Annotated in this window: 37 protein-coding genes (1 of these 37 only partly in view); 26 read left to right on the forward strand and 11 right to left on the reverse strand. The window is 42.1% G+C overall.

Translation table 11 applies throughout. From position 1 onward, the window contains the following. Positions 1-2 precede the first annotated feature (2 nt). Positions 3-1,730: a peptide MFS transporter gene (locus LX64_RS14715; RefSeq protein ID WP_111598429.1), complete on the reverse strand. Its 1,728-nt coding sequence runs from the start codon at positions 1,728-1,730 to the stop codon at positions 3-5. 229 nt (positions 1,731-1,959) lie between these two features. Between LX64_RS14715 and purD the strand changes: the two genes are divergently transcribed. The 9 genes from purD (at position 1,960) to LX64_RS14760 (ending at position 11,380) form a co-directional block, all read left to right on the forward strand. Then, positions 1,960-3,249, forward strand: coding sequence for a phosphoribosylamine--glycine ligase (purD, locus tag LX64_RS14720; RefSeq protein ID WP_111598430.1), 1,290 nt, complete (start codon positions 1,960-1,962; stop codon positions 3,247-3,249). 261 nt (positions 3,250-3,510) lie between these two features. Then, positions 3,511-4,533 carry a rod shape-determining protein gene (locus LX64_RS14725; RefSeq protein ID WP_111598431.1) on the forward strand — a complete coding sequence of 341 codons (1,023 nt, stop codon included), beginning with the start codon at positions 3,511-3,513 and terminating at the stop codon, positions 4,531-4,533. 74 nt (positions 4,534-4,607) lie between these two features. Continuing rightward, on the forward strand, positions 4,608-5,501 hold the full coding sequence (gene mreC, locus LX64_RS14730; protein ID WP_158538631.1) for a rod shape-determining protein MreC: 894 nt from the start codon (positions 4,608-4,610) through the stop codon (positions 5,499-5,501). Further along, positions 5,501-6,010 (forward strand): rod shape-determining protein MreD, encoded by a 510-nt coding sequence (locus LX64_RS14735; protein WP_111598433.1) that lies wholly within the window; start codon positions 5,501-5,503, stop codon positions 6,008-6,010. The genes mreC and LX64_RS14735 overlap by 1 nt, the downstream gene beginning before the upstream one ends. Before the next feature lie 114 nt (positions 6,011-6,124). Further along, positions 6,125-8,068 carry a penicillin-binding protein 2 gene (gene mrdA / locus LX64_RS14740; protein ID WP_111598434.1) on the forward strand — a complete coding sequence of 648 codons (1,944 nt, stop codon included), beginning with the start codon at positions 6,125-6,127 and terminating at the stop codon, positions 8,066-8,068. Position 8,069: 1 nt separating this feature from the next. Further along, positions 8,070-9,359 carry a rod shape-determining protein RodA gene (gene rodA, locus LX64_RS14745; protein ID WP_111598435.1) on the forward strand — a complete coding sequence of 430 codons (1,290 nt, stop codon included), beginning with the start codon at positions 8,070-8,072 and terminating at the stop codon, positions 9,357-9,359. Positions 9,360-9,418: 59 nt separating this feature from the next. After that, the gene (locus LX64_RS14750) at positions 9,419-10,162 is read left to right on the forward strand and encodes an MBL fold metallo-hydrolase (RefSeq protein WP_111598436.1); all 744 of its coding nucleotides are present in this window, start codon (positions 9,419-9,421) and stop codon (positions 10,160-10,162) included. A 12-nt stretch (positions 10,163-10,174) separates the two neighbouring features. Further along, positions 10,175-11,014 carry a helix-turn-helix domain-containing protein gene (locus LX64_RS14755; protein ID WP_111598437.1) on the forward strand — a complete coding sequence of 280 codons (840 nt, stop codon included), beginning with the start codon at positions 10,175-10,177 and terminating at the stop codon, positions 11,012-11,014. A gap of 15 nt (positions 11,015-11,029) precedes the next feature. Further along, positions 11,030-11,380, forward strand: coding sequence for a nuclear transport factor 2 family protein (locus LX64_RS14760; RefSeq protein ID WP_111598438.1), 351 nt, complete (start codon positions 11,030-11,032; stop codon positions 11,378-11,380). A 46-nt stretch (positions 11,381-11,426) separates the two neighbouring features. On the opposite strand, the gene LX64_RS14765 is transcribed toward LX64_RS14760, so the two are convergent. The 8 genes from LX64_RS14765 to LX64_RS14800 all read right to left on the reverse strand — a co-directional run bounded on the left by LX64_RS14765 (position 11,427) and on the right by LX64_RS14800 (position 18,384). After that, a complete protein-coding gene (locus tag LX64_RS14765) occupies positions 11,427-11,942 on the reverse strand; it encodes a hypothetical protein (RefSeq protein WP_111598439.1) in 516 nt (171 codons plus the stop codon). 1 nt (position 11,943) lies between these two features. Continuing rightward, entirely contained in the window at positions 11,944-12,573 is a 630-nt protein-coding gene (locus LX64_RS14770) for a hypothetical protein (RefSeq protein ID WP_111598440.1), read from the reverse strand. Between the two features lie 75 nt (positions 12,574-12,648). Further along, positions 12,649-13,200: an RNA polymerase sigma factor gene (locus LX64_RS14775; RefSeq protein WP_111598637.1), complete on the reverse strand. Its 552-nt coding sequence runs from the start codon at positions 13,198-13,200 to the stop codon at positions 12,649-12,651. 144 nt (positions 13,201-13,344) lie between these two features. Beyond that, positions 13,345-14,307, reverse strand: a complete 963-nt coding sequence (locus LX64_RS14780; protein WP_111598441.1) for a transketolase family protein — start codon at positions 14,305-14,307, stop codon at positions 13,345-13,347. A 101-nt stretch (positions 14,308-14,408) separates the two neighbouring features. Continuing rightward, complete coding sequence (gene galE / locus LX64_RS14785; protein ID WP_111598442.1) at positions 14,409-15,440, reverse strand: UDP-glucose 4-epimerase GalE; 1,032 nt, start codon at positions 15,438-15,440, stop codon at positions 14,409-14,411. 65 nt (positions 15,441-15,505) lie between these two features. Beyond that, positions 15,506-16,366: a glucose-1-phosphate thymidylyltransferase RfbA gene (rfbA, locus tag LX64_RS14790; protein ID WP_111598443.1), complete on the reverse strand. Its 861-nt coding sequence runs from the start codon at positions 16,364-16,366 to the stop codon at positions 15,506-15,508. A 316-nt stretch (positions 16,367-16,682) separates the two neighbouring features. Next, on the reverse strand, positions 16,683-17,687 hold the full coding sequence (locus LX64_RS14795; RefSeq protein WP_111598444.1) for an inorganic phosphate transporter: 1,005 nt from the start codon (positions 17,685-17,687) through the stop codon (positions 16,683-16,685). 46 nt (positions 17,688-17,733) lie between these two features. Further along, entirely contained in the window at positions 17,734-18,384 is a 651-nt protein-coding gene (locus LX64_RS14800) for a DUF47 domain-containing protein (RefSeq protein ID WP_111598445.1), read from the reverse strand. A gap of 249 nt (positions 18,385-18,633) precedes the next feature. Here LX64_RS14800 and LX64_RS14805 point away from each other — a divergent pair, with 249 nt between their 5' ends. The 9 genes from LX64_RS14805 (at position 18,634) to LX64_RS14845 (ending at position 29,687) form a co-directional block, all read left to right on the forward strand. Beyond that, positions 18,634-19,464 (forward strand): UDP-2,3-diacylglucosamine diphosphatase, encoded by an 831-nt coding sequence (locus tag LX64_RS14805; RefSeq protein WP_111598446.1) that lies wholly within the window; start codon positions 18,634-18,636, stop codon positions 19,462-19,464. A gap of 304 nt (positions 19,465-19,768) precedes the next feature. Continuing rightward, the gene (locus LX64_RS14810) at positions 19,769-20,548 is read left to right on the forward strand and encodes an HmuY family protein (RefSeq protein ID WP_211324820.1); all 780 of its coding nucleotides are present in this window, start codon (positions 19,769-19,771) and stop codon (positions 20,546-20,548) included. 8 nt (positions 20,549-20,556) lie between these two features. Beyond that, complete coding sequence (locus LX64_RS14815) at positions 20,557-21,309, forward strand: hypothetical protein (RefSeq protein WP_148707329.1); 753 nt, start codon at positions 20,557-20,559, stop codon at positions 21,307-21,309. 82 nt (positions 21,310-21,391) lie between these two features. Next, positions 21,392-22,099 (forward strand): hypothetical protein, encoded by a 708-nt coding sequence (locus LX64_RS14820; protein WP_148707330.1) that lies wholly within the window; start codon positions 21,392-21,394, stop codon positions 22,097-22,099. 109 nt (positions 22,100-22,208) lie between these two features. Beyond that, positions 22,209-23,207 (forward strand): hypothetical protein, encoded by a 999-nt coding sequence (locus LX64_RS14825; RefSeq protein WP_148707331.1) that lies wholly within the window; start codon positions 22,209-22,211, stop codon positions 23,205-23,207. A 194-nt stretch (positions 23,208-23,401) separates the two neighbouring features. After that, positions 23,402-23,806: a hypothetical protein gene (locus tag LX64_RS14830; protein ID WP_111598450.1), complete on the forward strand. Its 405-nt coding sequence runs from the start codon at positions 23,402-23,404 to the stop codon at positions 23,804-23,806. A gap of 131 nt (positions 23,807-23,937) precedes the next feature. Next, on the forward strand, positions 23,938-26,742 hold the full coding sequence (locus LX64_RS14835; protein ID WP_148707332.1) for a TonB-dependent receptor: 2,805 nt from the start codon (positions 23,938-23,940) through the stop codon (positions 26,740-26,742). A gap of 109 nt (positions 26,743-26,851) precedes the next feature. Continuing rightward, the gene (locus LX64_RS14840; RefSeq protein ID WP_111598452.1) at positions 26,852-28,219 is read left to right on the forward strand and encodes a hypothetical protein; all 1,368 of its coding nucleotides are present in this window, start codon (positions 26,852-26,854) and stop codon (positions 28,217-28,219) included. 139 nt (positions 28,220-28,358) lie between these two features. Then, on the forward strand, positions 28,359-29,687 hold the full coding sequence (locus LX64_RS14845; RefSeq protein WP_211324821.1) for a porin: 1,329 nt from the start codon (positions 28,359-28,361) through the stop codon (positions 29,685-29,687). Between the two features lie 175 nt (positions 29,688-29,862). Here the strand turns inward: LX64_RS14845 and LX64_RS14850 are convergent, their stop codons facing one another. Further along, complete coding sequence (locus LX64_RS14850) at positions 29,863-30,912, reverse strand: sensor histidine kinase (protein WP_170132818.1); 1,050 nt, start codon at positions 30,910-30,912, stop codon at positions 29,863-29,865. A 234-nt stretch (positions 30,913-31,146) separates the two neighbouring features. Continuing rightward, complete coding sequence (locus LX64_RS14855; RefSeq protein WP_245952688.1) at positions 31,147-31,875, reverse strand: response regulator transcription factor; 729 nt, start codon at positions 31,873-31,875, stop codon at positions 31,147-31,149. 1,023 nt (positions 31,876-32,898) lie between these two features. Here LX64_RS14855 and LX64_RS14860 point away from each other — a divergent pair. The 8 genes from LX64_RS14860 to LX64_RS14895 all read left to right on the forward strand — a co-directional run. Next, entirely contained in the window at positions 32,899-35,100 is a 2,202-nt protein-coding gene (locus LX64_RS14860; protein ID WP_111598453.1) for a hypothetical protein, read from the forward strand. Between the two features lie 141 nt (positions 35,101-35,241). Continuing rightward, positions 35,242-37,011: an ABC transporter ATP-binding protein gene (locus tag LX64_RS14865; protein WP_245952690.1), complete on the forward strand. Its 1,770-nt coding sequence runs from the start codon at positions 35,242-35,244 to the stop codon at positions 37,009-37,011. A 222-nt stretch (positions 37,012-37,233) separates the two neighbouring features. Continuing rightward, a complete protein-coding gene (atpB, locus tag LX64_RS14870; protein ID WP_245952692.1) occupies positions 37,234-38,388 on the forward strand; it encodes a F0F1 ATP synthase subunit A in 1,155 nt (384 codons plus the stop codon). 124 nt (positions 38,389-38,512) lie between these two features. Then, positions 38,513-38,755 (forward strand): ATP synthase F0 subunit C, encoded by a 243-nt coding sequence (atpE, locus tag LX64_RS14875; RefSeq protein WP_098193463.1) that lies wholly within the window; start codon positions 38,513-38,515, stop codon positions 38,753-38,755. 92 nt (positions 38,756-38,847) lie between these two features. Beyond that, the gene (gene atpF, locus LX64_RS14880) at positions 38,848-39,342 is read left to right on the forward strand and encodes a F0F1 ATP synthase subunit B (RefSeq protein ID WP_111598455.1); all 495 of its coding nucleotides are present in this window, start codon (positions 38,848-38,850) and stop codon (positions 39,340-39,342) included. A 44-nt stretch (positions 39,343-39,386) separates the two neighbouring features. Then, positions 39,387-39,947, forward strand: coding sequence for an ATP synthase F1 subunit delta (gene atpH, locus LX64_RS14885; RefSeq protein WP_111598456.1), 561 nt, complete (start codon positions 39,387-39,389; stop codon positions 39,945-39,947). 89 nt (positions 39,948-40,036) lie between these two features. Continuing rightward, positions 40,037-41,614 (forward strand): F0F1 ATP synthase subunit alpha, encoded by a 1,578-nt coding sequence (gene atpA / locus LX64_RS14890; protein WP_111598457.1) that lies wholly within the window; start codon positions 40,037-40,039, stop codon positions 41,612-41,614. A gap of 354 nt (positions 41,615-41,968) precedes the next feature. Beyond that, positions 41,969-57,671, forward strand: the 5' portion of a protein-coding gene (locus LX64_RS14895) for a T9SS type B sorting domain-containing protein (RefSeq protein ID WP_158538632.1). Its footprint extends 827 nt past the window's final position; the window shows 15,703 of its 16,530 coding nt (coding positions 1-15,703); the start codon lies at positions 41,969-41,971; the stop codon falls past the right edge of the window.

Genomic DNA, 57,671 nt, shown 5'->3' on the forward strand with positions numbered 1-57,671 from the left:
TATTAGTTAGATGCGTTCATTAATTTTTGTAATTGCTTAGTTATCAAGAACAAAATACCAGATGCTACACCCGACATTACTACGAACAACATGAAGAATTCGTACAAGTTGGTCATTTCGTAACCGAGGAATACGGTTGTTTTACCGCCATCGGGATAAAGTGCACTCAATACGCCCGCCAACTTATTCGCCGCGGCATTGGCCAAGAACCAAACGGCCATGAGCAATGAAGCGAATTTCGCAGGTGCTAATTTGTTTACCAAGGCCAAACCGATGGGCGATAAACACAATTCACCCCAAGTGTGCAAGGCGTACATACCGATTAAGAACATCATCGTTACTTTGGTACCTGGTTGAACACCATTCACACCGTAAGCAATCCATAAATAACCTAATGACAAGAAGAACAAGCCGATTGCCATTTTGGTAGGAGAAGAAGGCTCGTATTTACCCATTTTCAACCATAAAACGGCAAAGAGTGGAGCGAAGGTTACTACGAAAATGGAGTTCAATGATTGGAATGCACTAGCAGGTACTTCTTTCAATACTGTGCTGCTGTTACCTTCAATTAAGAAGTAATTCACGTTCCAATACACCAAGTATAAACCACCCGCTGCTAACAATGCGCTTAATACGTAACGTACGCTTGGCGGGTCATTTTTCAAGTTGATGTTTACTTTCTGGATCAAACGAGCGATCAAAGCCAATAAAGCTACCGTAATAGCAATAATCGACCATGATGGGATATTCCAGTTTAATTCCCTGTTAGTTTGCTCATCGGCGAAGAAGGTAAGTGAGGCACCTGCTTGTTCGAAGGCCGACCAGAAGAACACTACGAAGAAGGCAAGAATGAAAATCACGGCGATTTTCTTCTTTTCAATCACCGTTAAAGTTTTATCGTTGAAGATGATGAAAGCGATGAACAATACAGCTGCAATCAACAAGTAAGTTAAATAACTCACCTTTGTGTCGAGGTACAACATGCCAATCATAGCACCAGAGAAGATCAGTAATGAAAGGTACACTAAGCCCGGCGCCATAGATTTGTCGGCCGGCTTACCTTCTTCATTAATTGGAGCCATACCTAATGGCGTACCATCTGGTCTGCGGATATAATAATCTTTCAACCATCTGAATACTACTACGCTCAATAGCATAGCGATACCGGCAGCGAGGAAAGACCATTTAAAATCGGAAGGATCGTTAGATTCGCCCAAGGCGCCACAAATAGCGGGGCCGAGTGCACCACCTACGTTGATACCCATGTAGAAAATGGTATAGGCGGCATCAATTCTTCTATCGCCTTCGGGGTAGAGCTGGCCTACCATTGAAGAGATATTTGGTTTGAAGAAACCGTTACCGGCAATCATGAAGCCGAGACCGGAGAAGAAGAGGAAGGTAGAGATACCCGGCATAGTTTGGTAGATAGATGCACAACCAAAGAGGAGGAATTCACCCAGGGCCATTAATAGGCCGCCGACAATGATAGATTTCCTATTACCCCAGTAGCGATCGGCTACGAAACCACCAATCAGTGGTGTTAAATAAACTAAGCTTGTATAACTTCCGTATAGGTTCGAGGCAAAGGCTTTATCGAACAGCAAGGCTTTAGTCATAAACAGGATGAGGATAGCCCTCATGCCGTAGTAGTTAAAGCGCTCCCACATTTCTGTGGCAAACAACACATAGAGTCCTTTCGGGTGCCCCGATGACTTAGCTTCTACATTCATAAATGGTTAGTTTAGTAAAGCAGTTTTAGTTTGTAAACGACAATTATTTTTAGTTTTGGTGTAACTATTAAGGGTGAAAGATAAATAAATCTGCGAATCTGCATAAAAAAACTACAGTAATTGCCTTTTTTTGGCCTTTCTTTGCAAAAAAATTATTTACGGGTAAAGAAGCGTTTTAGCGGCACTTTCGGGTGCGGTGCTTGCCTGTTTTGCTACATATCAGTTAATTATGAAAGTTTTATTGTTAGGAAGTGGTGGCCGCGAGCATGCGTTGGCCCTTAAGATTTCGCAAAGTGCGCTTTGTTCGCAATTATTTATAGCTCCCGGCAACCCTGGTATTGCGCAATGTGGTACGGTTGTGAGCCATATTGGTGTGAATGATTTCGACGCAATTAAAACTTTTTCTATAGAAAATAAAATTGATATGGTGGTTGTTGGTCCTGAAGATCCTTTGGTGAACGGGATTTACGACTATTTCCAACAAGATGCTTCGTTGCAACATATCCCGGTAATCGGGCCTTCTAAAGAAGGGGCTCAATTAGAGGGTAGTAAAGCATTTGCGAAGCAGTTCATGATGCGTCATAACATTCCTACCGCCGCTTATCAAGAATTCAACGAATCCAATTACGCAGAAGGTCAAGCATATTTAGCGCAACATGCCTTACCCATTGTACTGAAAGCCGATGGCCTTGCAGCTGGGAAGGGTGTGGTTATTGCCGTTAGTCATGAAGAAGCGCAACAAGAGTTTGCACAAATGATTAAAGATGCTAAATTTGGAGACGCTAGTAAGAAAGTAGTAGTGGAGCAATTCCTCACGGGTATAGAATGTTCTGTTTTTGTGTTAACAGATGGCACATCTTATAAAATTTTACCAACTGCAAAAGACTATAAGCGTATCGGTGAAGGCGATACCGGCCTGAATACAGGCGGCATGGGAGCTATTTCCCCGGTTCCATTTGCTGATGCTGCGTTTATGCAAAAGGTTGATGAGCGCATTGTGCGTCCTACTGTAGCGGGATTAAAGCGTGAGAATATTAACTATAAAGGTTTTATATTCGTAGGATTGATTAAAGTTGATGGTGAGCCATACGTGATTGAGTATAACTGTCGTATGGGCGATCCAGAAACAGAAGTAGTAATGCCGCGCTTACAGAACGATTTATTACAACTGTTACAAGCCGTTGCCAATGGTACTTTAGAGCATGAGACCATTCAAGAGGACCCCCGTGCAGCTGCTACGGTAGTGTTGGTTTCCGGAGGTTATCCCGAAGCTTATGAAAAAGGGAAGGCCATTACTAATATCCCGGCTAATAACGATCAACAAATAATTTTCCATGCCGGTACGAAGGCTGCAGGCGATGAAATTGTTACCAATGGTGGCCGCGTGATCGCTGTTACATCTTTGGCAAGCGATTTGCAGGAAGCGTTAACGCTATCTAAACAATCTGCCGCCCAAATTTCTTTCGAAGGGAAATACTTTAGAAAAGATATCGGTTTCGAATTTGTTGCCAGCAACTAACTGTTACAACTAAATAATAAAAAGTGCCTAGGCACAACATGTGATAATGTTGAGAGTGTATGATCTGTGCCATGGGCCGCCAGTAAAGAATTTCGAAGAGCAATACAATTAATTGTTACCTGTGGCGTTCTTCCCTTTTAAACAAGTAGTAAAACATACGCTGGATGTATAAAAATTAAAGTATTACATCTAGGTTTTACTCCTTATATTCGTTGGAATTATTCATTTTTGCATTCTAATATTTATTGACCGTATCAAACAATGGGCTTCTTTAATTTTTTAACACAAGAAATAGCGATAGACCTGGGTACAGCAAATACCTTGATCATTCACAATGATCAAGTAGTTGTTGACGAACCCTCCATTGTAGCCATCGAGAGAGCCAGCGGAAAAATTGTGGCTGTAGGGAAAAAGGCTATGATGATGCACGAGAAAACGCATGAGTATTTGCGTACGATCCGTCCTTTGAAAGACGGTGTGATCGCCGACTTTAACGCGGCAGAGGGGATGTTAAGGGAATTAATCAAAATGGTTTATCCCAAGAAGCCACTGTTTGCACCTAGCTGGAGGATGGTCATTTGTATCCCTTCAAGTATTACTGAAGTAGAAAAACGTGCTGTACGCGACTCTGCAGAGCAAGCCGGCGCCAAAGAGGTATACCTCATCCACGAACCTATGGCAGCAGCCTTGGGTATCGGTATCGATGTGGAAGAACCTGTTGGTAACATGATTATCGATATCGGGGGTGGTACCACCGGTATTTCGGTTATTGCTTTGGCAGGTATCGTGTGCGATCAAAGTATACGTATTGCCGGTGACGAGTTCACTGCCGACATTATGGAAGCGCTTCGTCGTTACCATAGCTTGTTGATCGGTGAAAGAACCGCTGAGCAAATCAAAATCCAAATCGGTTCCGCTTTGAAAGAGTTGGAAAACCCACCAGAAGACGTGGCTGTAAATGGTCGTGACTTGGTAACGGGTATTCCAAAGCAGATCATGGTATCTTACCAAGAGATTGCGGAAGCATTGGATAAATCCATTTTCAAAATTGAAGAAGCCATTTTGAAAGCCTTGGAAACAACGCCACCAGAATTAGCTGCGGACATCTACCGTCGTGGTTTATACCTTACAGGTGGTGGTGCATTGTTGAGAGGTTTGGACAAACGCTTATCACAAAAAATTAAGTTACCGGTTCATGTAGCAGACGACCCATTGCGTGCTGTAGTACGTGGTACTGGTATTGCGCTTAAGCATATTGGTAAGTATCCATTTTTGATGCAATAACATACTCAAAACATATCTCCTAATCCCGCGTAATCACGAATTGCGCGGGATTTGGTAAAACCGAAAAAGTCCAAGTGCGTAATCTCATCATTTTCTTACGGCGGTATTTCAACTTTTTCCTATTTCTACTGCTGGAAGTGATTTGCATAATCTTCATATTACGCAACAACAATTTCCAGCATACCGCTTATCTTAACTCCGCAAACGCCATTAGTGGAAAATTGTACACGCAATACAATGATGTACAGTATTACTTCCACCTAAAAGCTACTAACGATTCTTTGGTAGCTGAAAATACGCGCCTTCACAACGAACTTCGCGATAGTTTCGATTTCAAGGATACCACCAATACCATTAAAACCGACACTATTAAAACGTATAGTGAGGATTCGACCCATAAACTCATTACTTCGCAACCACGCCGCTGGCTATACCGCGAAGCAAAGGTGATTCGTGCTTCTGTTAACCAAGAAGTGAATTACATTACCATCCACCGTGGCCGTAACCAAGGTATTCAACCTAACATGGGCGTTATCGGGCCATCTGGTGTTGTTGGAATGGTACGCAGTGTAAGCGATAACTACGCTGTTATCCTTTCCTTCCTTTCCAAATTAAAAGCCGAAAAATCATTCGGTATCAGCGCTCGCCTCAAAAATGGCGGTGAAACAGGTACCGTTTACTGGGACGCGCACGATATCGAAGAAGGTATCATGGAAGATGTACCCAAATCGGCAAAACTTAAAAGAGGCGACACCGTCTTAACAAGTGGCTACGGCTCCTTCCCGAAAGATATTATGGTAGGTATCGTAGATACTTTCTATATCGCCGATAAATCCAAAACCTCTATCAGTATCCGCTTAAGGTATGCTACTAATTTCAGCAACCTACAACACGTATACGTGATCGAAAACTTATTGGAAGCAGAACAATTGAAACTAGAGGATTCAACTAAGAAGGTTATTAAATAATGAGCGTTCTCTTAAAAAATATCATCCGCTTTATTTTACTCATCTTGGTGCAAGTATGTGTACTCAATAATATACTTATTCACCAACTGGTGAGCCCTTATATATACATGCTGTTTATCCTCCTCTTGCCCCTTAACATACCCCGCCCAGCCCTGCAATTACTCGGTCTTTTGCTCGGCCTCACGCTCGATATGTTCATGGACACCATGGGGATGCACGCCGCCGCTTGTGTAGCCATTGCGTATTTACGACCATTCATCATCAATGTATTGTCGCCGCAAGGTGGTTACGAGGTTACGCAAAAAACGCCTTCGATCACTAGTATGGGCCTATCGCAATTCGCGATCTATGTAACCATTCTCGTGGCTATTCACAACATCATCTACTTTAGCATCGTTACTTTCGGTTGGGCCAATCCCCTGTACTTGTTGTTGAAGATCGTTTTGTCGACGGCTGTTAGTCTTTTCCTCGTATTATTATACGAGCTACTGTTTTTCGTAAGGAAATAAAATCACGTTCCAAGGCGAGTGCCGCTTAAAATTTATTGCTACAATTCGCCCAAGTACAACGTTCCAACTGCCAACTAATTTGTATAAATTCGTAAATAAGCCTGCATCTAGCCCATGTCCGTTTACAATCAGCCCAGGAAGCGAGTCATACAATTCATCATCATCGCGATGGTGTCGATTATCATTACACGATTGTTCTTCTTACAAATCGTCGATAAACAATACTCCAAACTCGCCGATGCCAATGCTGTATTGAAAAAAGTAGTATACCCCAGCCGCGGTATCATCTTCGATCGGAAAGGGAAAAGTATCTTACGCAATGATGCGATGTACGACCTCGTGGTTACTCCTCGTAGCGTTAAAGGCATCGACACTGTACAACTCTGCAAAATATTAAATATCGATCGCGACGAATTCGTTAAGCGTATCAGTCTTGCTATTAACCGTAACGGTCCCGTGCGCCAATCGGTGTTCGCATCGCTATTGCCACCGGAAGTATACGGCCAGTTGCAAGAAAATATGTACCTCTTCCAGCCAGGCTTTGAACTTATCTTACGCCCAGTCCGCTCTTACCCTTACGGTACAGCAGCGAACATTTTGGGCTATATCGGTGAAATTTCCCCGGCTATGCTTAAGGATAGCGCTTATGCTTCTTACCAAAGTGGCGATTATATCGGGTTAACCGGCTTGGAAAAAACTTACGAAAGCGTGTTGATGGGGCAACGTGGTATTCAATACCTCGTACGTGATAACTACAACCGTCCACAAGGTCCACTCGAAAACGGGGCTTATGATACCGCCGCAATAGCCGGTAGAAACCTCCGCCTAGCACTCGACATCGAATTGCAAGGTCTTGGGGAGCGCTTAATGACAGGTAAAATTGGTAGTATCGTAGCTATCGACCCAAGCACAGGTGGTATCCTGGCGATGGTGAGTGGTGCTACGTACGATCCTAACTTGCTTAGTGGCTCGAACCGTGCCCGCAACTTCGCCAAACTAGTATTAGATACAACCAACCCAGTATATAACCGTGGTATCCAGGCTTATTACGTGCCGGGTTCTGCCATGAAACCATTGTCGGCATTGATCGCCCTCGACGAAGGAGTGATTACGCCTTCGTATGGTTACCCTTGTAGGGGGGCTTATTTGGCTTGTGGTAGAAGTATTCGTTGTATGCACAGCGAGCCGGGGCACGCCTCCAGCTTGCGCGTAGCGATGGCACACTCTTGTAACTCTTACTTCATGCACTTGTACCGCTTATCGGTAGATGCGCCGAAATGGGGTGGTGTGAAGGCCGGCCAACAGAAATGGGCGGAATACATGCACGCCATGGGCTTTGGACATAGGGTAGGTGTAGATATTCCGAATGAAAAACCAGGCTTGATCCCGGATTCGGCGTACATGAACAGGCGCTACCGTGGTGCTTGGAACTCTTGTTCGGAAGTATATGTAGGTATGGGACAAGGAGCGATGAACTTTACGCCGTTGCAGATGGCAAACGCCATGTGTATTATTGCCAATAGAGGTTCGTACTTCATCCCGCACTTCGTACACAGCATCGATGGAGCAACAGATAAAGACACGATTTTAAACAAATACAGCGTTCGCCACGTGGTAGCACACGCCTCAGATTCTGCCTTCAAAGCAGTAATCATGGGTATGCAAGACGTAGTGGAACATGGTACAGGTAGGGTAGCACAAATCGAAGGTATTATCGTGTGTGGTAAAACAGGTACAGCCGAAAACAAAGCAAGAATCGGGGATAAGGTGGTACAATTAAAAGATCACTCCGTATTCGTGGCCTTCGCACCGCGCGATAACCCGAAGATTGCTATTGCCGTAGTGGTAGATAATGCAGGTTTTGGTGGTACTTACGCAGCACCAATTGCCAGCTTAATGATGGAGAAATACATCAACGATACCATTTCGGCTAAAAGGAAACCACTCATGGATAGGATGATCGCAACACCTACCATGTCGGCAGAAATGCGAGCTAAATCGAAACTTGATTCTTTAAATAATAGTGTGAAGCGCTACTTAAACCCAGCTGACAAATAGTATGAACCGCCGCTCACAAACAAAACTAACACAAGGTATCGACTGGCCTATATTCGGCTTGTACTTTGCACTCGTGTTTATAGGCTTGATGGCCATTTTCGCGGCAGAATACCGCGAAGGTGATAATATCATGCAAAATATATTGCACTTACAAAAGAACTACGCGCGACAGTTGATGTGGTTCGGGGTGTCGATTGTACTGGCGTCTATTATTTGGTTAACGGATAGTAAGTTTTTCACGGCCATGGGTAACTTGGCCTATGCGTTTGGTATTATACTGTTGTTATTGGTATTGGCGATTGGTAAGGATGTAAAGGGATCACATTCGTGGTTAACGATTGGTGGATTCCAGTTCCAACCGGCCGAGTTAACAAAGCTTTGCGCCAACTTGGCCTTGGCAAAGTACCTTTCATCGCTAGAAACAGACTTTAATAAGCTACGATCGCGTTTGATTGCTGCTGCTATTGTACTTATTCCAGCCGCTATTATCATCTTACAAGATGAAACAGGTTTGGCCCTCGTATATTTCTCTTTCTTCTTGGTAATGTACCGCGAAGGTTTGCCGGGTATACTTTTAGTGATTGCTTTTTCGGGGATTGTGCTCGTACTATCGGCCTTGCTCGTCGACAAAAATATTCTCTTTATCATATTTACTGCCATCACGGCCCTTGTTGTCTATTTCATGCGCCGGGAAATCAAACGAAAGCGATCCCGCTTAGCGATGATCCTAGGTGTATGGCTTTTCTGTTCGGCATTCGTGATGTTCGTAGTACCGTTCATTTTCACCAAGGTACTGAAAGATTACCAAGTACGCCGTATCGAGGTAATGCTCGGTAAAGAAAATGACCCTAAAGCCACGTACAATACTAGGCAAAGTATGATTGCCATTGGTTCCGGTGGCTTATTCGGGAAAGGGTACCTAAAAGGTACGCAAACCCGTTTCGATTTCGTGCCAGAACAATCAACCGACTTCATCTTCTGTACAATCGGTGAAGATTTCGGGTTCGTGGGCAGCGTTATCTTTATTGGCATCTTCCTGGCGTTATTGCTGCGGATTATATTCGTGGCGGAACGACAGCGATCGACATTCAGCCGAGTCTATGCCTACGGGGTGGCCAGTATTATCTTCTTCCACCTCTCCATTAATATATGTATGACCATTGGTTTGGCGCCCGTAATCGGCATCCCGCTGCCTTTGGTGAGCTATGGTGGCTCGTCGTTAATGACCTTCACCATGTTAATTTTCATTATGCTTCGCTTAGATGCCGATCGTCAGATGGTATTGCGTTAACTTTGCAGCTGGATGAAAGGGCGCTTTAGCGCTATTTGTTTGATAGAATTTGGCTTACAATGAAAATTATTCCGTTATCAGAAGGTAGTTTTACAGTGGATGGTACAAAGATATTTGTGCCGTTTGATCCTGCTACAGAAACCATGCAACAACGTCCTTCGGGATCTTTGTTGGTAGAAGTACAACCATTCTTGATCATCACTGAACACGATTATATTTTATGCGATTTGGGATTAGGTTTTAAAACGAAAGATGGCATCTTACAAATCCATCAAAACCTAGTCGACAATGGCATTAACCCGCTCGAAATCACAAAAGTGCTGATGAGCCATTTACATAAGGACCATGCCGGTGGTGTAAGTGTGATCGACGAAGTAACGGGAGAGCGCTCCTTAAGTTTCCCTCACGCTACTTACTATGTGAATAAACAAGAAATGGCGTACGCTATCGAAAAAGATGGTAAAAGCTACCATGCCGAGGATGTGGCCTTGTTGCAATCAAAAGATAATGTTGTTTTCGTAGATGGAACAGGTACAATCGATGGTTATATTCACTACGAATTATCTGGAGGGCATTGTCCTTACCACCAAGTATTTTTAATCGATGATGGTACGGATAAGGTTTTTTTTGGTGGTGATGAAGCTCCTCAAATCAGCCAAATGCGTAGTAAGTTCGTGGCTAAATACGATTTCGATGGGAAGAAGGCCATGGAACTTCGTCAAGAGTACTTAGCAAAGGGTAAGGAAGAAGATTGGATTTTCTTGTTCTACCACGATATCAAAACCCCGTTCAGCAAAATGTAAAAAATTGATCGCATGTTCACCACTTATGAAAACTTCACAGCCGGTGGACAGCAATCTATACATACTTGGTTTCATGCGGGAAACCCATGGGCTGCTTTGAATGCCTTTCATGGCAAAGCGAACCATAGCTTATATATTCCGCAAACCATTATCAACTTAATTACGTCCGGGCAAAAGAATATGTACGATGGCTCACACATGGCGCATCTTTGCCCGGGCGATATTTACCTCATCCCGCAAGGCAGTTTAATCTGTTCTGAAATTCTCCCCCAAACTTACTTCGAAAGCTTCTCTTGCACGGTACCTTTACCCTTATTATGGCTATATGTCGATGAGAAAGTTGAGGCCGTTGTAAAGCATAGTACAAAATTGCAAGTACCGCAACAGTGGATGGAATGGCTAGCATTACCCCATATTTCTCCTATAACGGCCTACCACGGTATTTTACAAACGATTCAACAAGCCCCTTCCGGCAATGCAATATTGCAAATGTTATACAAGGCAACTGTAAGCGAGCATAGGAGTGTAGAGGAAGTATTACAGTATCAATTAGCGCAAATCCAGTCATTGGATGAAATAGCGGCGGCTTGTTATATGAGTACTGCTAGCTTGAAGCGTAAAATGCAAGCCATATATGGTAAAAGTCCCATGAAATATGTTTGGGAAAAGCGGGCTGCCTTAGCCTGTTTTTTAATGCGCACAAGTGAATTGAGTATACGTGACGTGGCATTTACAAGCGGTTTTCAAGATGTTTCACATTTTCATAGAACGTTCAAGAAGTATTTCGGGAGAACGCCTATGCAATTGAAAAATGAGCTTTACAGCCAGTCTTTTACTACCGGTGTGTTGTAATTTTAAAAGAAAAAAATGAACGCATCCCATTTCGCAACTTCTTGGCTGGAAGCTTGGAACGCCCATAATATTGAAGAAATTATGGCGCATTATAGCGACAACATAGTTTTCTATTCCCCACTTATTAAAGTAATCAACAATGATCCCACAGGTAAAATAACCGGTAAAGCAGGCCTCCGTGCTTATTTCGAAAAGGGATTGGCTGCTTACCCGGATTTACATTTCGAGTTTTACCACGAATTAACAGGGGTAGATTCGGTTGTACTGTATTATAAAAGTGTGAATAACCGTTTATCGGCTGAATTAATGGTATTGAATGAAGAAGGGAAAGTAATAGAAGTGCGGGCACATTATAAACCCCAATAAAGCAAAAAGGCTTCTCTAACTTGTAGAGAAGCCTTTGCAAATATTTTTAGCGGCGATTGCCTCCCGGCCCGGGTGGTGGTGATTGGCGAAGCATTTGCATCGCTCTTTGTTCACGTCGTTGGCGGAGTTGACGATAAATAAGGTCTTTAAAATCGCGTTCTGCTTTATAAAAAGTATTGACTTTCCTTGCGGGCAATACCTTCATGAATTCATTTTTGTATTTCACCTTTATTTCCACCATTCTACGCTCGAATTCGAATTGTTTTTCTAAGCGTTGATTTTGCATGGGGTCGGAATTGTCGTTACTTTTAGCGGCTTCCTCTTGTGCTAATTTATTTTCAGCAATTAGGTTATCTACTTCTTTGGTATATTGATCGTACACAGGCCAAAAGTTCTTTGCTTCGGCTTGTGATAGGTCGAGTTGCTTCGCGATAAATAGTATCTCGAGCGATTTAATTTTTTCTTTTGGATCTTTAGGCTTGGATGATTCTTGCGCGCGTGCGATAGGAATCATGCCAAATAAAGCAGGTAACAGTAAACATGCGAATAAAAGCTGCTTCATGTTATTTCTTTGATGGATTAAACGGAACCTCGCCAATAATATTCTCTTCGAGGTAAGTTTCCAGTTCCAGGTTACTGAGTTCTTCGGGTAATATATTCGGTAGTTCTTCTGCTTTCACACTCGACATCAGCTGGGCTTTATCAAATGCATCGGTATGTGTTAATAAGTATTCTTCGATTTCCTCGTCACTGATGTTCGCTAATTGTCGATCAATAGCGAATTTATTATAATGTTTCGCCATCATCACGGCCCCGATGCTAATAACAGCTGCAACAGCAGCAGCGGCGATACAACGTTTATACAGCTTTACTTTTTTGCTGAGTGGGATGATTTTAGCGGATTTCGCTTTACGGAGTTCTTTAATTTGTGTGGGGAATGACTCGAAATAACTTCCTGGTGCCGTAAAAGGACATTTGGAAGGTACTTCGGCCAAAATAGGTGATATATCAACTAGTTCATCTAGCACTTCGCTTTGTGCAGCGATCTCATCTAGTTGCTTTGCCTTTTGTACTAACAGCTTCTCCATCAGTTGAAAATAGCCGGTGGTCACATTACCGGGGTATTGTGGCGGCAACTCCAAGCCTGGGGCTAATTGTTGCAGTTCTTCCGCTATTTCTTTTCCTTTGAGCATGTGTTGATATTAGTCGTTAGACGGCTGTTTTTCCAGATAGTTTAACGCAGTATATGACAAATTTGTGTTATTTCCCTATGCATTCCGCATGAAATCTTCGATCTTTTTAACGGCGTGGTGGTAGGAAGCTTTGAGGGCGCCTTCGGAAGTGTCCAATACTTGGCTCATTTGTTCGTACGGCATTTCATCGTAATATCTTAGGTTGAAAACGACGCGTTGTTTTTCTGGTAGGCTGATAATGGCCTTTTGCAGTTTCCATTCCAGTTTGTTGGCATCGAAATGTGCGTCGGCCTGCAGCTTGTTATTCAAGCCGGTTTCAACGTCGGATAGTGAGAGTACTGATTTTCTTTTTTGTTGTTCGAGGAAGGATAAACATTCGTTGGTAGCAATTTTATACAACCATGTATAAAGCTGCGAATCTTCTCGGAAACCATCCAAATTGCGCCAAACTTTAATAAAAACGTTCTGCAACACATCGTTTGCATCTTCGTGGTCGACCAGCAACCGGCGGATATGCCAATACAAGCGTTCAGTATATTTCTGAACGATGATGGTAAAGCCTTTCTCCTTGTTGCCTTCCTTCCTGTAAAGCGCAAGAATTTCCTTATCGTTTTGATAATCGGGCATAGCGGTTGTTATGGTTAAAAGCTTGGAAATGACTGCCTTTGGAAGTCGATCGCCTTGGTATAGTGCAATGTAAATACATTGTGTGTATTCAATATAAAGTAAAAAACCCATCAATTGATGGGTTTTTTACGATTCGCTATGGAATTATTTCTTTTTACGAGCGAGTACTTTTTCAGCAGCTTCAACGATGTTTGGTGTATCTAAACCGTATTTCGTTAATAGCTCAGTTGGTGTACCACTTTCGCCGAAAGTATCTTTTGTACCAACGTATTCAATTGGAATAGGGAAGTGTTTCGCTGCCACTTGTGCTACGCTATCACCTAAACCACCGATAATGTTGTGTTCTTCTGCCGTAACAGCACAACCTGTTTTCTGGATAGATTTCAAAATCGCTTCTTCGTCGAGTGGTTTAATCGTGTGAATGTTGATCAATTCAACGCTATAACCTTTCTCTTCCAAGATTTTACCTGCTTCAACAGCTTTCCAAACGAGGTGACCACAAGCGAAGATAGTAATGTCGGTACCTTCGTTGAGTACTTGTGCTTTACCAATTTGGAAGTCTTGGTTTTCTGGAGTGAAGTTAGGCCATTTCGGGCGACCGAAACGTAAGTAAACCGGGCCTTCGTATTTTGAAACCGCGATGGTAGCTGCTTTAGTTTGGTTGAAATCGCAAGGAACGATAACTGTCATACCTGGCAACATTTTCATCAACCCGATATCTTCTAAGATTTGGTGTGTTGCACCATCTTCACCGAGGGTAAGACCTGCGTGTGATGCGCATATTTTTACATTCTTACCGGAGTAAGCTACAGATTGGCGAATTTGATCGTACACACGGCCGGTGGAGAAGTTGGCAAACGTAGTGGTATAAGGAATTTTACCACCAATAGTTAAACCAGCAGCAATACCAATCATGTTGGCTTCTGCAATACCCACTTGAACAAAGCGATCAGGGAATTCTTTAATGAAAGCCTGCAACTTCATAGAACCTGCAAGATCGGCTGTAAGTGCCACCACGTTGGGGTTTTGACGACCGGCTTCTAAAATGCCTTCGCCAAAGCCAGCACGTGTTTCTTTCTCATTTAACGCTTGAATATCTTTTACCATGTGCCTGGATTTTTATGTGCGGCAAAGGTAAAAAATGCTGATGAGTTTTTCATTGCCGCTTGTTGTATAAACCTTATCCCTTGCAGGAAAGGTGAAAATTATTAATTATTTCTCACTTTATCTCTCAAAGATACTTCCCACTGCCATGCCGTGCGCATCATATCTTCGATTCCTATTTTAGGTTCCCAACCCAATTTCTCCTTCGCCTTCGTGTTGTTGGCGTAGATAGCAATGACGTCGCCAGGACGGCCGGGCCCCATTTCATAATTCAACTTCACACCCGAAATCTTTTCAAAAGCATTGATAGCTTCCAATACCGTAACACCGTTGCCGGTACCGAGGTTGAAAACTTCGCAGTTGGTTTCATTTTTATGATCGATGGCGTATTGTAAAGCTTTGGTATGTGCCGCTGCAATGTCGGTTACATGGATATAATCGCGAATGCATGAACCGTCGCGTGTATCGTAGTCGCTACCGAAGACCGTCATTTTCGGGATTTTCCCGATCGCGGTTTGAGTAATTACGGGCACAAGGTTATCGGGTTTCCCTAATGGCAATTCGCCGATTAAGGCTGAAGGGTGTGCGCCTACCGGGTTGAAATAACGGAGGAGAATGCATTGTGTGCTGTTCACACGGGCATAATCTTCGATCATTTGTTCACCCATTTGCTTGGTACGTGCGTAAGGCGATTGTGCTTCTCCGAGTGGTGTTTCTTCCACTACAGGTAATGCCTTGGTGTTGCCATATACAGAGCACGACGAAGAGAATACGAGATGCGGGATATTGAATTCCTTCACACACTTCAAGATATTAATCAATGAAGTGAGGTTATTATGGAAGTAGAATAAAGGATCTGCTACAGATTCTGGAACGGTTTTTAAAGCCGCGAAATGAATCACACCAACAATATCACGGTTTTCGTGGAATACAGCGTGTGTATCTTCGAGGTTACATAAATCCACTTTATAGTTGCGGATTTTCTTACCGGTGATTTTTTCGATACCATCAAGTAATTGTGTAGAGCTCCTGATGTTGCTATCTACAGACACTACTTCAAAACCATTGTTAATGAGATCTACAATTGTATGGGCACCAATGTAGCCACACCCCCCCGTTACGAGAACTTTTTGCATAAAGCTAAATTGTTGAATTGTTTAGTTGACTGCTAAATAAGTCAATTGTGATGTAGAATAAAAGCTTACTTGATTAAGTTGACCAAATATTGACCGTAACCGCTTTTTACGAGTGGTTTAGCCAATTCTTGAAGCTGTTCTTTTGTGATGAAGCCTTTTCTGTACGCGATTTCTTCGATGCAGGCGATTTTGATACCTTGGCGTTGCTCTATCACCTGTACAAACTGAGATGCTTGCATAAGCGAGTCGAAAGTACCTGTATCTAACCATGCTGTACCACGCGGTAGTACGCTTACTTTCAACTTACCACGACGCAAATACTCCCTGTTTACATCGGTAATTTCGTACTCGCCGCGAGGACTAGGCTCTAACGCTTTGGCAATTTCTACTACGCTATTATCGTAAAAATACAATCCTGGCACGGCATAATTCGATTTAGGTACGGTAGGTTTCTCTTCGATGGATACTGCTTGCATATGTTCATCGAACTCCACTACGCCGTAACGTTCGGGGTCGGAAACTTGGTACGCGTAAACAATACCGCCATCGGGATTCACATTGGCTTCCAATTGTGTACCTAAGCCGGCACCATAAAATATATTATCACCTAATACTAAGGCTACATTATCATTTCCAATAAATTCCTCTCCAATTACAAACGCTTGCGCCAAACCATTGGGTACTGCTTGTTCTGCGTAAGATAGCTCTAACCCAAATTGCTTTCCATCGCCAAATAAGCGTTGGAAACCCGGTAAATCGTGCGGTGTACTAATGATTAAAATCTCTTTGATGCCGGCTAGCATAAGCGTCGACAAAGGATAATAGATCATTGGTTTATCATAAACAGGCATGATTTGTTTACTGATAGCAAACGTGATAGGGTGTAACCGGGTGCCGGAACCGCCGGCAAGGATAATTCCTTTCATGAATCTCGAATAATTGATGAATATGAATGAACGACTATTCCGTTTTACGAGTAGCTTTCATTAAAAAATCGTACAAAAATACTGGCAAAATAGGTAAAGCCGCTAATATTTTAAAGAAAAGTGTTTATTAAGTTCTTTATATGAAAAATGTATTATAACAAGTAAATACCTGCATATGGAGCTGCTTAGTCCACCTGTTTGTCGCATATAGCCCCTTTAGGATTACTTTGTTGATATATTGGAAGGCTTCTATGAAAAAGAAAAGAGGCTGCTTCATACGAAACAACCTCTTTTCAATATTAGGTATGTAACAAGGTTACACGAATAAACTTACGATAAAGTATACTACAGCTGCTAGTAAGGCACTAATAGGAATGGTAAGAATCCAAGCCCAGAGTAAGCTTACAGTTACACCCCAACGAACGGCAGATAAGCGTTTCGTAGCGCCCACACCAATGATCGAACCTGTAATAGTATGTGTAGTTGATACGGGAATACCCAAGCTTTCGGTTAAGTACAAAGTAATCGCACCTGCTGTTTCAGCACTTACACCCTCTAACGGCGTTACTTTCGTAATACGAGACCCCATGGTTTTAACGATCTTCCAACCACCACTCATCGTACCTAACGCGATGGCAGCGAAACAGGAGAACGGTACCCAATCCGGTACATCTTTAATGGTAGGAATTAAGCCGTGAGCCACCATTGCCGCAGCAATGATACCCATTACTTTTTGCGCATCGTTACCACCATGCGCCAAACTCAATGCCGCAGATGATACCAATTGTAAACGTTTGAACCAGTTATCGGCCCTGTAAGGGTTGGCTTTCTTACAAATATTCACAATAATCACCGTGATAATAAATGCCACCACCATACCAATGAAAGGTGCCAACACGATGAAGTAAAGAATTGGCAATACGGTAGGGAAGTTGATTACTCCAAAGTTACCATGTGCATTCGCTACTGCTGCCCCAATAAAACCACCGATCAAAGTGTGCGACGAGCTGGATGGAATACCATACCACCACGTCAATAAGTTCCAAGTAATGGCCGCTACTAAGCCGGAGAAGATCACTTTTAAGGTGATAAACTCTTCAAAAACCGACTTGGCAATGGTATTACCTACTTTGAATTCCCCGTACACGTATTTTGAAATGAAGAATGCGGCAAAGTTGAATACCGCAGCCCATAATACTGCTTGGAAGGGCGTTAATACTTTCGTAGATACAATTGTGGCAATAGAGTTAGCGGCATCATGAAACCCGTTAATGTAATCAAAAACGAATGCCAGTATGATAATAATAACTAGAAAAGTCATGTTGTTGAAAATTATGCCATGAAAACGCCTGTAGCACTTTCGCTAATTAGGCGTACTTAATGATAATGGTTTCAATCACATTGGCAGAATCTTCACACTTATCGGTGGCAATTTCCAATGCCTGGTAGATCTCACGCATTTTGATGAGCTCCGCTGCATTGCTCTCAGAATCAAACAAATCAGCAATCGCTCTATCGTAAATATCATCAGCGTGGTTCTCTAAACTATTGATTCTCACACATGCATCTGTTATTACGCGCATGTTTTTCATGTTACGTAACTCGTGAATCGCGTGGTGCAATTCTTCTACACCTGCTAAAATCAATTCAGACAATTTGCGGATACTGTCGTTGATTTCGTGTACTTTATAAATATCAAGTCTTTTCGCAGAACCGTGGATATAGTCGGCAACATCATCCAAAGTAGCAGCAAGGTAGTGGATGTCTTCACGATCGAAAGGCGTAATGAAGTTCTGACCCAATTCCACAAAGATGCGGTGCGTCAAATCATCATTTTTGTGCTCTAAACGCTCAATGAGGTTTACTTTGTCTTTGCGCGTGCTGGCGTCATTGGTGTTTACCAATTCGTTCAACACCTTACCCATCTCTACCAAGTTGGCTGCCACGTCTTCAAATAAAGAATAAAAAACGCGGTCTTTTGGCATAAATAGCTTAACAATCGAATTGAAGCCTCCCATATATAGTGTATTTGTTACAAAATTTGGCGCAAAAATAGGGTCGTTTTCCCAGCGAGCAGTACCCCTGGCCCAGAGTTAATAATTCCTTAACACTGGATTAATATAAAAGTAATATGGCATTTCGTCCTTTGTATTCGGAAAATAGCACTTGCCAAACCACCATTTTACTTGCAAAACGTGTACTATACTACAATTAGCAAGTAAGGATGGTTTAAAAAGAAGGCAATTTTAGCAGACAATTATACCTACATGTCACACAAACGACCGCTCGATATCGCCGTTATTTCCGATGTTCACCTCGGAATTTTCGGCTGCCACGCCAAAGAATTGGTGCAATATCTCGACCAAATCGACCCTAAAATCCTCATTCTCAATGGTGATATTATCGATATCTGGCAATTCAGTAAACGATATTTCCCCAAATCACATACCAAGGTCATCCGCCGCATCCTTAAAATGATCGGGAAAGGAACCGAAGTATATTACCTCACCGGTAACCACGACGAGGCCCTCCGCAAATACGCGGGCTTCGAATTAGGGAATTTTCAAATCGATAATAAGCTGATTTTAGAAGTAGATGGCAAAAGACACTGGTTCTTCCATGGCGACGTATACGATGTAACCATGAAGAATTCTAAATGGTTGGCCAAACTTGGAGGGAAAGGGTACGATCTCCTTATTATTATTAACAGGTTAGTGAATAACGTGCTAGAAAAGATGGGGAGGGAGAAAATGTCGTTCTCCAAAAAAGTGAAACAAAGTGTAAAACAAGCGGTGAGCTTTATCTCCGACTTTGAACAAACTGTAGCAGAAATTGCCGCCGACAAATCGTTCGACGTGGTTTGTTGCGGGCATATTCACCAGCCGATTATCAAAAAAATGGAATTCCAAGGCAAGGAAGTCTTGTATTTGAACTCGGGCGATTGGGTAGAGAGCTTAACCTCTTTGGAATACTACAACGGGGAATGGAATCTTTACCAACATCCGAACAGCACACCGCAACCGGCCAACCAAGAAGAGGAAGAAGACGCAGAATTGGATTGGAATACGGCTAAGGTGGTATCATTTATCAATGAATAATAACGTATAAACCTATTAACTGGTGCACTTGTAGAACGGGCTGTGCATAATTGCACAGCTTCGTAGTCGTTAACCCATAACACTGCACCAGGCTTTTCCCTTTTGGGTAGTTTTTTCTCCTCATCTGAAAATTGACCCGGCTTAATTTTGTTCCACCGGTAAACCATTAATTGTAACTGTATTCGAAAAAATTACCGGCAGCAACGGAACGGTTCCCCAAGCTGTTCAATCTAAAATATCGACGTTATTCCCCAAGTGCGCAGCCGTTGCAATGCGTGCGAGGTTCACATTTTTATGTATCTGTATGAAACTTTACCAGTTAATACGCGGTGAACAAGCGGCATGTACCCTTCAGCAATGGTGTGTTTTCAGCTTTTTATTCTGTGGAATCTTATTCACGGCCTGTAGTAAAAGCGATGACCCCGGCATTGATCCATCACCTACCGACACTATTCCCACGAACACAGGCATGTTCCATAAGCTGATCCGGATCACGAATTATTTGCCCAATAATAAACCTGCAACCGACGACGATCCTACGGCCAACCTGCCTACAGCATTTTTCTCCCTGGAAGACAGTACCGGTCGCCCGTTGGAATATGCGAAAACCAATCGCTGGGATATTTCCTTTTCGGGTTTGTATAACAGCTTGCTTGCGCCCAATAATGGAAAGGAACCGAAAAACCCGGGCTACGGCGGTAATGGTAAAGGAGGTATTTATTTAATCGCGAAGCCTTTTGAAGAAGTAGTAGATGTACCGGCAGATGAGCTGATGGGGTCCAATAAAAGCTATATGACAGACGAAAGCGGTGCCTTTGGTTCCGGCATAGGTTGGTATTGTTACGATTGGGCAGGAACAATATACGGCGATGGTTCTTACGATAAACAGCACGTAGCCTACGCTATGAAGAATAGAACTATTATAGTACGTACGGCAAAAGGGAACTATGCTAAAATAAGGATGATCAGTTTGTATAAAGATGCATTAGACTATGCCCAGATGCTACGGAAAACGCCACACCCATATTTCACATTTGAATATGTATTGGTGCCGGCCAGTAGTAAGAATTTTGACATTAAATAAATCCACGCATGTTGCATTGTAAAACCTTCTCTTTGATAACCAATATCTTTTTAAGCTGCTTAGCTGCCACGGGATGCATGTGGATAAGTAGTTGCACCAAAACAGCAACCAATTGGATTGATAAAACAGCCGATACTGTGTATGATACAGTGGCCACACAATCATCGTCGGCTATCCTGGCATATGGGATTGCCAATATACCCGATGATTCCATCTTTGCTGGAATCGATCACCAAAACAAGCTGGTGACCCTGTATTTACCTTATTACAGTACGCGGTACTTTATCGATGAACCTAAGATTGCTATCCCGGCAGGTGCTACAATAACGCCCGGCGCAGATTCTTTAATCGATGTATTTGCGAAAACACCTACTGTGTATACCGTAAAAGGGAAAGATGGATCTACCTCGGCTTATACATTACACATAGTGGTACAACAGCCGGGTATCACTTTATCGGAATTATCGACCGCCACAACAACACGTACAGTTCGTTCTACAGCAGCGATTACAATAGCAGGAGATAATTTTATTCCCGACTTCAGTGCTACGAAAGTATTTATCGTAAACGATGCTGGGTATAGATTGGAGTTAATCCCCAACACGAGCTTTTTTAACACGAGTAAACAAATTTCCTTACGCGCTATCAAAACTTCTTATCCCGGTATCCTCGATAAAATACCGTGGGGCTTATTCTACGTGGAAATGGAAGCGTATGGGCTGAAAGCGAAAATGAAATACCCTATCAATATCACGAACTAAATACGATACATGATACATCTTTTGTAATGCCTATTTCGCGCAAAAGGCTCCGGGCTATTCTTCATACTTAAAACTCAAACCCATGAAACTACATGCATTTGTTTTGTTAGTGGCGTTTGCAACGTTGGGTATGGTAGGTTGCCAAAAATCAACTTCCGAACCCGGGTCAAATGCCGATGTAAATCCCAGTGCTCCACCGCTTACTTGCGAAACATGTACGAGAGCCACTACGCGCACTGTTGTTAGTGACGCCACCTGTCTCTCTGCTTTCGGAGATTACTGCGCATGGACACCCAAACGCGATACGCTTTGTACAAGCAGCGGCCCCGTACTCCAATTTGAAGGTAATAACCTGTCGTTCATTCGACCCGTTACTGCTGGTTGGTACGTTGGGGTAGTTGACTCTACACTGGCATCGACTTGGTGCACGATCAAGGCGAACCTTGAATACAAGGCCAATAACCTTGGTACTGATCCGCCAACCTGTTTATATTCTCCTACAGGGAATACCAACGTAGTAGGTATGACAGGCGTTTACAATGACGGTACTTATAGTTATGATTTCGACTTGGGTTACTATAGCTATAGTTCCCCGGTTGTTACCATCGATAAGTGGATTGTTATTTGGAGTGGTGGTGGTTCTACGTCTACCAACGCGGCGCCGGCAACAAGGGCGTATTTAATTAAAGTGAGGACCTTCACCTTAAGCACTGCTAGTGCAGGTGCTTGTGGTCCTAGAAGAATCATGAGTGTGAACTATACATATGCTTGTATAGCGGATTGTCAATAAACCAGTTTTATTCACCAACCTGGTAGCCTAGGCGAGGAAGTAGCGTATTACATTCCTGCATAGCATCTGTGAATGTCGGGGTGCAACAGGTGTTGGAAATGCAATTATTATGAAATCAATGAAACGATTAGTAGCAGCTATGAGCTGCGTAATTATTTGTACTGTAATGATGGTGTCGTGTAAGAAGGAGTATGAGGATAAGTTCAATATAATACCCGGTGATACCGTAATTGTAAAAGATGATCGTATGATCGAAACATTTTCGATCCCGGAGTTTAGTGCAGATACGGTATTAAAAGCGTCGATTGTAAACGGGGAGATTTTGGTGTATTGGCCTAATTATAAAGCAGTACCCGATTCTATTTCACCCCAAATTACCATTCCCAATACCGCCACCATTACACCCGCTAGCGGTACGAAAATCCCGTTTCAGCAAGGAGTTACTTATACCGTAAAAGCACAGTCTGGCAGAACATCCGCTTTCAAACTTAGCATCATCTTCCAGCAACCCAATATACTACTCAACTTCTTAACCCTATTCTTATACCAAGTTAATCCCGGTGAAAACACAATTAATATACGGGGCGACGGTATCTTACCAGGTACGAACGAAACCAAGGTGTTTCTTATTCACAATACATCGGGCAATACGATAGATGTAACAAAGTATATTAATAACATTACCACCAATAATATTCGGCTGGCATTAAACGGTTTCGAAACATGGGAAGTGGGCGATTACCAATATAAAATTACCAGTGGTGTGCGTACGGTTACATCCGGTTATAATAAAGTGCTTTGTATTAGAAAAGAAGCGCAACCCGGTATGGCCGTATATTGGCCGGGTACTGTAACGGCGAAAGTTGGGGATGTAATTACTATGACGGGCGAAAACATTTCCTTTATTGATAGTATTATGATTTCAAATGGCACAACGGTATATAAAGTACATCATACCGCCACTACAAACGAAATCAAGATCACGATAGCCAATGGAACTTCTATTGGTACTTACAAGCAATTGTTCCTCTATAGCCGCGAACGCTATGGTACGGGTAACTATGGGCAACTCACCTTTACGGAACCCAATACATTGGAAATAAAATAGCTACCATTTTTTGAAGAGTTAAACACTTTAGCAATCCACAGGCTCCTAAATAATAGGGGCCTGTTTGTTTATATTAATAGTCATTAAAGGAATGTTAAAATGCTTTATTTCAGCATGTTGTTTACATAAACATAACATCACATTAATATTTGCGTAATGTAATGCCCGTAAGTTTGTACCGTATAACTATATTAATGAAAATACTGAAGTTACATCCATTAATGACGATTTCTTTGCTACAAATGCAGTTTCAGCGTTTGTTGCATTGCAACGTGGCCGTGTATGCACGGTATTCGCTCGCTAATTCGCATGATACGTTGAAAGAAGTGGGTTTGTTAGAATTAGAATTGATCGAACATCCGATCGATGAAACACTCAGTGTGCGTGAATTCGAAGAAGAACTGGAAGAAAAATACAACTGTACATTGGAGTTGTGTGATAAAAACTGGAAACCTTTTACGAACAAAAGCCTACGATTGTTCCAATTACTCGCTGTTAACAATACCCGCGAAGAAGATTATAACCGGTCATTAGAATTTCCGTACGATCTTTTCATGCGTAATTTCCCACATGGCTCACAGGCTAATCCTGCTATTTAATTGACAAACAGAAGCGAAGTGTTCATTGTTAACGATTCTTTAATGATTCCTTAACAATTAACATCCTGGTAATATTGCGTTAACAGTGCGGTAATAGCAGGCGTATAGTTTTGCAGTCAAATAAAAGGAACGTGAAACGCATTTTACTCTTAACTAATCTCTTCGTATTGTTATTAGCCGGGTTTGGGCAAGCCATTGCTCAAAACGCTGAAAGATCAGGCCGTATTGTTGGTAAAGTAACCGACAAAAAAACGGGTGAAGCCCTGATTGGTGTTACGGTTGTTATTCAAGGATCTACCATCGGTAACGTAACAGACGTTGAAGGTCGCTATACCTTACAAGTTGCACCTGGTAACTATACCATCGATTTCAAATACATCGGTTACGCAACTAAATCTATTGCAGATGTTGCTGTAAAAGGTGCTCAGCCTACTACATTAAATATTATTATGGACGAGCCTGCTTCTAAAGAATTGAAAGAAGTAGTGATCAAAGGTTCATATAAACAAGAAACCATCAACGCGATTTATACAGCGCAAAAAAATAACGCGGTAGTATCTGATGGTATCTCTGCCGACTTAATTAAAAAATCTCCAGACAGGAACACCGGCGACGTATTGAAACGTGTGAGCGGTACTTCTATTGCCGATAACAAGTTTGTTGTTGTACGCGGGTTGGCTGAAAGGTATAACACTACCTTGATGAACAGCACCATGTTACCAAGTACAGAACCCGATAAGAAAGCTTTCTCTTTCAATATCATCCCTTCTTCTTTAATCGATAACATCATTATCTATAAAACAGCTTCTCCAGATTTACCAGGCGACTTCGCCGGTGGTGCTGTGAAAGTGAATACAAAAGATTTGCCTACACAACAATTCACTGAATTGTCGTTGGGTTTAGGTTATCATACCATGACAACCTTCAAGGATTTCAAAGCTTCGCCTCCAACAGGTAAGTTAGATTGGTTAGGTTTCTTGGATAACTCGAAAGCCTTACCGAGTGCATATGCTTCAGTAAAATCTAGCTATACTTCATTAGAACAAGAAGAAAGGCAAGCGATTTCTCAACAATTCTCTTCCGCATATCCGAATGTAAAAACTAGCACCAGCTTACCAAACCTTAGTTTGCAATTTGCAACAGGTAACACGCGCCAGTTTAAGAATAACAACCGTTTGGGTTATTTATTAGCAGTAAACTATGGTACTAGCCGCAGGGTAACTGCCGGTACACGTAGCGAATATGATATCGATAAAAACTACATGTACCAGTACGAAACCGACAACTACAGTCAAACGCGTAACCTCGGTGCATTGTTAAACATCGCTTATTCATATAACAAAAGCAAAATCGCTTGGAAGAACTTCTTCAACAACGATTTCAATACAAGTTTCTTAGAACGCGGCGGTTGGAACTACCGTGGTGCGAATGATACGATGTACATCAGGAGCCGTTCTGCTGAAACAACACAAAATGGTTTGTTCAATTCAGTATTAGAAGGTACACACCAAGTAGGTAGAAATAAAATGATCGTTGATTGGAATGCCTCTTATGGTCGTGCTTACCGTAACCAACCCGACCAACGTATCTTCACTTCTTACAACTTAGATCGTTCTGCGCCATACTTTGTAAGTATTCCAAGTGTGAACAGCCCGATGCCAAATACATTAGGTCGTATTTACTCGAACCTTACTGAAAATATTTTCGGTGGCAGTGTGAACTTAACCGTTCCATTTAAACTCTTCAACGAAGCAGCGAAATTTAAAGTAGGTGCCATGAAGAACTACCGTAGCCGCGATTTCACTGTAAGCGCATTGGGTTATACAGACGCTCGTTATGGCCAAGATATTACCTTAGATAAAGGTGTAGATGCCAGCACAATTTTCAGCCCAGCTGGTTTACAGCAATACAACTTGCTATTGTCGGTTTTGGATTTGAGCTCTACCGATTATAAAGGTACAAGTGATTTGAACGCCGGTTACTTAATGTTCGATAACCGCTTAGCTACTAACTTACGCGTAGTATGGGGTGCGCGTATCGAAAACTTCCAACAGAAATTAATATCACCTAACAAGGCTGATCAAAAGTATACGAATACCGACGTATTACCATCTATCAACCTTACTTACAACTTAACGGAAAAATCGAACTTACGTGGTTCGTTCTTCATGGCGGTAAACCGTCCTGAATTCCGCGAGATCGCAGCTTATACACAATACGATTATGAGAATGACTTCATCGTACGTGGCGATCCAAACTTGCAAAGAAGCACTAGCTTGAATGGCGACATCCGTTACGAATTCTATAGCGGTGTAGGTGAAATTATCTCCGCTTCTTTGTTCTATAAGAAATTCAACAACCCAATCGAGCAAGTTAACTTAGGTAACAAAATCTTATCGTACCAAAATGCTGAAACAGCAACAGACTACGGTGCTGAAATTGAATTACGTAAGAACTTAGGTTTCTTGAGTGGTAACAGCAATGTGTTGAAAAATATGACTTTCTATGTGAATGCTGCTTTGATTAAAGGCGACATTACATTGCAAGACAGGAAAGTATCTAGCCCAATGCAAGGTCAATCGCCTTACTTATTGAATGGTGGTTTGCAATATGCTGCCGGTGAAGGATTTGCTTTCAATGTATTGTATAATAAGATTGGTCAACGTTTGAAATTCCGTGGTGAGAATGGTGGTGTAGACGTGTTCGAGAAATCGCGCGATATCTTGGATTTCCAAGTAAGTAAATCAGTAATGAAGAGCCGTGGTGAATTCAAATTAAACATCAGCGACATTTTCGCGCAACCGATCTCTTATTACTACAAGTACGATGCAAACGCATCTACCGTATTTGATGCGAAAAACGATCGTATCATCAACAAGTGGAAGCCGGGTACTTCTATCTCTGTTTCTTTCAAATACAACTTCAACAAACGATAGTTTATTAGCCAGTGTTAACATTAAATAAATATAATGTTAACACTGGCTTAAAGCACTTCTGGAGTAGATTCTACAACTTTACATTGTCGTTAAAAACAAACACAATTACATGAGAAAATTATTATTTGCTAGTGCAGCAGTTTTATCAGTATTTGCATCATGCTCTGATGATAAAAATGATACTCCGAAACCGCCGACCACAGGTTCAGGTGATACAGTAATGGTTAGAGGTGTAATGTCAACTAACACTACATGGTCTGCTAACAAAGTGTACAAATTAAGAGGTTACACTTATGTTGCTGCAGGTGCTAAATTAACTATTGAAGCCGGTACAAAAATTATTTCTACAAAAGACTCTGCGGGTGTATTGGTAATTGCGAAAGGTGCAACAATCGACGCGCGTGGTACTTCCGAAAAACCAATCGTTTTCACTTCTGGCGAGAAAACAAAAACGCCGGGTGACTTAGGTGGTGTAATCGTAGCAGGTGCTGCAACATGGAATAACAACCACACAATCATTGAAGGTGCTGTTGATGATGCTTTCAAAAACTTTGGTGGTTCTAATGACGCTGATAACTCTGGTTACTTACAATATATCCGTATCGAATACGCTGGTAAAGCAGTAGCTGAAGGCGATGAAGTAAACGGTTTATCTTTATACGCTGTAGGTAGCGGTACAACTGTAGATCACATCCAAATCGTTCGTGGTTTAGATGACGCGTTCGAATTCTTCGGTGGTACAGTAAACGCTAAATATTTAATCGCTTACAATTGTGCAGATGATGATTTCGATTTTGATGACGGTTACCGTGGTAAAATCCAATTTGCTGTTTCTGTAAAAGATCCTGCTTTCGTTGATAACAAAGGTACTAGCGGTGATATCTCTAACAACTTCGAATTCGATAACTCAAACGGTAAGAAAGAGTTCACTATCACACCGAACACTTTCCCTATCATGTCTAACTTCACAGCTATCGGTCCTAACAATGCTACCGGTACAAGAACTGAATTTGGTTACGGTATGCGTATGAGAAGAGGTGCTAAATTCTTATTGGCTAACTCTATCGTTGCCGGTGGTCAAAAAGCTGGTTTAGATATCGATAACGATTCAACTGCTTCTTACTATAAACAAGGCATCTCTGGTTTGAAAAATAGCATTTTACACGCTGTTACTAAACCATTCAATGTTGACTTGTTAAATAACACTGCTTTATTAACTGCTACAGATTTACAAGCTTTGGTAACTGGTCGTGATGCTACTTTGAATGTTGCTAGCGCTTCAGATATTCAATTGACGGATGCATTTAATAACGCTGCTCCAAACTTAGCGCCTAAATCTGGTTCACCTGCTTTAACAAGAGGTACTAAATTTGAAGGTCAATTAAACGATGCGTTCTTCTCGAAAGTATCTTACATCGGTGCTGTTGATCCTACAAATGACTGGACAAAAGCTTCATGGACAGTTTGGAATAAATAATCTAACATCTAAGTTCAAAGACTTTCGCAAACTTTTTGCGTAAGCGTATATCATTCATAAGCTGTTTTTTTATAACCACCTCGGTTCCCCGGGGTGGTTTTCTCATTATAAGCCTTATTTTTGCCGAAATTTTTCGTGCATGAAACTTGGTAAATACCTTTTGGTATTACTTATAGGGTTGATGGTCAACACTTCAGTGAAGGCTCAATTCCTAATGGATATGATTGATACTACGACCAACCTGGGTAAGGGCATGTTCTCCATGTACAAAAAATTCGACGCCCTTCGTTTGAGCGGTTACATTCAGCCGCAATTCCAATATGCTTCTTCTAAAGGTGAACAAGGCTATGCCGGAGGTAATTTCCCCAACGAGGTCGACAACCGTTTTATGCTCCGTAGGGGCCGTTTGCGGGTAGATTATGCCCGTTACGACAAGGAAGGTATGCCCATTGTTAGCTTCGCCTTCCAGTTCGACGGTACGGAGCGCGGGGTGAACATCCGGGATTTCTACGGGCGGTTCTTCGAAAACAAGTACAACGTGCTTTCTATTTCGGCAGGTATGTTTGCCCGGCCGGTGGGGTACGAGGTAAACTTATCGTCGGGCGACCGTGAAACGCCGGAACGGGGTAGAATGAGCCAGATTTTGATGCGTACAGAGCGGGATTTGGGTGTGATGGCTACTTTTGAACCTAGAAAGCCTAGCCACCCCTTATACGGCTTTAAACTCGACGTGGGAGCATTTAATGGTCAAGGCTTAACAGGCCCGGCAGACTTCGACTCGCATAAAGACATTGGCGCCCGTGCAGCCGTAAAGCCATTTGTAATGGGAGCCCGCAAGAAAATGATCTTCTCCGCAGGTATATCCACATGGTACGGTGGTATGGAGCAGTTCACGAATAACATCTACCGCATGTCAACATCATCTACAGGCAGCCCTGTATTCGTTGTAAGCAGCGATTCTACCAATATCGGCAAAATTGCCCCCCGGCACTATTATGGTGCCGACGCACAACTAAAAATCAAGAATAAAAAAGGCTTTACCGAGTTTAGGGCTGAATACCTTCGCGGTACACAAACCGCTACGGCCAATACAACAGAAACACCGGGCATTATCCCTATTGATGCTAGCGGTAAATACGCCCCATTATACATTCGTAACTTTGATGGTGCTTATATATACTTCTTACAACATTTAGGCAACACAACCGATCAGGTTGTATTGCGATACGATTGGTACGACCCGAATAAGAAAGTAAAAGGCAAAGAAGTAGGTGCTGCCGGTTCTAATACCACGGCCGCCGATGTACGCTATGATACGTTTGGGTTCGGTTACGTCCATTACTTCAACGAACACTTCAAATTTACCCTGTATTACGACTTAGTGCGCAACGAAGGTACCAGCCTACTAGGCGTACAGGAGGATTTGAAGGATAACGTGTTAACAGCACGATTGCAGTTTAGATTCTAACGATATTTGAAATATGCCTATGGAAGAGCGAGCTGGAAGGCTCGCTTTTTTTATGGGGTATGGTTACAGTAATCCATTTCTACGCATGTATTAGTAAATAATCAGCACCTTATATTCAAATAAAAAGCGAGCTGGAATGCTCGCTTTTTATTTATGTCAATATTTGATATGCTAATTATTCCTTCCCGGTAGGTAACGTAAATCCAAAAGTAGAACCTATTTCCAGTTTACTGCGTACGTTGATGCTTTGGCCGTGTGCTTCAATAATGTGTTTCACAATGGCTAAGCCTAAGCCTGTACCGCCAATATCTCTACTACGGGCGCGATCTGTGCGGTAGAAGCGTTCAAATACGCGGGGTAAGTGTTCTTCTGCCATACCTTGACCGTCATCTGAAATCTCAACAAGCAAAGTTTTGTCGTCGAGGTTATAAATGCTGGCGGTGGTATGACCGTCTTGCTTACCGTATTTAATAGAGTTGTCGATGAGGTTGATCAGTACTTGGCGAATCTTTTCTTTATCGGCCATTACGTGTACGGGGGCTTCGCAGCCTTTTTTCACGGAGAACTTAATGTTCTTTTGATTGGCTTTCAAGGATAAAGTATCGAATACGTCTTTAATAAGGTCTTGAATCACAAAATCCTCGGCTGTAACCGTCATTTCACCTACTTCTAACTTAGAAATTTCATCTAAGTCATCGAGCAAACGGCAAAGGCGGTCGATATTCTTCGTGGCGTTTTTCAAGAACATTTTGTTCACGTTCGGGTCGTCGATAGCGCCATCGAGGAGGGTGTGAATATAGCCTTGCACGGCGAAAATGGGGGTTTTCAACTCGTGCGATAGGTTCATCAAGAACTCTTTACGGAAGGCTTCGTTCTTGCGTAAAGAATCTAGTTCTTCCTTCTTTTGCGCCGCCCATTTTTCCACATCTTCACTCACTTGTTCGATGGTTTTCGAAGGGAGGATCTTTTTATTGAAGAACTCTTCGCGTTTGGTAGCCTTCGTTTGGTAGATGAATTTGTAGATCAGTTTGATCTTACGGTAAATGAAGTTCTGCAACGTGTACAAGTACAAGTAGTACGACACTAAAAACGACAGTACGAAAGCGGATAGGATAACTTTCCAATTATACTCTATAAGTAGGAAACCGATCGCTGTAATGGTCGACAGCACCAGTGCTGTAAAACCCGCTAACTTTTGCGGGCTAAGATTTTTTGCCTTGAACATACTCCAAAGTGAGTAATTTTTATAATAATGGGAAATTAGTCCATTTTTTTTACTTGCCATCATCTCATGTTTACGGGCCGCACAAAATTACTGGCGCGCTTTTATCAAAGCCGCCACCATAGCCATGCTGGAACAATAAAGTTTACAGGGAAAATATTACAAGCCCGTTCGCAACGGGCCCCAAAAGGGGGACAAACAACTGTGTGTATTCGTTAAACTTATGGATTGAATTACTTACATCTCGAATTTATAACCTACACCTTTCACCGTTGTAATTAAATCGATACCGATTTTCTGGCGGATTTTACGGATGTGTACGTCGATGGTTCTATCACCTACGATTACTTCTGTGCCCCATACTTGGTTCAAGATTTCGTTACGCAAGAATACGCGGCCTGGTTTAGAAGCAAGTAATTGCAATAGTTCGAATTCTTTTTTCGCCAGGATAATTTCTTGGCCTTTGTAGGTAACAGTGAATTTCTCGCGGTCGATGATTAAGTCGCCCAATTGCATGGTTTTTTCTTCTTGCTTGTTCAAGCGGCGGAAGAGGGCATTGATGCGGCTCACCAACAATTTCGGCTTAATGGGTTTGGCAATGTAATCATCGGCACCCATGTTTAAACCGTCGATTTCAGATTTCTCGTCGTTAAGGGCAGTTAAAAACAACACCATGGTGTCTTTAAATTCCGGGATCTTGCGGATTTCTTTGCAAGTATCGATACCGTTTTTATTCGGCATCATGATGTCGAGCATAATTAAATCCGGGCGGAAAATTTTAGCTTTCTGCACAGCTTCGATACCATCTTTGGCCGTAACCGTGTCGTAACCAGCGCTCTTAAGATTGTAGCTGATAATTTCTAAAATATCGGCTTCATCATCTACTACTAGTATTTTTCCTGCTACCGCTTGGTCCATCATCATAATTTGTTGATTTTTTAAAGACGGCACAAAATTATAACTCACAACGCGTGATTAATGGAAAGATAACATTATGAAATTGTTAATTTGGCCGATTTTGTCTGCTTACGCTCACCCGCAAGGTACTGAAAAAACGTGTACAGGCTTCGTTTTAAGCGGATTATAAGCGTTGTGTAATTTGTACATCTAAACCTGCCATTTTTACAACATCCGGCTTGCCATTTGTGTTTAAACGAAGTTATTATGGAGGTTTTTCGTAATGGGATGATATGAGCAATGATGCATTGCTCATCTTTTGTTGCGACGCTCCTGTCAACTTTTGCGCCTTTTATCGACTGTTACCTTACTTATTCCTTACTAAAAGCTTACTGTAAGTAAGCAAATACAAGGGTTTTACCGGTAAAATGTCGACTGAAGCTTTGGAAACTGTCGGAACGGCTCTTGCTAGTAGCAGGTTTCAGGCGAAAAAGTCGGTGTAGCGTCGGTGAAAAAAAGGTAAATGCCCGCCAATACTGGATTCCATGAAGGGCACTTTCGAAGGCGATTTTTATTAAATGCTTGGCAATCAACCCATCTCTAATTTTCGCACATTTTACCTCCTGCGAAAAGGAGCCACTTACTGCGGGAAATAATATGCCGAGCCTTTACATTCCCTTTGACTTGCCTTTGAGTTCCCTTTAACGACCCTTTGAAAAGCCTTTGACTTCCCTTTGACCACCCTTTAAAAGACTTTAACCTGCCTTTGAAAGACTTTGACTTGCCTTTGAGGATATTGGAAACATCGTGTTCGATATATCCCAAATATATCCCCAATATATCCAGGATATATCTCCATATAGCACCAACGCGGTTTTAACATTGAAAGAACATTAAACTAACATTAGAAGATATTATAAAGTGGCCATTTTAACATGGTGCGTAGTTTATTTGCGTACTTTAGCCGCACTTCACCCGAATGAGTATTTCGCCCTACCAATAAGCCTTTTCCCCGGCTACTTGCCTAAGTATTAACACAATCCACAAAATTGGTAGTAAATTTGTATACCTAGATTGGAGAAATTATAGATAATGAGAAAATTTTTACTACTCATCGGCTTGGCCATCGTGCATGGAAGCGGACTTTGGGCGCAACAAGGCAATTTGCAAATCCCTATCGGCCGACAGGTATTTCATGATAATATCGATAAGGAACAAGCAGCCGCCATCAAGTTCGACGGGAAAGCCGACGATTTTGTAAAGGTTTCTGATGATGAAAACATCAACCTACAAGCAACAAATGCTATCATTAAGCAAGTCGACGAAATGCAAGTGGCGATCGAAAGAGATACTTCACTCGATCACCGCTTAAAAATCAAGTACTTAACAGGCTTGGGAACGGTGTTGAAGGACTATAACTACAAACGTAGTCGTGGTAACATCAACCCCGAAGAAGCCCCAGCTATTATAGCCGCGTATAAAAACATGATGGCTGCCGATATCAAAGGCCGCAGCATTGCTCCATATGTGCATAATCTTTCATTTGAAGGCGGGGAGAAGTTAGTGGCTGTTTTTAACAGCAACCCAGGCTATAGCGAAGCAAGGGCCACGCTATTCGGTAAATTCGCTTCCAATAACTTGGAAACCATTATGCCAAAAGTGGCCGACTACCTCGATTATCCTATTACGGATTCCATTATCGCCCAAGTAGCACACAAATACCCTAACCAGGTATTAACCTATGCTACTTCATACACACCTACAGCGAAAGCGATCAAACGTAATACTGATCCCGTTGTGCAAACAATCGTACGCATCGGTCAATCACCCCAATCCACTAAAATCCTTCCTTTTATCGATCAACTCCTCGATGGTTCAGCTACCGTTGAGCAATTAGAGAAGGATGTGGATAACGATGATCATTATTTCAAACAAATGGTAAAAACGCTCATCGCGCTCAACTACAAAAGGGCAGAAGGTACACAATTACTGGGTATCAAATCGATGAACGAAAACCTCAAAGCGAAGTCATTACGCTACATCCGCGAAGTGAACGACTTGCACGAAGAATCGGCACCCGTTCGTTTCCGTATCGTAAAAGACTTTACACCAGAAGAATTGTATTACTTGATCATCAATGGTCAAGATGAGTTATATACTTCTAGCTATACCAACCACGCAGGTGCCGGTTTTTACGACCAAATGATGGCCCGTATGAAGCCTAGCCGTGGCGATAGCTTGTTAATGATTTTAAGTTTCGACCGTTTCAAGAAGTTCTTGGCGATGGCCGCGGGCTTCAATACCTTGGATAACTTCTTGAAATCGATGGAGTCGTCGAACTCGAGTTACCTCATGCGTAAATTCGTGAGTAGCTTAGAAAAAACAGAAGACTTGGAAGATGCGGTAGACGTAGCGAACTCGTTTGGTAGCATCCGCGATCCTAAGTTGTTGGCCTTCTTACGCTCCGAAGTACAAAGCAATTACAACTTCGTGAAGAAGAAAAGAGACCGCCGCGGGGAAGTGATTTACTCGTTACTGGGTAGCTTATTTGCCGGGGAGGATAAGAAAAACGATTCTACCTGGGCCTCTGAAATGGCGGCTAAGTTGCAATTGCCACCGATTAACTTCGTGACTTTTGCCGACTTACAAAGCGATAGCGGCCGCATTTACCAACAGGTATTCTTCTACGGCGATAAAGATGGGCAAGATTCGTATGCCAGCTTCATGGGGAACTTCCCTGGTGGCGATTGGAAAGTAAGCAGCAATGCTTTTTGGACAACCATTACTTCCTTAAAAGGCAAACCAATTACCATCTTCGCCAATAAACCATTGAACGAACCGGAAGATAAAACGGCCATCAATAAACTAAGTGAGTACTTGGATGAACATGATATTCACCCGAGCGTATTTATTCACCGTGGGCACAGTTACCATGTGAATACCACCTTAGATAACTTACAAAGCAGTGCGAAAATTGTGGTACTAGGTTCTTGCGGTGGTTACCACAACTTGGCTACCGTGTTAGAAAAGGCACCCGAGGCGCACATCATTTCCTCTAAGCAAGTAGGTACACGTTGGGTAAACGAACCCATCATCCGCAACTTGGAAGATAACCTAAGAGCAGGTAAGAACGTAGACTGGGTGAAAATGTGGGCAACCTTAGCAGGTAAATTCGCCGGTGATGCGCGTAACAAGCAACTGTTCGACGATTACGTGCCACCCCACAAAAACTTAGGAGCGATCTTCATCAAAGCATATCGACAAATTATGAAAGACGACGGTAAGAAATCGTAATTCAATAGAAGCATATGTAAACGCTGCAAACTATTACTCGCTATAGGAGAAGGTTTGCAGCGTTTTTTATATACGGCAGTTCGACGAATGCAAAAAATCTGTACGTTTGTTAAACGAATCATTAAACAGAAACAGGTTGCTTTGGAAAATAATGCTGTAAAGAAGAAATTATTTGACGTTAGTTTATTGAAGAGGGTGTTCGTTTTTGCCCGCCCTTACCGGGGATCGTTTATACTCTCGATGTTCCTCACCGTGGTGTTAGCCGTTATTTCGCCCCTTCGTCCTTACTTAATTCAACTTACTGTAGATAAATATATCGCCAACCAAATGGTGCAAATGTTGATTACCATCACCATTGTACAGGTGGGCCTTTTGTTGTTAGAAACGCTGTTTAGGTTTTTCTTCACCTACCTTACCAACTGGTTGGGCCAATCGGTGATCAAAGATTTACGCGTGGCGGTGTATAAGAAAATCGTTCGTTTGAACTTGGCATTCTTCGACCGTACGCCGATAGGTACATTAACTACCAGGACCATCAACGATATAGAATCGATCAACGATATATTCTCCGAGGGTATCATTTCCATCGTGGCGGATGTATTGATGATTATTGCCATCTTGGGGGTTATGTTCGCGCAGGATTGGCGGTTGACATTAATCAGCCTATCGCCGTTCCCCGTGTTGATATTGGCAACGTACTGGTTTAAAGAGAGCGTGAATAAGTCGTTCCACCAGGTGCGGAATGCTGTAGCCGCATTAAATGCCTTTGTGCAGGAGCATATTACCGGTATGGTAGTGGTACAGGCATTTGCTTCCGAGAAAAGGGAGTCGGCCAAATTTAAGCAGATCAACAAGAAGCACCGCAAGGCGAACATCGATGCGATTTTTGCTTATTCCGTGTTTTTCCCCGTGGTGGAAATCATCTTAGCCATTTCCTTGGGATTGATGGTATGGTGGGGAGCCAACAAGGTATTGAATTATGAAGTAACGCAGGGTGTGATGATCGCCTTCATCATGTATTTGAACATGTTATTCAGGCCTTTGCGCATCTTGGCAGATAAATTTAACACCCTTCAAATGGGGATGGTGGCGAGTGAAAGAGTGTTTAAAGTATTGGATAGTGACGATTCGATACCCGATCATGGTACGAAAACGGCGGAGAGCATGCGGGGTGACATTAGATTCGAGGGCGTGTGGTTTTCGTATGTGCCGGATAGGTATGTGTTGAAAGATGTGAGTTTCCATGCGAAACAGGGTCAAACGATTGCCATCGTGGGGCATACGGGTTCGGGAAAAACCACCATCATTAGCATATTAAATAGGTTATATGATATCCAGAAGGGGCAGATAAAGATTGATGATATACCGTTGGCTGACTATAAATTGGCCGAGTTACGTAGCAGGATTGGGGTGGTGTTGCAGGATGTGTTCTTGTTTGCGGGGTCTATTTACGAGAATATCACCTTGCGGAATGAGAAGATAACCCGCGAGCAGGTGGAGAATGCGGCGAAAATGATTGGTATGCATGACTTTATCATGCAATTGCCGGGTGGGTACGATTACCCGGTGATGGAGAGGGGTAGTACGCTTAGTTTGGGGCAGCGCCAGTTGATCTCCTTTATTAGGGCATTATTGTACAACCCGGCCATCTTGATTTTGGATGAGGCTACCTCGTCGGTGGATACAGAATCGGAATTATTGATACAACATGCGATCGATAAGTTGATATCGGATAGAACGGCGATCGTGATTGCGCATAGGTTATCGACCATTAGTAAGGCCGACCAGATCATCGTGTTAGACAAGGGTGAGATCAAGGAATTGGGTAACCACGAGGAGTTGATGAGGCAGGAGGGGTACTATTATAAATTGTACACCATGCAATTTAAGAAAGAAGGAGCGGCGCAATAATGTAAAAAATTGAAAATTAGGGTATTAGGCAATTATACAATATAGAAAAATTTAATATAGTAAAAGGAGTCTAAACTCCGGGTAAATTTCATAAAATCTTTCTCCGCAAATATCTATCCAGTAAGGATTTGCCAATATTTGAAACTTCCAAGCCTATTTTTTGGATTTTGGTCATCGTTTTGATGTAAAATCTACTATCTTTGCGCAAAATTTCAGAAAGCGGTGATTTCTTTTAGACAGTTTAAAATTAGCCTAGTAGCATTCGTCACAGCATTGAGCCTGGGATTCAGTAGCAATGTAAAAGCGCAAGACGCTCACGAAGCTGAGCACAAAGCCGAGGCATCAGCCGAAGCACATCATGAAGAAAAGAAAGGTTTCGATGCCAAAGAAGTGATTCTTGGCCACGTAAAAGATGCGCATGATTGGCACATCTTGAGCATTGGCGAGACGCATGTGACCGTTCCTTTACCAGTGATCATGTACAGCCCGTCTAAGGGTCTTTCTGTATTTTCTTCATCTAAGTTCCACCATGGCCACGAGGCGCATGATGGTTATTTCTTGGTGAATTCACATTATATCCACGAGCATCATTTAGAGGAGGCTGGTTTGGTAGAAGGAACGATCATCGCTGTGGATGAGGCGGGTTTACCAACAGGTGAGAAAGTATACGACTGGTCGATTACTAAGAACGTAACCTTCATGTTGATTGCATCCATCATTTTGGTGGTATTGATGATCGGTGTTGCGAATGCTTATAAGAAAAGAGGTGCTAAGAAAGCGCCTAAAGGATTCCAGAGTTTGGTGGAGCCTGTTATCATCTTCATTAGAGATGAGGTGGTTAAGCCGAATATCCCTGGTAAAAGGGCGGAAGGATATGTTCCTTTTATCCTGACTATTTTCTTCTTCATCTTGATTAACAACTTGTTTGGTTTGTTGCCAGGTGCAGCGAACGTAACGGGGAATATCGCGGTTACCTTAGCATTAGGTATCATTTCATTCATCGCGATTTTAATCAGTACAAATAGACACTTCTGGGGTCACATTTTCAATCCTCCAGTGCCAATGGGTGTTAAAGTTATCTTGGCGCCGGTAGAATTGATTGGTGTATTCACGAAACCAGTGTCATTGATTATCAGGTTATTTGCCAACATTTTGGCGGGTCACATTATCATCTTAAGTATCATTTCCTTGGTATTCATCTTCGGTAGTTTGCAACCGGTAGCTGGTTATGGCTTTTTGCCGATCACTATTGCGTTCAACTTGGTAATGATGATGTTGGAATTGTTGGTGGCCTTTATCCAAGCGTTTATCTTTGCGAACTTGACAGCGGTATTTATCGGCCAGGCGATGGAAGGTGCGCATGATGATCATCATTAATCATTAGCATATTAGATCGGCAGTTGGTTGAGTTGGAAGCATTGGGTTTTCATGCAGCGAGCTGCCGGTTTTAGATAAGATATTATAACAAGCTTTTTTTAAAATTCACAAATACATATTTATTATGGCTCTTTTAACTGTTTTATTAGACGGAGTTGCTGCTGCTGGTGGTGCTGTTGGTGCTGGTATTGCTGCTATCGCAGCTGGTATCGGTGTTGGTAACATCGGTAAATCTGCATTGGAATCAATCGCTCGTCAGCCAGAAGCTGCGAACGATATCCGTGCAAACATGATCCTTGCTGCTGCACTTGTTGAGGGTGTTGCCCTTTTCGGTGTAATCGCAGGTTTGTTAGCAGTAGTTCTCTAATAACAAATTTTTTACAGCACCTGGCGCACAGGGCAAAAGGTGCTGTAATACTTTCTATCAGTACAATTCAAATACTATATAAATAAAGAAATATGGATCTGTTGATACCCGCGTTAGGTCTATTTGTTATTTCATTTGTCATCTTTGTTATCGTTTTCTTAATCCTCAAGAAATTTGCTTGGAAGCCAATTTTGGGAGCGTTGAAAGAAAGAGAAACATCAATTGCTGAATCAATTGCATCTGCTGAGCGTGTGAAGGAAGAAATGGCGCAAATGAAAGCTGAACACGAACACGTGTTGGCTGAAGCGAAAGCAGAAAGAAGCAAAATCTTGAAGGAAGCAAAAGACGCGAAAGATCAAATCATCGCGGAAGCTAAGAACCAAGCACAAGCTGAGGCTAAGAAAATCGTTGGCGAAGCATACATCGCTATCGAGAACCAAAAAATGGCCGCACTTACTGATGTTAAAAACCAAGTAGGTAACCTCGTATTGGAAGTAGCTGAAAAAGTTTTAAGAAAAGAACTTTCTTCTAAAGCTGTTCAAGAAGACTATATCAAAACATTAGCTGAAGAAATTAAATTAAACTAAGTATAAAGCTGCTAGCAGCCTTGTACTAAAAGTCAATATACATCATGCAGAATCCTCGTTTAGCATCTAGGTACGCGAAGTCTTTGATCGACCTGGCCACTGAAAAAAATGAGTTGGAAGCAGTTCAACAAGATATGACATTACTTACTGCGATTGCAAAAAGCAACCCAGATGTAGTAGCATTGTTGAAAAGCCCGATCATTAAGGCCGATAAAAAGGTGAAAATACTGGGCGCTATCCTGGACGGTAAGATCACTGCCATCACTTCAGCTTTTATTCGTTTACTAACGATTAAAGGAAGGGAAAGTTTCCTTGCCGAGATTGCTTCAGAATATACAAAACAATATAACGTTATTAAGAATATCGCCACTGTAAAAGTTACAACTGCGATCCAATTAGACGACGCTATATTGTCTACTATCAAACAAAAAGTTGAAGCAGCTGCAAATCGCCAAGTTGTGATCGAAACTTCCGTGAAACCTGAATTGATCGGAGGCTTTGTATTAGAAACAGGTGATAAATTGTTCGATGCGTCTATCCTTCGTGATTTGAACGATATCCGCAAACAGTTCAGCCAAAACATTTTTGTGCCGAATTTTAAATAAAAGAAATTTATACAGCAGCCGCTGCGTAACCGCAAAGCTGTTGTCGTTATATTTTTAAACTTTAACGACTCTCTTAAATAATAATAATTATGGTTGGTATTAAACCTGATGAAATTTCAGCAATACTCCGCCAGCAATTGAGCAACTTCAACGCTTCTGCAGAATTAGAAGAAGTTGGTACTGTATTGCAAGTAGGTGATGGTATTGCACGCGTTTACGGATTAAACAATGTTCGCTCTGGTGAATTGGTTGAATTCGGTAACGGTACAAAAGCTATCGCTTTGAACCTTGAAGAAGATAACGTGGGTGTGGTATTGATGGGTGAATCTAAAGGTATTAAAGAAGGTGACAACGTTCGCCGTACTGGTCAAATCGCCTCTATTAAAGTAGGTGAAGGCTTAGTTGGCCGTGTTATCAATACTTTGGGTGAACCAATCGATGGTAAAGGTCCTATCTCCGGCGAATTGTATGAAATGCCAATCGAGCGTAAAGCACCAGGTGTACTTTACCGCGAACCGGTTAAAGAACCTCTTCAAACTGGTATCAAATCTATCGATGCAATGATCCCTGTAGGTCGTGGCCAACGTGAGTTGGTTATCGGTGACCGTCAAACAGGTAAAACTGCTATCTGCGTTGATACGATCATTAACCAAAAAGAATTCTACGAAGCAGGTCAACCTGTTTATTGTATATATGTTGCGATTGGTCAGAAAGCTTCTACCATTGCGGGTGTAATGAAAACATTACAAGACGCAGGTGCGATGGCTTACACAACTATCGTAGCAGCTTCTGCATCTGAACCAGCTCCATTACAGTTCTACGCTCCATTCGCGGGTGCTGCAATTGGTGAGTTCTTCCGTGATACTGGTCGCCCTGCTTTAATCATCTATGATGATTTGTCTAAACAAGCTGTGGCTTACCGCGAGGTATCATTGTTGTTAAAACGTCCTCCTGGTCGTGAAGCTTACCCTGGTGACGTATTCTACTTACACTCTCGTTTATTAGAGCGTGCTGCGAAAATCATCGCTAAAGATGACATCGCGCAACAAATGAACGATTTGCCAGAATCAATCAAACATCTTGTGAAAGGTGGTGGTTCATTAACAGCATTACCAATCATTGAAACACAAGCGGGTGACGTATCTGCGTACATTCCTACGAACGTAATCTCCATCACCGATGGCCAGATCTTCTTGGAATCGAACTTGTTCAACGCCGGTATCCGTCCTGCGATCAACGTAGGTATCTCTGTAAGCCGTGTAGGTGGTAACGCGCAAATCAAATCGATGAAGAAAGTGGCAGGTACATTGAAACTTGACCAAGCTCTTTACCGTGAGATGGAAGCGTTCTCTAAATTCGGTGGTGATTTGGATGCTGCTACTAAAGCAGTATTAGATAAAGGTGCTCGTAACGTGGAAATCTTGAAACAACCACAGTTCAGCCCATTCTCTGTAGAAAGACAAGTTGCTATCATCTATTTAGGTACAAACGGTCTTTTGAACGACGTACCGGTTAAAAACATCAATGCATTCGAAGAAGCATTCTTGAATGAAATGGATGTTAGGTTACCAGACGTATTGAAAGAATTCAAAAAAGGTCAATTGAACGACGAAAGTATCAAACGTATGGTTCAATTAGCTAATGAATTGAAACCAAGATTCGCTTAGTAATTTACTGGTTATATAAGAAGAAAGCCATCCTTGCAAAAGGGTGGCTTTTCTTTTTTACCCCTTTTGTTACCGCCATATACTTTATAAATCAATTAAATATGTGCCCCTAAGTGAACCATATTTGAAATATATGTGTTCTTTGAAATGATATATAACCATTATTGACATATATATAATTGTGGTTATGTAAGAACTCTACTATACGCCTATCTTATTTCCTGCCATGAACATCTTATTGATTGTGTAATCAATAATTGATATATCCAGAAAGCTTAAGAATAACCTCCACTATCTAAATATTCGCGGATGCACATGTTTTTACACTCATTGAAAATTGTGAAGTATAGCCATATGAAAGCCTTTTTAGCGAAAGCTTTGAAGGGCTATGCTATGATTGGCTTAATGCTATTGTCGACCTTACAACTGGATGCCCAATTCACGATTACAGAATCATTCAAAGGAAATACCGCGGGTGCATTAACCCTTGGAGGAACAGCACAACTTACTTCGGGCACAATAGATCCTACCAACAATGGTTGGCTGCGCTTAACAAGTGATGCCCAGAACCAAGTTGGGTGGGGATATTTAAACCAAAGCTTTCCAACGAATTTGGGGGTGTTTATCGACTTTGAGTATGTTTCTTGGAGAAGAAGTAATGCAGGTGGAGGTGGTGATGGATTTTCCGTGTTCTTATTTGATGCAGCTACGCCTACTTTTCGTATTGGAGGAGATGGTGGTAGTTTAGGCTATGCACAGCACGGTTCTGTGCCTGGTTTGGCAGGGGGGTATATTGGAATTGGTATTGATGAATATGGCAACTGGTCGCGCTGTACGGATAGCAAAGTAGGAGGGGATGTTACCACAACAGGTAATTGCGCCAATGCTAACTCGAAAGATTTTATAGCGGCGAGAGGCCCGGCAAGCACGAATTATGCGTATATGAACGGGAACTATGCAGGCACCAGTGTGGATTACGATGTTATTACAAGCACCCGGCCATCAGCAACGGCCTATTACCGCCGTATTCAAATCAAAATAGAGCCAATCCAAGGCAGCAATAATTACAACCTTACTGTATTACTAAAAACCTCTGCAAACGGTAGCTTCAAAACCGTTTTTGGTCCCGTTGCCAGCCCTGCAGCCCCTGCTAACTTGAAATTCGGTTTCGCAGCTTCTACAGGGTCGGCTTCTAATATCCACGAGTTAAGAAATATCATTATTACTACGCCTGGTAATTTGAGTGTATTGTCGAGTGTAGACAAGCCAATGGTGGGTGTGAATGAAGATCTTACTTACAAGGTAACCGTGAATAACCAGTCGAATGCACGCGTAACTGGGTTGCCATTAACGAATAACTTTTCAGTTCCTGCTACCTTCCAAGTAAAGTCGATCAATTTTTCTAACGATGGTTACGCTAATAATACCGCCACAAACTATACCAATACTTCTTTGAATGGTGCACTGTTAAGTATGGACGCCAATAGTACGGCAACATTTACGATAAAAGGTACAGTTACTGGTTTACCACCAGGTGGGAATTTATCTACAAAAGCTTACTTAACACGTAATATACCGGGGATACCGGATAATGATCCAACCAATGATACTTCGATAACGGCTGTATCAGTGCAATCGATAGATTTAGCCATTCGAAAGGTAGTGAATGGTAGTCTTTCTAAAGGAAGTAATGGGTCGTATACACTTACTGTTACGAATAATGGCCCTTCGGCTAAGCCGGCTAATATAGAGATGAGTGTATCGGATTTCTTACCGGCTGGTTTAACCTTGAATGGTTCGCCTACAGGTTCAGGGTGGACGATCATACCTTACGGCAGTACTGGATTTATTGCTAAGAGTTCTGATGGGTTATCGGTAGGGGCCACGGCACCTCCTATAACGGTACCTGTGACTGTTTCTCCTACAGCCCCGGATAGAATAATTAACAGTGCTGAATTGCAATATATTTATGATAATTATTCACCGAATAATATTGCTTATGATACTTCTGAAACCCGTTCTACAGCGGATTTAGAATTGGTTTCGATTGATGTAGATAAAACACAGATTTGTATTGGCGATAGCGTACGATATACTGTTGTTGTTAGAAATAATGGTCCAGATAGAGCGAATGGTGCAACGTTTATATTTTCTGCGCCTAGCGGGTTTACTTCATTGAATTTTATAGGTGCTAGTATGAGCGGGGCAGGTAATTTATATCCAGGAACAATTAGTAACGGTATATATACAGCGAAAGTAGACCTTATTGCTAACGGAACAGCCACTTATGTAATAGTAGCAAGAAATACTTCCATACCTTCTGCGGGCAGTGGTACATATGTGGCCAGTATTATGCGCTCGGGTAGTACCTATGATCCTGATGCAACTGATCCAAATGTTAGTAACCCAACAGATCCGCAACACGAATGTGATGCGGCACCATCTGGTGTTGGCTGTAATAATATTAAATCGGGTACAACACTCATATTTGCCCAGCCAACAAAAGCCAATGCTGGTCCTGATACAAGAACGTGCTTAGGTGTTACCGTTTTCTTAAACGGTAATAATCCAACAATTGGTAAAGGCACATGGACCCAAGTGAGTGGACCAACAAATGCTGCTATTCTAAACCCGAATAGTGCTAGAACACAGGTGGATCAAATGGGCGTAGGTACTTATACATTTGTATGGAGCATAGCGAATGGTCCTTGTGCAATAAGTAGGGATACCATTTTATATACAGTAGACCCAATTCCTAATCCATCTAATGCGGGGCCAGACCAAACATTATGTAATGTTACCACTACTACCTTAACAGGAAGTAATCCAATACCGGGTGCAACGGTAACCTGGACCGTATTAGCGGGTCCGAATACACCTACGATTGTTTCCCCGAATGCGATTACAACAGCTATTAATAACCTTGTACCGGGTACATACCGTATTAAATATGATATCAGTAGTGGCAATTGTACGCCTACAACTGATACGATGAATATAGTGGTAAGCGCTTTACCTACAGTTGCCAATGCTGGGCCCGACCAAGAACAATTTAATAGTGGCGTGTTTGGAATGCAAGGGAATACCCCAACAGTTGGCCAAGGTACTTGGAAAGTAGTAGCGGGTGCAGCTACAATTGTAAACGTGAATAACCCAACGGCCACTGTGAACATGGCGGCACCGGGATCGGCCACATTGGTTTGGACTATTGCAAATGGTAGTTGTCCTCCATCAACAGATACAGTGGTAATTACCTATACAAGGAGAACGGCTGTAACAATTACTAAAACGGATAATGGGAATTACCGAGCCGGTGAAGAATTGGGATACATCATTGTAGTGAAGAATGCAGGTCCTACGGACGCTACGAATATTGAAGTGAATGATGTGTTGTCGTCACTATTGTTCGAGAATGCAAGTTGGAATGCACAAACGACAGGTAATGGTGTATTAATATCACCTGCATCAGGTACCGGCTTAAATATCCAAGCAAATGCTACCATTCCAGCCGGTGCGAATAATGCGATTACAATAACAATTCGTGCAAAATTACTATCTACCTTAAAAGGTGGAACTAATGTTTCGAATATTGCACGGGTATTAAATACAACACAAACGCCGGCTCCTAACGCAACAGTTACTGGAACAATTATAAATAGGCCGCCAGTAGCAGTCGCCGATAATTATTCTACAGTACGTGATGTACCTGTTTCAGATACGGTTACAAAGAATGATTATGATCCGGATGGTGATGTAATTACTGTGAATACAACACCTTTCACTCCACCACGAAATGGAACCGTTGTATTACGAGCCGATGGATCATTTACCTATACACCGAATGCCTCTTTTGTGGGTGTAGATTACTTTACGTATACAATTTGTGATCCTGCGGGATTATGTGCAAATGGAGAAGTATCCATTAATGTTGGCCCGGCACAAGCAGCACTTTCTATCAGGAAAGTTGCAGATAAAGACACGGCATTAGTAGGTGCATCATTAACTTATACTGTGTATTTAACGAATAGTGGTCCTAGTCCTATTCATCCAACAGAAGTATTTTATATTCAAGATCAAATACCGAATGGCTTCCAGTTAAGTAGCTTCACAGTAAGTGAAGGTACATTGAATCAATCCAATGGTGCATGGACAGGTGTTGATTTCACACCTGGTAAAACCATCTTTGCTACACTGGTGGGTACCATTCGTTCCGATTATAATCAACCTCAAATCCAAAACATCGTAACGGTACAGCCACCGAATAATGTCATTACAAATACGCCAAGTACTTCTATCACCACCCCGGTGAAACGTGCAACTGATTTGAGCATCGTAAAAACTGATAATAGCGACACCTTCGTGCCTGGTTCAACGGTTACCTATACCATTACGGTGTCTAATACCGGCCCTGCAGATGTGTTGAATGCTGTTGTTAGGGACGATTTGCCAACCGGTATAAACAATGCTACATGGACAGCCACTACTTCGGGTGGAGCGCAAGTAAATGCGAGTGGTAATGGTGCTATAAATGCGAATGTGAATATGCCTGCAGGTTCACAAGTGGTGTTTAAATACAGTATCCAGGTGCCTGCAAATTACCCCGGCAACTTGGTTAATACAGCAACAGTTACAGCCCCACAAGAAATTACAGAAACGAACACTTCGAATAATACATCAACAGATATAGATACCCCTATTCAGCAATTTGATATCGATGTTGTAAAAACAGGGCCTACGCAAGTAACGGCCGGTAATGCTATTACATACAGCTTCACAATTACGAATAATGGGCCATCTGATCTAGTGAATGCATTTATCGCGGATACAATCTCTGCAAAGGTTACTAATGTAACTTATACTGTAGCAACAACAGGTAATGCTAGTGCTACGGTTAGCAATGGTAGTGGAAACCGTATTAGCTTCAATGGTAATATAAAAGCTGGTGCCGGCAATAGTATTACGGTTACAGTAAATGGTACTGTGGATCCTTCTGCTACTGGTTCGTTCCGTAATGTTGCATATGTGAAACCAAGTGGTAGTGATAATGTTTCATCAAATATTGTTATATCAAATATTAATACAACATCTGGTGTTTCAATATCCAAAACGGGTCCTGTTACAGGTAGAGTAAAGGCAGGTGAAAAGATAAATTATACTGTAAGGGTATCTAATATAGGGCCATCTAATGATCCACATATTGTAATAGCGGATGCAGTTCCGAGTAATATTGTAAATGTAACTTGGATTGCAACTGCCAAAGGAAATGCTCAAATTGTTGCGGGCGCACCAACTAGCGGGGCTGGCAATAATATTAATACGGCGGCCAATATCCCGATAGATGATACTAATTACATTGAGTTAACTATAACTGGTACCGTTTTATCATCTGCCAGTGGTAACCTACATAATGTGGCTACAGCTACCAGCAGTTCGGGTGATATGAAATCTGCTGAGAATATTACACAAGTGGAAGTGGAACCAGCTTTGCAAGTAACTAAAAGTGGTCCTGCCACTGTAAATGCCGGCGAAACAATTGATTATACAATTGTCGTTCGTAATGCAGGTCCTTCAGATGCCATCAATACATCCATTACAGATGCGTTAGACCCGTCGATTACAAATATTACATGGACAGCCGTAGCGGCTGGGAATGCCACTATTACTAGTGGTGCCACCGGTAGTGGTAATGCCTTAGAAGTACGTGCGAATATTCCAGCAGGAAATAGCCATACAGTAACGATACGTGTAATAGGTACCGTAAAACCAAGTGCGCAGGGTGTTATTAATAATGGGGCTGCTGCCATGGTACCTGGTATAACAACCGTTACATCTAACCTAGTTCAAACTACCATTACAACGAAAGGTAAGATTGATATAGTAAAATCTGGGCCGGCAACTGTTGCGGCCGGTGATAAAATTACTTATCAAATTGTTGTTACCAACCAAGGGCCTTCCGATCTATTCAATGTAGCTTTCGTGGATACCATCTCAAGTCGGCTATTAAATCCTACCGTTCAGATGACGATGGGAGATACTGCCGGGTTGAATAGTTATAGCCGCGTTGACTCAGTTTTCCGTGCAAATGCAACATTACGTGCAGGTACGGCTAATAGGATTGTTATTGAAATTTCAGGCACTGTGGACCCCGGGTTTGAGGGTATTATCGAGAATACGGTATTTGCTATTTCAGGCAATGAAAGAACACCTTCAAATACAGTGGTTACGGCTGTTACCAATGATGCAAAAATTGCTATTCAAAAGAATGGACCTCTATTTGCAATACCAGGTGGAACAATCGATTATCAAATTATTGTGACGAATACAGGTGTGTCGAATGCGAATGATATTGAGATAGATGACTTAGTACCGGATGACGTTATAGATGTAACCTATACTGTTACAACACAAGGTAATGCTACTGCAAGATCGGCTTTCGGTAGTGGTAATATGATTAATTTTTCTGGCAGTATCCCAGCAGGTAAAGCAAACTTGATTATTGTGGATGTACACGGTCGTATTAAATCAACAGCTACAGGTAGCATGTTGAATATTGCGACTGCAGATTATCAAAATAAGCAAGAAGTACGCGATTCGGTACAAACGAATTTGGTGGTAAGTAACACGATCAATCTAGAGAAAACGGCACCGGCCACGGTAGATGCAGGAGGTATCTTAACTTATACATTAGTGGCATCTAATCTTGGACCATCTGATGCAAGGCAGGTAACGATTGGAGATGTGGTGAGCCCTCAATTGTCTAATGTAACGTGGACAACCCGTGCGGAAAAAAATGCGTCGATTGTTTCCGGTGGAACAGGTACAGGTAATAATGTGAGCTTGGTAGTGCATTTGCCGGCGGATACATCGAAAGTAGTCATAACGATTTCTGGTACAGTGAATCCAAGTTTTACCGGTAACATTGAAAATGATGCCAATGCTGTTGCTGATGGAAATGCTACGATCAGCAATAATGTACGTACGGAAGTAAAAGCTAACCCTACTATAAAAGTCAATAAATCTGGTCCTGCTACGATTAATGCCGGTGAGCAAATCGATTATACGGTGATTGTTACAAATGAAGGTCCGTCGAACGCTGTTGACATTGCTTTGCGGGATATTGTACCAACCATGATTGAGAATGTTTCGTGGACAGCTACGGCATCTGGTTCGGCAACAGTTACATTGGGTGCTAGTGGAGTGGGTAGTATTGTGAATGCGCGTGGAGATATACCTGCTGGAACGGGTAACCAGGTCGTATTACGTATTAAAGGAACAGTAAATGCTTCTTTTGTAGGGCAAATTGAAAATAGGGCAGTGGTAACGTCTACAAATGGTAACGATACTTCTAATATTGTGACTACAACTGTTACCAATGAAGCCAATTTGAATTTGGTGAAGATAGGTTCCGATACAGTGGCTGCCGGTAATGAAGTGAGTTATGTATTAGTATTACAAAATGCCGGGCCTTCTAATGCTAAGAATGTAACGATTCGAGATGTGGTGCCGGCAACTATTTCAAATGTTACTTGGAGAGCTATTACCATAGATAGTGCTACTATAACCAGTGGGGCAACTGGAACCGGTAATGTTGTTAATGTAACCGGTGATATTATTGCTGGTAGTAACCACGCTATTTTGGTATTTGTTGACGGTACGGTGGCGAATGATTTTGCGGGTTCTATAGTGAACAAGGCATATGCATTAAGTTCGTCAACAGATAGCATCGCTTCGAATGAAGTGATGACGGTGGTAACGAATGAATCTAAATTAGCAATTGGTAAATCGGGTCCGATTATTTCGTTGGCAGGTGGAAAGATTGTGTACCATATTGTGGCAATTAACCAAGGACCGTCATTTGCGCGGAATGTAAATATAACAGATATTGTACCTGCTGATATTACCAATGTAGCTTGGACGGCAACAGTGGGCGGAAATGCAACGATTGCCGGTGCTACAAATGGAACAGGTAATAATATTACAATTGTAGGTGATATTGCACCGAGTGTTAATGGCGATAATAGGATTGAAATTACTGTTACAGGCGAAATAAGCCCAGCATTTGCAGGTGCTTCTATTCTGAATCAAGCATCAGCAGTAGTGCCTGGTGGCATAGCCGCTAAAGATTCAGTTACAACCCGCGTGCGTCAATTACCAAATGTGAAAATTGTTAAATCAGGCCCTGCTGAAATAGCAGCTGGGGAAACAGTAACATACAATATACATGTAACCAATGATGGACCATCAGATGCACCACGCGTGGCAATTAGTGATTTACTCGCGGCAGAATTTGATAGTGTAGCTTGGACGGTAACCACAAGAGGCGATAGTACAAAAGTTTCGGCAACTAGTGGTACTGGGCCAGTAATACTTACAGGGGCTATTCCAGCGGATACGTCATCTTCAATCGACATTGTTATCAATGCAAGAGTGCGTGCTGACTTTGCAGGTCCGGGAATAAGTAATACAGCAGCTGCCATACCTGATGGATTTTCTCCGGTAACATCTACGGTTACGACGATTGTAAAATCGACTGCTAAATTATCGATCAGTAAATCTGGACCTGCTACAGTAGTAGCGGGCGAGTCAATCAATTATAATATAACGGTAACGAATACTGGACCGTCACTTGCGCGTAATGTAATAATTACAGATACGATTAGTAATCTTATCAGTAATCCTGTATGGACAGCGACTACTACTAATGGTGCGAGTGTAACGGTTTCTAGTGGCACAGGTAATGTACTAACGGTTGGTGTCATTCCTGCTAACAATGGTAGCGTTGTCGTAAATGTGCGTGGTACTGTGCCATCGAGTGTTAGGGATACTACTATAATAAATACAGCTTCGGCGGCATTACCGGCAGGATATACAGATTCTATACCTGTAAGAAGTACGGTACGCACTCAAGTGATGGAAGAAGCCGATCTTCAAATAGTTAAATCTGGTCCTGCTACCAAAGCGGCCGGTCAATCAATTACATATAGAATTGTGGCCAGTAACCGTGGCCCATCTGATGTAATAGGTGCTTATTTGAAAGATGAGATACCGCCGAATATTACACTGACAGGAGCCACCATCACCACAACGGGTAATGCTTCTTACACTACATTACCACCGAATGGAAACATTCTTTCGATGAATGCAAATATTCCGGCAGGTGCTGCTAATAGGATTATTATTGAAATCAGTGGAATTATTGATCCTGCAACACCACCAGGTATATTATCTAATACAGCTATTATTCAAGCACCATCAAATGTTACTGATAATAACCTCAGCAACAATACGAGCGAGGTTTCCACTACAATTACCAACGATGTCGGCGTACTGATTTCAAAATCCGGTCCAGCAAATATTAACGTAGGCGACTCTATTACTTACATTGTTGAAGTAACCAATAACGGAGCTTCCAATGCAACAGGTGTTGTTATTACAGATTTGGTGCCTGCAGATATTGAGCAAGTAACATGGACGGCGGTTGCTTTGGGCAATGGTGCTACCACCGTAAGCGCTCCAAGCGGTACAGGTAATAACATTAATCTAACAGCTGATATTGAAGGTACAACTGCAGGACCAGGTATGGTTACAATAACCGTACATGGTGTGGTGAGTCAACTTTCAAATGCTACGGTTTCCAATAGTGCATATGCAACCTTTGGTGGAGAAATCGACACTAGTATGGTGGTTACGCAGGTTAATACTTCAACAGATCTTACAATTAAGAAAACAGCCCCAAGTGAAATTGGCGCAGGTGAATTGATTCGTTATGTAATTGAAGTAGGTAATAATGGGCCTGCTAATGCAGTAGGTGCTAGTATTGTTGATAATATACCAAGTACCATTTCTAATGTTACATGGACTGTTACCACAAGTGGTGGCGCAACAATTAATACGCCAAGTGGTACTGGAAACACAATTAACTTAACTGCTGGTATTCCTGCACACACGGGGATTATTACAATTGAAGTAGTGGGTAATGTAGATCCTTCTTATGTAGGAGCGATTACGAATACAGCAACAGCAACACCACCAGCAGGCGTAACTGATCCAACACCGGCTGTGGCAACTGTAAGTACCAATGTTGTTTCCAAACGACTTTTACAAATAGTGAAAACAGGTCCATCTACTATGGCAGCAGGAGAAAGGATTAATTATTCTCTTTTAATAACGAATAGAGGTCCTTCAAATGCCAATAATGTGTTGATTACGGATGCAATTCCAGTCGAAGTAATAAGTCCATCATGGAACTCATCTGCTACGAATGGAGCAGCCATATTATCTCCTGGATTGGGAGCCGGTAATAATTTAGCTATTCGAGCCAATATACCGGTAGGGGGTAGAGTATTGGTTACGATCAGCGGTGTTGTAAATGGAAGTTTCAGCGGGGTTATTAGTAATACAGCGCATATAGAAGCGGGCGATATTGAGTTGAATAGTAATACAATTAACACCACTGTTAATAATGCTGCGAATGTGAAAATTACGAAATCGGGTAGCAGTACAGTAAATGCCGGCCAAACATTGAATTACCAATTACTCATCACTAACCAAGGACCTTCAACTGCACAGAATTTCGCAGTGTTGGATAGTTTGTCAAATGTGTTGAATAACATTACTTGGACGGCAACGGCTACGGGTAATGCAAGTATTGTAGGTGGAACTATTACAGGCACTACACGCATAATTGGATTTACTGCCACTATCCCAGTAGGCACATTGAACACAGTGCTTGTAAATGTTACAGGTACTGTTGCCGCAAATGCTACCGGCCAAATTGTGAATTACGCTACTGGAACTATGAATAATGGCGGTATGGTGGTAAGTGATACTGTTACGACAACGATTAATAATAGCGCAAATCTAAGAATCACTAAATCAGGACAAGATACAGTAGCAGCGGGCAATTCATTACAATATGAAGTAAATGTTTATAACGATGGGCCTTCCGACGCAACAAATATTATTGTTAGGGATATTGTGCCAAGTATGTTGCAAAATGTAACATGGACAGCTACGTCGGCTAAGAATGCAAGCATTATTGGTGGTGATATTACGAATGGAACAGGTAATGTGAATTTTGTAGCGAACATCCCAGTTAATGGAAGCATTAAGGTGCGTATTATGGCCAATACAGGTGCCGATGCAAATGGTACTATAACCAATACTGCAGTTGCTGTAAAATCGGCTACAGACAGTACGTTGTCAAACCAAGTAGTAACAAGGATTATCAACAGGTCAAATATTAAAATTCGCAAAACTGGTCCTGCTATTGCAGCAGCAGGAAATACGATTCAATACCAAGTGGTGATTAATAATAGTGGTCCTTCGAATGCTAACAATGTTACTGTGAGTGATATTGTGAGTGACACATTACAAAATGTGAGTTGGTCTGCTACAGCTGAAGGAACAGCTACAATTGTTGGGGGGAATAAAACCAATATTGCAGGCGATGTAAACCTTGTAGGTAATTTACTGGCGGGCGATAGTAACAGGATTGTGATCAATATCCAGGGCACCATTGCACCAACTTTCCGTGGTATTATTCGCAATACTGCATCTTACCAAGCTAGTGGAAGCACAACAAGTGTAAATAGCAACGAAGTACAAACAACCATCGTGCTGCAACCAAACTTGCGCATTGCGAAAAGTGCGCCAGATAGTTTAGCTGCCGGCAAGGATATCCATTACACGCTGTTAACAACGAATAGTGGGCCATCCGACGCAACAGCAGTTCAAATCAATGACCTAGTTCCTACAAGTATTAGTCAAGTACGCTGGTCGGCTACAGCAATTGGTGCCGCCAGTATTACAAGTGGAGCAACGGGAACTGGTAACCAAGTGGCAATTATTGCCAACATCCCAGCGGGTAGTAATAACCAAGTAGTGGTACAAATCGATGGACTTGTAAATGGTAATTATACCGGCATTATTAAAAACCGTGCATCGGTTGATACAGCAGGCGTACCGGCAGCGATGGACTCAACCAATACACAAATTGTAAATGCTGCGGCGCTTCGCATCACGAAAACCGGTCCATCTACGGCCGTTGCCGGCGGTGGTATTTCATATACCATGCGCTTAGTGAATAATGGTCCTTCGAATGCGAGCGGTATTACATTCTCTGATGTTATTCCATCAGCTATTCAAAATATAAATTGGCGGGTAAAAGCGAATGGAAATGCTACGATAGGTACACTGAAAGAAGTAACGGGTACTAGTAGTACAATTTTATTTACATCGAATATCCCGGCAGGCGATACAAATGCGATAGATGTTACAGTTTCGGGAACGATTGATCCTAGTTATGTAGGAACGATTGTTAACAAAGCTTTCTATCGCGATGCACAGAATAAAACGGATAGTGCTAGTGCTACTACGGTGGTGAATAATGTTGCGAATGTTACGATACGGAAACGCGTCAATGGCACTGGCGTATCAGGCAGTAATGTAAGTTATTCGATTACGGTGAATAACAATGGCCCGTCGAATGCGAAGAATTTAGTGATTGAAGATGTTGTACCAGCCGGCATACTTGTAAGTGGTTGGACAGCTAGCCCATCGGGTAATGCAATTGTAACGGGAGCAACTAGCGGTACGGGTAATAATATTGTAGTAAATGGTAGTATTGAAGCAGGAAGCAATAATGCGATCAATATTCAAATAGCAGGTACTATTTTACCAAGCACGTTGGCATCTACAATTGTTAACCGTGCTACGGTGAGTGATACGAGTGGTCGATTAGCCATTGATTCAGCCACCTTGCTAGTTCGCCAGGAATGGAATGTAACCTTGCAAAAACTGGGAACATCCACTGTTGTGGCTGGTGAATCTATTCAATACACCATTAAAGCTAAGAATGTTGGTCCTTCCGATGCAAATGCAATGCGTATACAAGATGTTTTGCCACAAGGTATACAAAATGCTACTTGGACGGCCGTTGCTACAGGAACAGGTGTAACGGTATCGCCTGCAAATGGAACGGGTAATATTGATGCTTTGGTGGCAATTCCGGCAGGAGCAAATAATGATGTTACATTTACTATTAATGCGAACACTGATCCTGGCTATAATGGTAATAACATCGTGAATAAAGCAAGTATTACAACACCAGGTAACATGCTCATCCAAGATAGCGTTATAACAAATGTGCAAACGATTACCGGTGTGAAGATTGAGAAATCTGGTAATACCCAAGCTATTGCAGGGGGCATTATGAGTTATTCCATTAACGTAACCAATGATGGGCCGTCTATGGCAAGAGATGTGGCGATTAGGGATATTTTACCTGTAGAATTGATAAATGCAACTTACACTGTAACAACAAGTGGAGGGGCAACTGTGAATACTACCAGTGGAAGTGGTAATGTTAATATAATTGCACAGATTCCTGCTACAGTAGGACTTGTAACGATTAAGATTGATGGAAGATTGCATGCAAACACAACTGCCAGTATGATAACGAATACTGCTTATGCGAATAGCGACTCGAGTGTGTTCCAAACAGGTGTGTTGCGGGTAGCAGACTTAGCTATTGTGAAAAGTGGTCCTGCTAACAAGATTGCGGGCGAGAATATTGTTTATAAATTAGAAATTACCAATGCAGGCTTCAGTGATGCGCCGAATACTTTAATAGAGGATATTATACCGGCAAGCATAGTGAATGGTCGTGCTGTTGTAACTACAGTTGGCAGCGCAACCATTGTTTCGCAGAATTTGGATGCTAATAATGTATTGCGTGTTATTGCAAATATCCCGGCAGGTACCAATAATAAAGTGAACATAGATGTATTAGGTATAGTAGATCCAAGTACTGCACCGGGTGTTATTACTAATACCGCGAATGTTACTGCAGGACAGGGTGTGGTTGAATTAACCACTACAAACAACAGCAGTACAGTTTCCACCATAGTAAGTACAGATGTTGGTGTAAATATTTCGAAAACGGGTCCTGCATCTGTGAATATCGGCGATACTATTCGGTATACTATAGAAGTTCGTAATAGTGGTATTTCAACTGCAACACCTGTAGCCATTAGAGATAATGTACCGAATGTAATTACGAATGTTACATGGACGGCCAGGCCGGTGGGTATTGGTTCAACGGTTAGTCAAACTACAGGCAGTGGAAATAACATTGCTTTAACTGCTACTATCCCGGGCACTTCATCCGCAGCAGGAAGCGTGCTCATTGAAGTACAAGGCATAGTAAGTAGTAGTGCGGGAAATACAATTATTAACGTTGCAGAAGTTGAATACGATGGCAATAGAACTAGTACGGTTACAACAGTTGTGAATCGTTCTGTGGATTTACAAATACGAAAAACAGCACCACCTATTGCCGATGCGGGTTCGCCAATTCAATATGTATTGCAGGTCCAAAACTTTGGCCCGGCGGCAGCGCAGAATGTACATATTCTTGACAACATTCCGCCATCTATTTTAAACCCAACATGGCGTGTGACAACAAGCGGAGGGGCTACGAGTACGGTAACATCAGGATCGGGTAACGTTTCATTCAATGCTAACATCCCAGTTAATACAGGCTTGGTAACTATAACCGTCGATGGTCGAATTGCACCAACATTTGCTGGAACTATTACAAACATTGCTACAGCAGATCCTGAACCTGGTGTATTTGATCCAACAAAAGCTATTGCTTTAGTGGTAACGAATGTATTAGCAGAAAGTGGATTAACGATTAAGAAAGCCGGACCAATTGAGTTGCCGGCAGGCGCTACAATCAATTACGAGTTAGATATTACGAATGATGGCGAATTGACAAGAACAGGTGTCGTAATTAATGATCCTATTACAGCGGATATTCAAAATGTAAGCTGGACAACAGCTGCTTTTGGTGGCAGTACAATAACTGCTGGTGCAACAGGAACAAGTGCAAACGTAAATGTTACAGCAGATATCCCGGTGGGAGGCCGTGTGAGAGTGTTTATCCAAGGAACATTAGGCAGAAGTGTAACTGATTTTGTTCGTAATACAGCCACCGTTACTTATAACACGGAAGTAACGAATAGTAATACTATCCTTACATTGGTAACAGCCGTTCCTACAATTCAAATCACCAAAGCTGCATCGGCAAGGCAACTAAAAGCAGGTGAGCAATTAACCTACAACTTGGTGTATACAAATAGTGGTCCTTCTAATGGCAACAGCCTTATCTTAAGTGATACGGTAGCTACAGCATTACGTAATGTAAATTGGACAGCTACTGCAACAGGTAATGCCAATATAAATGGTGTATCAAGTGCGAGTGGTACGGGTAATTTAGTGATGTTGAATAATGTAGCAATACCTGCAGAGGTGGGTGCCGCGGTAAATGTTACGATTGTTGGCGTTGTGGATTCATTGTTTAGCGGTACAATAAATAATACCGCTTATAGTAAATCGCCAACAGGTATAGATGCGCAATCGAATAGTGTATCCACTGTTGTGTCGGGTACTTCATTTGTAACTGATGTAGCTATTACTAAAGCAGCCCCAACTATGGTGTTGAATGGAGGTTCAATCGAGTACCTTATCACGGCAAGAAACAACGGACCAATTGCAGCTAACAATAGTACTATTATGGATGTATTGCCAAGTAATTTGTCAAGAATTTCAGCGTCAATATTAAATACGTCGGGTGGAGCTAGTGGCAGTATAGATGTGAATGGGAATACGAATACGATTACTGCCAATATGGGTGCTTTCCCTGCAGGTAGTACAATTACAATTTCAGTAAAAGGAATCGTTACTGGTACCGGCGCAATCACCAACACCGCTACAATCGCAACACCGGCTACGATAACAGACAATAACTTAGCGAATAATACAAGTACTGTTAGCACGTTAATTGAAGCATCTGCTAAGGTGAATATAGAGAAAACAACCTCAACGGCAGGACCGTACTTAGTTGGTCAAACCGTTCGCTACCGTTTATTGATACGTAATCCAAGTAACTTTGACCTGCACAGTCTTAATGTTGCAGACAGGTTCCCTCCAAACGGTACATTATCGGCGCCAATATTAAGTACACCAAGTAAGGGTACAGCCCAATTTGATG

The organism is Chitinophaga skermanii, assembly GCF_003259335.1.
Lineage (GTDB): Bacteria > Bacteroidota > Bacteroidia > Chitinophagales > Chitinophagaceae > Chitinophaga > Chitinophaga skermanii.

Coding starts and splice junctions, on each gene's coding strand:
- LX64_RS14715 (WP_111598429.1), bottom strand. CDS start 1,730: ATGAATGTAGAAGCTAAGTCATCGGGGCACCCGAAAGGACTCTATGTG.
- purD (WP_111598430.1), top strand. CDS start 1,960: ATGAAAGTTTTATTGTTAGGAAGTGGTGGCCGCGAGCATGCGTTGGCC.
- LX64_RS14725 (WP_111598431.1), top strand. CDS start 3,511: ATGGGCTTCTTTAATTTTTTAACACAAGAAATAGCGATAGACCTGGGT.
- LX64_RS14735 (WP_111598433.1), top strand. CDS start 5,501: ATGAGCGTTCTCTTAAAAAATATCATCCGCTTTATTTTACTCATCTTG.
- mrdA (WP_111598434.1), top strand. CDS start 6,125: ATGTCCGTTTACAATCAGCCCAGGAAGCGAGTCATACAATTCATCATC.
- rodA (WP_111598435.1), top strand. CDS start 8,070: ATGAACCGCCGCTCACAAACAAAACTAACACAAGGTATCGACTGGCCT.
- LX64_RS14750 (WP_111598436.1), top strand. CDS start 9,419: ATGAAAATTATTCCGTTATCAGAAGGTAGTTTTACAGTGGATGGTACA.
- LX64_RS14755 (WP_111598437.1), top strand. CDS start 10,175: ATGTTCACCACTTATGAAAACTTCACAGCCGGTGGACAGCAATCTATA.
- LX64_RS14760 (WP_111598438.1), top strand. CDS start 11,030: ATGAACGCATCCCATTTCGCAACTTCTTGGCTGGAAGCTTGGAACGCC.
- LX64_RS14765 (WP_111598439.1), bottom strand. CDS start 11,942: ATGAAGCAGCTTTTATTCGCATGTTTACTGTTACCTGCTTTATTTGGC.
- LX64_RS14770 (WP_111598440.1), bottom strand. CDS start 12,573: ATGCTCAAAGGAAAAGAAATAGCGGAAGAACTGCAACAATTAGCCCCA.
- LX64_RS14775 (WP_111598637.1), bottom strand. CDS start 13,200: ATGCCCGATTATCAAAACGATAAGGAAATTCTTGCGCTTTACAGGAAG.
- LX64_RS14780 (WP_111598441.1), bottom strand. CDS start 14,307: ATGGTAAAAGATATTCAAGCGTTAAATGAGAAAGAAACACGTGCTGGC.
- galE (WP_111598442.1), bottom strand. CDS start 15,440: ATGCAAAAAGTTCTCGTAACGGGGGGGTGTGGCTACATTGGTGCCCAT.
- rfbA (WP_111598443.1), bottom strand. CDS start 16,366: ATGAAAGGAATTATCCTTGCCGGCGGTTCCGGCACCCGGTTACACCCT.
- LX64_RS14795 (WP_111598444.1), bottom strand. CDS start 17,687: ATGACTTTTCTAGTTATTATTATCATACTGGCATTCGTTTTTGATTAC.
- LX64_RS14800 (WP_111598445.1), bottom strand. CDS start 18,384: ATGGGAGGCTTCAATTCGATTGTTAAGCTATTTATGCCAAAAGACCGC.
- LX64_RS14805 (WP_111598446.1), top strand. CDS start 18,634: ATGTCACACAAACGACCGCTCGATATCGCCGTTATTTCCGATGTTCAC.
- LX64_RS14810 (WP_211324820.1), top strand. CDS start 19,769: ATGAAACTTTACCAGTTAATACGCGGTGAACAAGCGGCATGTACCCTT.
- LX64_RS14815 (WP_148707329.1), top strand. CDS start 20,557: ATGTTGCATTGTAAAACCTTCTCTTTGATAACCAATATCTTTTTAAGC.
- LX64_RS14820 (WP_148707330.1), top strand. CDS start 21,392: ATGAAACTACATGCATTTGTTTTGTTAGTGGCGTTTGCAACGTTGGGT.
- LX64_RS14825 (WP_148707331.1), top strand. CDS start 22,209: ATGAAATCAATGAAACGATTAGTAGCAGCTATGAGCTGCGTAATTATT.
- LX64_RS14830 (WP_111598450.1), top strand. CDS start 23,402: ATGAAAATACTGAAGTTACATCCATTAATGACGATTTCTTTGCTACAA.
- LX64_RS14840 (WP_111598452.1), top strand. CDS start 26,852: ATGAGAAAATTATTATTTGCTAGTGCAGCAGTTTTATCAGTATTTGCA.
- LX64_RS14845 (WP_211324821.1), top strand. CDS start 28,359: ATGAAACTTGGTAAATACCTTTTGGTATTACTTATAGGGTTGATGGTC.
- LX64_RS14850 (WP_170132818.1), bottom strand. CDS start 30,912: ATGTTCAAGGCAAAAAATCTTAGCCCGCAAAAGTTAGCGGGTTTTACA.
- LX64_RS14860 (WP_111598453.1), top strand. CDS start 32,899: ATGAGAAAATTTTTACTACTCATCGGCTTGGCCATCGTGCATGGAAGC.
- atpE (WP_098193463.1), top strand. CDS start 38,513: ATGGCTCTTTTAACTGTTTTATTAGACGGAGTTGCTGCTGCTGGTGGT.
- atpF (WP_111598455.1), top strand. CDS start 38,848: ATGGATCTGTTGATACCCGCGTTAGGTCTATTTGTTATTTCATTTGTC.
- atpH (WP_111598456.1), top strand. CDS start 39,387: ATGCAGAATCCTCGTTTAGCATCTAGGTACGCGAAGTCTTTGATCGAC.
- atpA (WP_111598457.1), top strand. CDS start 40,037: ATGGTTGGTATTAAACCTGATGAAATTTCAGCAATACTCCGCCAGCAA.